This is a genomic window from Terracoccus sp. 273MFTsu3.1, from assembly GCF_000383675.1.
Lineage (GTDB): Bacteria > Actinomycetota > Actinomycetes > Actinomycetales > Dermatophilaceae > Terrabacter.
In genome coordinates this window covers 113,765-170,883 of record NZ_KB911827.1, presented here as the reverse complement: position 1 = coordinate 170,883, position 57,119 = coordinate 113,765, and the positions used below count along the sequence as shown (strand labels likewise).

Annotated in this window: 52 protein-coding genes (2 of these 52 running past the window's edge); 18 read left to right on the top strand and 34 right to left on the bottom strand. The window is 71.2% G+C overall.

Going from position 1 to position 57,119, the window contains the following annotated elements:
• On the top strand, positions 1–340 hold the final stretch of the coding sequence (gene glnA / locus H283_RS0120550) for a type I glutamate--ammonia ligase (RefSeq protein WP_020145414.1). 1,085 nt of this gene lie to the left of the window's left edge; 340 of the gene's 1,425 nt are visible here — the last part of the coding sequence; its start codon lies off the left edge, out of view; its stop codon occupies positions 338–340.
• Between the two features lie 60 nt (positions 341–400).
• Here the strand turns inward: glnA (H283_RS0120550) and H283_RS25965 are convergent, their stop codons facing one another.
• The 4 genes from H283_RS25965 to H283_RS28605 all read right to left on the bottom strand — a co-directional run bounded on the left by H283_RS25965 (position 401) and on the right by H283_RS28605 (position 2,747).
• On the bottom strand, positions 401–682 hold the full coding sequence (locus H283_RS25965) for a hypothetical protein (protein ID WP_020145413.1): 282 nt from the start codon (positions 680–682) through the stop codon (positions 401–403).
• Entirely contained in the window at positions 679–1,407 is a 729-nt protein-coding gene (locus tag H283_RS25960; RefSeq protein WP_020145412.1) for a DUF2306 domain-containing protein, read from the bottom strand. The genes H283_RS25965 and H283_RS25960 overlap by 4 nt, the downstream gene beginning before the upstream one ends.
• Complete coding sequence (locus tag H283_RS0120535) at positions 1,404–2,120, bottom strand: hypothetical protein (protein ID WP_020145411.1); 717 nt, start codon at positions 2,118–2,120, stop codon at positions 1,404–1,406. Before H283_RS0120535 ends, H283_RS25960 begins: the two co-directional genes overlap by 4 nt.
• Positions 2,121–2,228: 108 nt before the next feature.
• Positions 2,229–2,747, bottom strand: coding sequence for a LuxR C-terminal-related transcriptional regulator (locus H283_RS28605; RefSeq protein WP_156023359.1), 519 nt, complete (start codon positions 2,745–2,747; stop codon positions 2,229–2,231).
• Positions 2,748–3,016: 269 nt separating this feature from the next.
• Here H283_RS28605 and H283_RS0120520 point away from each other — a divergent pair, with 269 nt between their 5' ends.
• The 3 genes from H283_RS0120520 to H283_RS0120510 all read left to right on the top strand — a co-directional run bounded on the left by H283_RS0120520 (position 3,017) and on the right by H283_RS0120510 (position 6,262).
• Positions 3,017–3,460: a DUF1810 domain-containing protein gene (locus H283_RS0120520; protein ID WP_020145408.1), complete on the top strand. Its 444-nt coding sequence runs from the start codon at positions 3,017–3,019 to the stop codon at positions 3,458–3,460.
• Positions 3,457–4,980: an MFS transporter gene (locus H283_RS0120515; protein WP_020145407.1), complete on the top strand. Its 1,524-nt coding sequence runs from the start codon at positions 3,457–3,459 to the stop codon at positions 4,978–4,980. The genes H283_RS0120520 and H283_RS0120515 overlap by 4 nt, the downstream gene beginning before the upstream one ends.
• A 289-nt stretch (positions 4,981–5,269) precedes the next feature.
• Entirely contained in the window at positions 5,270–6,262 is a 993-nt protein-coding gene (locus tag H283_RS0120510) for a peptidoglycan-binding protein (RefSeq protein WP_020145406.1), read from the top strand.
• Between the two features lie 65 nt (positions 6,263–6,327).
• Here the strand turns inward: H283_RS0120510 and H283_RS0120505 are convergent, their stop codons facing one another.
• From H283_RS0120505 to H283_RS0120490, 4 genes are all read right to left on the bottom strand, one after another.
• Entirely contained in the window at positions 6,328–7,596 is a 1,269-nt protein-coding gene (locus H283_RS0120505; protein WP_020145405.1) for an MFS transporter, read from the bottom strand.
• Complete coding sequence (locus H283_RS0120500) at positions 7,593–10,625, bottom strand: bifunctional [glutamine synthetase] adenylyltransferase/[glutamine synthetase]-adenylyl-L-tyrosine phosphorylase (protein WP_020145404.1); 3,033 nt, start codon at positions 10,623–10,625, stop codon at positions 7,593–7,595. The genes H283_RS0120505 and H283_RS0120500 overlap by 4 nt, the downstream gene beginning before the upstream one ends.
• Positions 10,626–10,675: 50 nt before the next feature.
• Entirely contained in the window at positions 10,676–12,013 is a 1,338-nt protein-coding gene (gene glnA / locus H283_RS0120495) for a type I glutamate--ammonia ligase (protein WP_020145403.1), read from the bottom strand.
• Between the two features lie 155 nt (positions 12,014–12,168).
• Positions 12,169–14,499 (bottom strand): immune inhibitor A domain-containing protein, encoded by a 2,331-nt coding sequence (locus tag H283_RS0120490; RefSeq protein WP_028785786.1) that lies wholly within the window; start codon positions 14,497–14,499, stop codon positions 12,169–12,171.
• A 277-nt stretch (positions 14,500–14,776) separates the two neighbouring features.
• Here H283_RS0120490 and panB point away from each other — a divergent pair, with 277 nt between their 5' ends.
• Positions 14,777–15,667, top strand: a complete 891-nt coding sequence (gene panB / locus H283_RS0120485; protein ID WP_020145401.1) for a 3-methyl-2-oxobutanoate hydroxymethyltransferase — start codon at positions 14,777–14,779, stop codon at positions 15,665–15,667.
• Positions 15,668–15,780: 113 nt separating this feature from the next.
• On the opposite strand, the gene H283_RS0120480 is transcribed toward panB, so the two are convergent.
• The gene (locus H283_RS0120480) at positions 15,781–15,990 is read right to left on the bottom strand and encodes a hypothetical protein (protein WP_020145400.1); all 210 of its coding nucleotides are present in this window, start codon (positions 15,988–15,990) and stop codon (positions 15,781–15,783) included.
• 112 nt (positions 15,991–16,102) lie between these two features.
• Here H283_RS0120480 and map point away from each other — a divergent pair, with 112 nt between their 5' ends.
• Both map and ppgK read left to right on the top strand, forming a co-directional pair.
• Positions 16,103–16,981, top strand: coding sequence for a type I methionyl aminopeptidase (gene map, locus H283_RS0120475; RefSeq protein WP_051103701.1), 879 nt, complete (start codon positions 16,103–16,105; stop codon positions 16,979–16,981).
• A 117-nt stretch (positions 16,982–17,098) separates the two neighbouring features.
• The gene (gene ppgK, locus H283_RS0120470) at positions 17,099–17,857 is read left to right on the top strand and encodes a polyphosphate--glucose phosphotransferase (protein WP_020145398.1); all 759 of its coding nucleotides are present in this window, start codon (positions 17,099–17,101) and stop codon (positions 17,855–17,857) included.
• A 78-nt stretch (positions 17,858–17,935) separates the two neighbouring features.
• On the opposite strand, the gene H283_RS0120465 is transcribed toward ppgK, so the two are convergent.
• The 6 genes from H283_RS0120465 to H283_RS0120440 all read right to left on the bottom strand — a co-directional run bounded on the left by H283_RS0120465 (position 17,936) and on the right by H283_RS0120440 (position 22,943).
• On the bottom strand, positions 17,936–18,868 hold the full coding sequence (locus tag H283_RS0120465; RefSeq protein ID WP_020145397.1) for a hypothetical protein: 933 nt from the start codon (positions 18,866–18,868) through the stop codon (positions 17,936–17,938).
• Positions 18,865–19,620, bottom strand: a complete 756-nt coding sequence (locus H283_RS0120460; protein ID WP_020145396.1) for a cytochrome b N-terminal domain-containing protein — start codon at positions 19,618–19,620, stop codon at positions 18,865–18,867. Before H283_RS0120460 ends, H283_RS0120465 begins: the two co-directional genes overlap by 4 nt.
• Positions 19,617–19,790: a hypothetical protein gene (locus H283_RS28255; RefSeq protein ID WP_020145395.1), complete on the bottom strand. Its 174-nt coding sequence runs from the start codon at positions 19,788–19,790 to the stop codon at positions 19,617–19,619. The genes H283_RS0120460 and H283_RS28255 overlap by 4 nt, the downstream gene beginning before the upstream one ends.
• Before the next feature lie 123 nt (positions 19,791–19,913).
• The gene (locus tag H283_RS0120450) at positions 19,914–21,485 is read right to left on the bottom strand and encodes a hypothetical protein (RefSeq protein ID WP_020145394.1); all 1,572 of its coding nucleotides are present in this window, start codon (positions 21,483–21,485) and stop codon (positions 19,914–19,916) included.
• Positions 21,461–22,267, bottom strand: coding sequence for an ABC transporter ATP-binding protein (locus H283_RS0120445; RefSeq protein ID WP_020145393.1), 807 nt, complete (start codon positions 22,265–22,267; stop codon positions 21,461–21,463). The genes H283_RS0120450 and H283_RS0120445 overlap by 25 nt, the downstream gene beginning before the upstream one ends.
• A gap of 22 nt (positions 22,268–22,289) precedes the next feature.
• On the bottom strand, positions 22,290–22,943 hold the full coding sequence (locus H283_RS0120440; RefSeq protein WP_020145392.1) for an MBL fold metallo-hydrolase: 654 nt from the start codon (positions 22,941–22,943) through the stop codon (positions 22,290–22,292).
• Positions 22,944–23,102: 159 nt separating this feature from the next.
• Here H283_RS0120440 and H283_RS0120435 point away from each other — a divergent pair, with 159 nt between their 5' ends.
• A complete protein-coding gene (locus tag H283_RS0120435; RefSeq protein ID WP_020145391.1) occupies positions 23,103–24,881 on the top strand; it encodes a hypothetical protein in 1,779 nt (592 codons plus the stop codon).
• A gap of 51 nt (positions 24,882–24,932) precedes the next feature.
• Here H283_RS0120435 and H283_RS0120430 read toward each other — a convergent pair whose 3' ends face one another.
• From H283_RS0120430 to H283_RS0120415, 4 genes are all read right to left on the bottom strand, one after another.
• Positions 24,933–25,970, bottom strand: coding sequence for an aldo/keto reductase (locus H283_RS0120430; RefSeq protein ID WP_020145390.1), 1,038 nt, complete (start codon positions 25,968–25,970; stop codon positions 24,933–24,935).
• A 72-nt stretch (positions 25,971–26,042) separates the two neighbouring features.
• Positions 26,043–26,438, bottom strand: coding sequence for a MerR family transcriptional regulator (locus H283_RS0120425; RefSeq protein ID WP_028785784.1), 396 nt, complete (start codon positions 26,436–26,438; stop codon positions 26,043–26,045).
• Positions 26,439–26,936: 498 nt separating this feature from the next.
• Entirely contained in the window at positions 26,937–28,151 is a 1,215-nt protein-coding gene (locus tag H283_RS0120420; RefSeq protein WP_020145388.1) for an aromatic acid exporter family protein, read from the bottom strand.
• A gap of 82 nt (positions 28,152–28,233) precedes the next feature.
• On the bottom strand, positions 28,234–29,256 hold the full coding sequence (locus tag H283_RS0120415; protein ID WP_020145387.1) for a YihY/virulence factor BrkB family protein: 1,023 nt from the start codon (positions 29,254–29,256) through the stop codon (positions 28,234–28,236).
• A 203-nt stretch (positions 29,257–29,459) separates the two neighbouring features.
• Here H283_RS0120415 and H283_RS28250 point away from each other — a divergent pair, with 203 nt between their 5' ends.
• Positions 29,460–31,256, top strand: coding sequence for a serine/threonine-protein kinase (locus H283_RS28250; RefSeq protein ID WP_020145386.1), 1,797 nt, complete (start codon positions 29,460–29,462; stop codon positions 31,254–31,256).
• A gap of 139 nt (positions 31,257–31,395) precedes the next feature.
• Here H283_RS28250 and H283_RS27915 read toward each other — a convergent pair whose 3' ends face one another.
• The 3 genes from H283_RS27915 to H283_RS0120395 form a co-directional block, all read right to left on the bottom strand.
• On the bottom strand, positions 31,396–31,578 hold the full coding sequence (locus H283_RS27915) for a hypothetical protein (protein WP_156023350.1): 183 nt from the start codon (positions 31,576–31,578) through the stop codon (positions 31,396–31,398).
• A gap of 217 nt (positions 31,579–31,795) precedes the next feature.
• Positions 31,796–32,272, bottom strand: a complete 477-nt coding sequence (locus tag H283_RS0120400) for a (2Fe-2S)-binding protein (protein WP_020145384.1) — start codon at positions 32,270–32,272, stop codon at positions 31,796–31,798.
• Between the two features lie 11 nt (positions 32,273–32,283).
• Positions 32,284–34,626, bottom strand: a complete 2,343-nt coding sequence (locus H283_RS0120395; protein WP_020145383.1) for a molybdopterin cofactor-binding domain-containing protein — start codon at positions 34,624–34,626, stop codon at positions 32,284–32,286.
• 180 nt (positions 34,627–34,806) lie between these two features.
• Between H283_RS0120395 and H283_RS0120390 the strand changes: the two genes are divergently transcribed.
• Together H283_RS0120390 and H283_RS0120385 are read left to right on the top strand one after the other, a co-directional pair.
• Positions 34,807–35,253 carry a hypothetical protein gene (locus tag H283_RS0120390; protein WP_020145382.1) on the top strand — a complete coding sequence of 149 codons (447 nt, stop codon included), beginning with the start codon at positions 34,807–34,809 and terminating at the stop codon, positions 35,251–35,253.
• Between the two features lie 40 nt (positions 35,254–35,293).
• Positions 35,294–35,530, top strand: coding sequence for a hypothetical protein (locus tag H283_RS0120385; protein WP_020145381.1), 237 nt, complete (start codon positions 35,294–35,296; stop codon positions 35,528–35,530).
• A 52-nt stretch (positions 35,531–35,582) separates the two neighbouring features.
• On the opposite strand, the gene H283_RS0120380 is transcribed toward H283_RS0120385, so the two are convergent.
• Together H283_RS0120380 and H283_RS0120375 are read right to left on the bottom strand one after the other, a co-directional pair.
• Positions 35,583–35,867 (bottom strand): ANTAR domain-containing protein, encoded by a 285-nt coding sequence (locus H283_RS0120380; RefSeq protein ID WP_020145380.1) that lies wholly within the window; start codon positions 35,865–35,867, stop codon positions 35,583–35,585.
• Positions 35,868–35,938: 71 nt separating this feature from the next.
• On the bottom strand, positions 35,939–36,706 hold the full coding sequence (locus H283_RS0120375) for a metalloregulator ArsR/SmtB family transcription factor (protein WP_020145379.1): 768 nt from the start codon (positions 36,704–36,706) through the stop codon (positions 35,939–35,941).
• A gap of 256 nt (positions 36,707–36,962) precedes the next feature.
• Here H283_RS0120375 and H283_RS0120370 point away from each other — a divergent pair, with 256 nt between their 5' ends.
• The 5 genes from H283_RS0120370 to H283_RS0120350 are packed head-to-tail and all read left to right on the top strand — an operon-like array spanning position 36,963 to position 45,128.
• On the top strand, positions 36,963–40,739 hold the full coding sequence (locus H283_RS0120370; protein ID WP_020145378.1) for a nitrate reductase subunit alpha: 3,777 nt from the start codon (positions 36,963–36,965) through the stop codon (positions 40,737–40,739).
• Positions 40,739–42,430, top strand: coding sequence for a nitrate reductase subunit beta (gene narH, locus H283_RS0120365; protein ID WP_020145377.1), 1,692 nt, complete (start codon positions 40,739–40,741; stop codon positions 42,428–42,430). Before H283_RS0120370 ends, narH begins: the two co-directional genes overlap by 1 nt.
• Complete coding sequence (narJ, locus tag H283_RS0120360) at positions 42,427–43,113, top strand: nitrate reductase molybdenum cofactor assembly chaperone (RefSeq protein ID WP_020145376.1); 687 nt, start codon at positions 42,427–42,429, stop codon at positions 43,111–43,113. Before narH ends, narJ begins: the two co-directional genes overlap by 4 nt.
• A complete protein-coding gene (narI, locus tag H283_RS0120355) occupies positions 43,110–43,859 on the top strand; it encodes a respiratory nitrate reductase subunit gamma (protein WP_020145375.1) in 750 nt (249 codons plus the stop codon). The genes narJ and narI overlap by 4 nt, the downstream gene beginning before the upstream one ends.
• 30 nt (positions 43,860–43,889) lie before the next feature.
• Positions 43,890–45,128 carry a nitrate/nitrite transporter gene (locus tag H283_RS0120350; RefSeq protein WP_020145374.1) on the top strand — a complete coding sequence of 413 codons (1,239 nt, stop codon included), beginning with the start codon at positions 43,890–43,892 and terminating at the stop codon, positions 45,126–45,128.
• A 95-nt stretch (positions 45,129–45,223) separates the two neighbouring features.
• Here H283_RS0120350 and H283_RS0120345 read toward each other — a convergent pair whose 3' ends face one another.
• Positions 45,224–47,239 (bottom strand): phosphocholine-specific phospholipase C, encoded by a 2,016-nt coding sequence (locus H283_RS0120345; RefSeq protein WP_020145373.1) that lies wholly within the window; start codon positions 47,237–47,239, stop codon positions 45,224–45,226.
• Positions 47,240–47,299: 60 nt separating this feature from the next.
• Positions 47,300–48,214 carry a glycerophosphodiester phosphodiesterase family protein gene (locus H283_RS0120340; RefSeq protein ID WP_020145372.1) on the bottom strand — a complete coding sequence of 305 codons (915 nt, stop codon included), beginning with the start codon at positions 48,212–48,214 and terminating at the stop codon, positions 47,300–47,302.
• Positions 48,215–48,492: 278 nt separating this feature from the next.
• On the opposite strand from H283_RS0120340, the gene H283_RS26940 reads away from it, so the two are divergent.
• On the top strand, positions 48,493–50,724 hold the full coding sequence (locus H283_RS26940) for an FG-GAP-like repeat-containing protein (RefSeq protein WP_020145371.1): 2,232 nt from the start codon (positions 48,493–48,495) through the stop codon (positions 50,722–50,724).
• Positions 50,725–50,775: 51 nt separating this feature from the next.
• Here H283_RS26940 and H283_RS0120330 read toward each other — a convergent pair whose 3' ends face one another.
• The 4 genes from H283_RS0120330 to H283_RS0120315 form a co-directional block, all read right to left on the bottom strand.
• The gene (locus H283_RS0120330; RefSeq protein ID WP_043650284.1) at positions 50,776–51,483 is read right to left on the bottom strand and encodes a VOC family protein; all 708 of its coding nucleotides are present in this window, start codon (positions 51,481–51,483) and stop codon (positions 50,776–50,778) included.
• Positions 51,484–51,503: 20 nt separating this feature from the next.
• A complete protein-coding gene (locus tag H283_RS0120325; RefSeq protein WP_020145369.1) occupies positions 51,504–52,076 on the bottom strand; it encodes a DUF664 domain-containing protein in 573 nt (190 codons plus the stop codon).
• A 105-nt stretch (positions 52,077–52,181) separates the two neighbouring features.
• Positions 52,182–52,715, bottom strand: a complete 534-nt coding sequence (locus tag H283_RS0120320) for a GNAT family N-acetyltransferase (protein WP_020145368.1) — start codon at positions 52,713–52,715, stop codon at positions 52,182–52,184.
• 83 nt (positions 52,716–52,798) lie between these two features.
• On the bottom strand, positions 52,799–53,443 hold the full coding sequence (locus H283_RS0120315; protein ID WP_020145367.1) for a cupin domain-containing protein: 645 nt from the start codon (positions 53,441–53,443) through the stop codon (positions 52,799–52,801).
• Positions 53,444–53,798: 355 nt separating this feature from the next.
• Here H283_RS0120315 and H283_RS0120310 point away from each other — a divergent pair, with 355 nt between their 5' ends.
• Entirely contained in the window at positions 53,799–54,722 is a 924-nt protein-coding gene (locus tag H283_RS0120310; RefSeq protein WP_020145366.1) for a hypothetical protein, read from the top strand.
• 52 nt (positions 54,723–54,774) lie between these two features.
• On the opposite strand, the gene H283_RS0120305 is transcribed toward H283_RS0120310, so the two are convergent.
• From H283_RS0120305 to H283_RS25940, 4 genes are all read right to left on the bottom strand, one after another.
• Positions 54,775–55,335, bottom strand: a complete 561-nt coding sequence (locus H283_RS0120305; protein ID WP_028785780.1) for a dihydrofolate reductase family protein — start codon at positions 55,333–55,335, stop codon at positions 54,775–54,777.
• Positions 55,336–55,499: 164 nt separating this feature from the next.
• Positions 55,500–56,162 (bottom strand): Type 1 glutamine amidotransferase-like domain-containing protein, encoded by a 663-nt coding sequence (locus H283_RS0120300; protein WP_020145364.1) that lies wholly within the window; start codon positions 56,160–56,162, stop codon positions 55,500–55,502.
• Between the two features lie 105 nt (positions 56,163–56,267).
• Positions 56,268–56,879, bottom strand: coding sequence for an NADPH-dependent FMN reductase (locus tag H283_RS25945; RefSeq protein WP_020145363.1), 612 nt, complete (start codon positions 56,877–56,879; stop codon positions 56,268–56,270).
• On the bottom strand, positions 56,876–57,119 hold the 3' end of the coding sequence (locus H283_RS25940; protein ID WP_020145362.1) for an NtaA/DmoA family FMN-dependent monooxygenase. It continues 1,181 nt past the right edge of the window; only the last 244 of its 1,425 coding nucleotides appear in the window; its start codon lies beyond the right edge, outside the window; it ends in the stop codon at positions 56,876–56,878. The genes H283_RS25945 and H283_RS25940 overlap by 4 nt, the downstream gene beginning before the upstream one ends.

Genomic DNA, 57,119 nt, shown 5'->3' with positions numbered 1-57,119 from the left:
GTTCCGCGTTCCCGACCCGTCGGCGAACCCGTACCTCTGCTTCGCCGCCCAGCTCATGGCCGGTCTCGACGGCATCAAGAACCGCATCGAGCCGCCGGAGCCGGTCGACAAGGACCTCTACGAGCTGCCGCCCGAGGAGCACGCCGCGATCCAGCAGGTGCCCGGCTCGCTCCCCGAGGTGCTCGACGCGCTCGAGGCCGACCACGACTACCTCCTCGAGGGTGACGTGTTCACGCAGGACCTCATCGAGGCCTGGGTCGAGTACAAGCGCAAGAACGAGGTGGACCCGATCCGCTTCCGTCCGCACCCGCACGAGTTCGAGATGTACTTCGACATCTGAGTCGTCACGGCAGTACCGGCCGATCCCCTCGTGGGAGAGCCGATCCCGGAACGCGGGTCCCTACGGGGACCCGCGTTTCGCGTATCGCGTCCTCGGGTCGCCCGCTTCACGAGGGTCGACGCTCCCCGGCTCCTGACCCAAGGCGCACAGGGACAGGAGGGTGACGTCGAGATCGCCCAGTCGGGCCAGGACGGCGTACAGGCGGGAGCGGTCGACGACAGGACCGCAGAGCGTCGTCCCGTCGTCGTGGCAGGTGAGCGCCAGCCCGCCGAGCCACGCCGACCAGTGCCCGTCGAGGTGCCCCTCGACCCGGATCTCGTAGACGACGGTCCGGTCGCTCATGACGACAGGCCCGTGGCTGCGACGGACGGGTTTCGGCCCGGCCGGGCGGTCGGGGCGGGAGCCGAACGACGGATGACCCACTCGGCCACGGCGAGGTTGATGACCCATCCGGCGGCCTTGGCGAGATCGCCCTTGAGCCCACCGGTGCCGAACAGGGCGCCGCCGATGCCCTCGGTGAACATCTGCGTCCCCGCGGCGAGCGCGATGGCGTACGCGCGGATCATCCACGCCCGGTGGTGCGGCACGTCGCCCCGGCGGATGGCGGTGATCCCGAGGACGAGGCAGGCGACCATGGCCGACCCGAAGGCCAGCCGGAGGACGTACAGCAGGTCGCCCGTGCCCGGCTTGGCGGCATACAGCAGGGTCATCCACAACGCCGACCCGGCCACGAGCACACCCACGCCCGTGACGACGCGACCGGCGCGGCGGTGCCAGACGGGGTGCCGGCGCCGGAGGGCGGGCACGAGCTGAAGGGCCCCGATGACGGCGTAGACGGCGGCTCCCACGATGTGGAGCACCAGCGGCGCCGGCGCGTCGGCGAAGCGGCGGTCCGCCGGCACGACCTGTGCGACGCCCCCGATCTGGGCCAGCCGCAGCGCACCGGCCGCGAGCGGGACGGCCGACAGGGCGATCATCGCCACCGGACCGCCCCAGCCGGCGGACCGCCCCCGTCGACCGGACCGGCGCCGGGCGATCCGGCGCCGGTCCACCACGTCGTCGGTCATCGCACGGCCCTGGCGACGGCGGGCACGCTCGCGTCGGGCGAGCTCGCGTCGGGCGAGCTGACGTCGGCGGGAGCGGCGATGGAAGTCTGGGTCGCGTTGCGCCACAGGGAGACTCCGAGGCCGATGAGGGCGACCCCGGCCGGGACGGCCATCGGCCGCTCGAAGGAGTGGGGCAGGACGGACAGCAGCACGGTGGCACCGCAGCCGAGGGCGAGCAGGGCGGCCGCCCAGCGAGCCAGGACCCTGGCCCGGAACATGGCGACGCCGAGCGTGACGCCTCCGCCGACGTACGCGACGGCCGAGACGAGGAGCACGCCCTGCATGAGCCCGATGTCGCCCACCGGGTGCCCTCCGCTGGCTGCGACGAGCAGGTCGTCGACGTAGCGGGGCGCCGTGTCCGCCAGCGTCGGCAGGACGTATGCCGCCACGAACGCGACGCTGCCCATGACGAGGAAGCCGACGGCCGAGAGGGCCCAGCCGACGAGGCCGAGCCAGCCCGTCTGCCGCACCTGGCGCAGGTACATCCCGGTGACGCCGCCGAGCGCGAGGGCGCTGAGGACCACCTTCGCGGTGTTGCGCAGGACCCACTCGGTGCTCTCGACGGACGACACGTCCATGGCCGGATGGTTGACCTGGACGCCGATGAAGAGGAGTCCGGCAACCGCAGCGGCAGCGCCGGCGGCACGGGTGAGGCTGGAGGTCGTGATGGTCATGTCGGGCTCCCGGTGACTGGGGCCGGACGGCGTGTCCGGCGATGTCCACGACGCTAGGGATGCCGAGGGTGAGCGCACATCACCTCATCGGGTGACCGGAGTGGTGATCTACAGCAGGCCGGACTCGTGCGCCCGGGACACCGCCGCTCGCCGCGTGGAGACGTCGAGCTTGCTGAAGATGTGCTTGGTGTGGGTGCGCAGCGTGTTGACCGAGACGAACAGTCGCGCCGCGATCTCGGGGCCGCTGAGGTCGGTGGCGAGCAGGCGCAGCACGTCGAGCTCTCGGCTGCTGAGCCCCGAACGCAGGCCGGGACTCGACCCGGCGTCCGGCTCTGCGCGTGCGTGCGTGTCACCGTCGGTCGCCGACGCGTCCAGGCGGACCAGGTCGAGCAGTGCGGGCGACGCGTCGGCTGCAGCCGCCTGGGTGGCCAGGAGCAGCTGCCGCAGCGCGGGTCCTCGTCGAGGAAGAGCCGGACGTAGCCGGCTGGGACACCGTGGCCCACGGCGCGGTGGAGGTCCGCCACGGCACGTTCGAGGTCGCCGGACACGCCAGGCGACCCGCCCGGCGAAGCCACCCCTCGATGCATCCGGGCCGTCGGTGTCCTGATGGGCCAGCCACTGCGCCATGAGGGTGGTCTTGCCGAATCCTGCTGGGGCACAGACGAGCACGAGCCTCGGAAGAGATGCTCCGGGCGCGGCCAGCTGGTCGGTCAGGCGTCGGCGCGGAACGAGGGGCCGACGGGCCCTCGGGACGTGCAGCTTCGTGCCCAGCACCGGCATGTCACCACCCTAGGCGCGCGGGCCCGGCGACACGGAGACCGAGCCGGGCGTACGCGTCGGGTCAGACCCTGGACAGGGTGTCGGGTCGGGTGGGCCGCACGGGTACGACCCTGTACATGACCGACGACTCTCCCGACCTCGAGCGCTTCGTCCGCGCCCAGGATGCGGGCGGCACCTACGCCGCCGCCCTGGCCGAGCTGCGGGCCGGCCTCAAGCGCGGGCACTGGATGTGGTTCGTCCTCCCCCAGGTCAGCGGGCTCGGCCGGAGCGAGACGGCCCGTACGTATGCCGTGTCCGGCCTTCGCGAGGCGCGCGCCTACCTGCGCCACCCGATCCTCGGACCCCGGCTGCGTGAGTGCGCAGAAGCGCTCGACGCCCTCGACACCGACGACCCGGTGCGCGTGCTGGGTCCGGTCGACGCGACCAAGCTCCGTTCGTCGATGACCCTCTTCGAGCTGGCGGCACGCGACGCGGTGGACGCCGAGCCCTTCGCTCGCGTGCTCGAGCACTTCTTCGACGGCCGCCGCGACGACGCGACGACGGGGATCCTCGGCGCGTGAACGACGACCACCCCGAGACCCACGCCGAGACCCACGTCGCCACGCACGACCGCGGCCGGGTGCCGGCAGGCGAGGCTACGGGGAGAGCACCGGCCGCCGAGCCCGACCCGCGGCGCTGGAGGGCCCTGTGGGTGTGCCTCGTGGCCGGGTTCATGACCCTGCTCGACGTCAGCATCGTCAACGTGGCCCTCCCCTCGATCCAGACCGGGGTGCAGGCCACGCCCAGCGACCTGCAGTGGGTCGTCTCGGGCTACGCGCTCGCGTTCGGCCTGACGCTCGTCCCGGCGGGACGCCTCGGCGACGTCCTCGGCCGTCGCACCGTGTTCGTCGTCGGCGTCGTCCTCTTCGGGCTCGCGAGCCTCGCCTGCGGGATCGCCCCGAACAGCACCCTGCTCATCGTCGCCAGGCTGGTCCAGGGTGCCGCCGGCGGCATCCTCAACCCGCAGGTCTCGGGTCTGATCCAGCAGCTGTTCCGTGGTGACGAGCGTGGCCGGGCCTTCGGTCTGCTCGGCGCGACCATCGGCATCTCGACGGCCGTGGGTCCCGTTGTCGGCGGGGTCATCCTCGACGGCCTGGGCGAGCAGCGCGGCTGGCGGTGGATCTTCTTCGTCAACCTGCCGATCGCCGTGGCAGCGGTGGCGCTCGCCCTGCGCTGGCTGCCCGATCCCCCGCCTCGCGACCCCAACCGGCATGTCGACGCGGACCCGCTCGGCGTCGTGCTGCTCGGGGCCGGCGTGCTCGGTGTCCTGCTGCCCGTCGTCGAGACGGGGCGCGGAGGAGCGGGCGTCCCGGGGTGGGTGGCCCTCGTGGGCGCGGCCCTGCTCGTCGCCTTCCTTTGGTGGGAGCGCACGTACACCCGGCGGGGCCGGAGTCCCCTCGTCGACCTGGCGCTCTTCCACGTGCCCGGATACGCCTCTGGTGCCGCCGTCGGCAGCATCTACTTCGGTGGCTTCACCGGCATCTTCTTCGTGCTGACGATCTTCTTCCAGCAGGAGCTGGGCTACTCTCCCCTGCTCGCCGGACTGGCCGTCACACCCTTCGCCGCCGGGTCGGCCCTGACGTCCGCGATCGGCGGGCGCCTCGTCAGCCGGTTCGGGCGCTCGCTCGTGACCGGTGGGCTCACCGTGGTGCTCGTGGGTCTCGTCGCGGTGGACGTCGTCATCGCTGCGGTCCACGACGCCTCGCTCGGCTGGTGGCTCGCCGGCCCCCTGCTCGTCGCGGGTCTCGGCAGCGGTCTGGTCATCTCCCCCAACATCACGCTGACGGTCGCCCGGGTGCCGGTCGAGCGAGCCGGCACCGCCGGAGGGCTGCTCCAGACCGGCCAGCGCATCGGCACCGCAGCCGGGATCGCCCTCGTCGGCGCCGTCTTCTACTCGGACGCCGCGGCCGGTGGCGCGCTCGACGCGTCGACCGCACTCCGCGTCGCTGCTGCTCTCGTCGCGGTCGCGCTGCTCGCCAGCGCTCTCGACCTGCGGGGGCGTCGGCGACGCGAACGCGGGATGCCCCTCCCCGGGCGCTAGATCCGTCTCGGTCTCCGGCCCTGCCCAGGCCGCGCGGGCCACCCCGAACGGGCGTCGCATATCGCACGCCGAGCGTCGGATGCGTGACCGGCACGGCGTGTCGCGTCAGTGACTTTTCACGTTGACTGGGCAGTAATCGGACAAATGGGTTAAATTGCCACACCCGCGTTCGCAGGTTCCCTGACGGCCTCTCTCCACGCGCACGGGATCACAACCCAACACCCCTCGCGCCCTGCCACCCTGCCTCGGCACGGGTGGCTCCCACCGATCCCCGTCTCGGAGAACCACCATGAACCACCCCGTCCTTCCTCGACGCCTGCGCACGTTCGGTCTGCTCCTGGCAACCGTCGCGTCGCTCGCCATCGTGTCCGCCGTGGCCCCGTCGGCCACGGCCGGCGGCGGCGCCGCCGTCGCGGTGCCCCCGACCCCGACCGGCCTCCCCGTCGCGATCGAGGGCCTGTCCCCCTACGTCCCCCCGACAGGCTGCGACCTGCGCACCCGCACCGGCTCGGCGAAGCTCGCCAAGCTGATCCAGGCGACCTACGGCAACACGTACGGCCTCTCGCGCACCTGCACGTCGGCGACGACGCCCTCGTCGGAACACTTCGACGGACGCGCCATCGACACCTTCTTCAACGTGCGCAACGCCACCGAGCGCGCCGAGGCCAGTGCCGTGCTGACCTGGCTGCTCGCGTACGACAAGGCGGGCAACCGCTACGCCAACGCACGGCGCCTCGGCGTCATGTACATCATCTGGAACGACAAGATGTGGAGCTCCTACCGCCCTGCGGAGGGATGGCGCCCCTACAGCACCTGCGCCGACACGCCCTCCTCGGCGTACGACACCGCCTGCCACCGCAACCACATCCACCTCAGCCTGTCGTGGGAGGGCGCGAACGGTCGGACCTCCTTCTGGACCAAGACGGTCGCCCCAGTCGACTGGGGTCCCTGCCGCCCCGCCGACCTCAACTGGTCCGCCGGGCAGGCGACCCCCAACGCGACGCGCTGCCCGAGCTACCCCGCCGTCAAGGCTCCGGCCGGCGCGAGCACCCTGCTCAAGCAGCTCGTCCCCCGCTCGGGCATGGTCCTGCGTCCCGGCATGTCCGGACCTGCCGTGACCACGCTCCAGAACGCCATCGGCGTCACTCCGGCGACCGGCACCTTCGCCTCCGTGACGACGAGCCGCCTCAAGACGTGGCAGACCAAGCACGGACTCGGGGCGACGGGCATCGCCTACCCGTCGACGTGGCGCGCCCTGCTCGCCGCCAACGGCATGCGCTGACGCGCGGGCCCGGGTAGCGGACCGCTCGTCGGACCGGTTCCGGTACGGACGTCCTCTCGCGTCGCTCAGGCGGCGCGGGAGGACGTCGTCGCGTAGGCGGAGTCGACGGCCGAACGGACCCTGCTGTGGGGCCACGTCGCGGCGATGAGCGCGACCAGTGCCAGACACACGCCAGCGCAGATGGTGACGGCAAGATGGGGCCCCGAGTGCTGGCCGACCCAGCCGGCCGCGAGGTACGACAGGCCTGCGGCGGCGATCGAGACCGACCCGGCCAGGCTGAAGATGCGGCCCCGCAGGGCCGGCTCGGTGACGAGGGCGAAGGTCGCCTGCAACGGCACCATGAAGGCCTGCATCATCCCGGACACGAAGAACAGGGCCGCGACGAGCCAGATCGGCGGCTCGAAGGCGGTCAGCAGGAGCGGGATCGGCATGGCGAGGGCCAACGGCACGATCGACCGGTTCTGCTCGTGGACGTCCCTGCGACCGATGAGGATGATGCCGACGACGGCGCCCACGATCGGTGAGGCCATGAGCACGCCACCCCAGCCGTTCTGCCCGGCGATCGGCAGGGCCAGCGCCTCCGGCGCGACGATGCCGAGGCACGCGATCGCGCTCAGCGTCACGAGGCGGGCCAGGACCGGGTGCCGCGCCAGGTCGCCCGCGGCGGTCGTCAGGTCGCGCGCGAAGCCACGCAGACCGCGGCCTCGCTCGCCCGAGACGGGTCGCAGCTCGACGACGAAGAGGGTCACCAGTGCCGCGACGACGAACGTCAGCAGGTCGAAGAGCAGCCCCGTCTGGGGACCGACGAGCACGATGAGGCCGCCGCCGAGGGCCAGTCCGATCGCCTGGTTGAACTGCTCGGACATCGCCCCCAGGCCCACGGCACGCGCGTAGAGATGCCGGTCCTCGAAGAGGTCGGTCACGAGCACCATGTAGGAGGCGGTCGAGGCCCCGCCGACGAGCTCGAGCCCGAAGAGCACGAGGAACATCAGCCAGTAGCTCGCCCCCTGGAGGACGAGCCACATCAGACCCAGCACGCACGCGGCCCGCAGCAGGTGCGACCAGATGAGGACCCACTTGTAGGGGAACCGGTCGACGACCGGTCCGATGAGGCTGCGTCCGAAGAAGGTGGGCACGAGGCTGACCGCGAGCGTCGTGGCGGTCGCGAGCGGTGACCGGGTGCGCTCGTAGACGACGGCAGCGATCGTGACGCGCGCGATGTAGTCGCCCCACATCGACAGGGCGTTGGCCAGGAACACCGGCAGGTACCGCGGAACGCGGAGGACGGCGGCGTACGTCGGCGCGCTCTCGCCCTGCCCCTGGCTCGGATTCACGTGACGACGCTACCCCGAGGTGGGGTGTCGTAAAAGTTGAAATCAGTGGCGTGCCTGGAGCGTCGCGCGACCCGGCGCCACAGCTCGGCGAGCGCTGCTCCCTCGCCCGCGGACCGACCCATGATGCGGCCGATCCCGTCGAGGTCGCGCAGGTCCGACGGGACGCTGTCGATGGGTCTTCCGCGCCACAGGACGCCGGCGTTGCGCAGGAGCGCACCGAGACGCCAGGCCTCGCGCAGCGCCTTGACGTCGTCGGTCGCGACGAGCCCCTCGGCCTCAAGCGCGGCCAGCCCCGCCATGGTGCCGGTGACCCGCAGTGAGGGGTGCGCGTGGGCGTGCTCGAGCTGGTGCAGCTGGACGACCCACTCCACGTCGGTCAGACCACCACGGCCCAGCTTGATGTGGGTGCGCGGGTCGGCACCACGCGGGAGTCGTTCGCTCTCGACCCTCGCCTTGAGAGTCCGGATGTCGCGCACCTGGCTCTCGCTGATGCCGCCCTCGGGCCACCGCAGCGGGTCGATGAGCTCGAGGAAGGCGTCGGCGAGGGACGACGGGCCGGCGATCGGGGTGGCCCGCAGCAGCGCCTGGAACTCCCACGTGAGCGCCCAGCGCTCGTAGTAGGTGCGGAACGAGTCGACGCTGCGCACGAGCGGTCCGCCCTTGCCCTCGGGGCGCAGGTCGGCGTCGAGCCCGAGCCCCGGGTCGGGACCCGAGCCGGACAGGAGCTTGCGCAGCTCCTGCACGACCATCGTCGCGCGAGCCTGGACGTCCTTCTCGGACGAGCCGGGATGCGGTTGGTGCACGAACATGACGTCGGCGTCGCTGGCGTAGCCGAGCTCCCGCCCACCGAGACTGCCCATCGCCACGACGAGGATGTCGCCGCCGACCGGCTCGCCCTCGCGCCGCTCGACCTCGCGGATGGCCGCCTCGAGGGCGACCTGGATGGTCGAACCGGTGAGGTCGGTCAGGGCCACCCCGACGCCGGGAAGGTCGATGACGCCGACGAGGTCACCCATGACGATGCGCAGCAGCTCGTGGCGGCGGATCGCGCGCACCGCGGCCACCGCGTCGGCGGCCGAGTCACGTCGCCCGGCCGCGGACTGCATCGTCGCCGTGATCGCCTCACGCTTGCGCGGCGTCAGACCGTTGTCGTCGCCGAGGATCGACACGCTCTCGGGCGAGCGCACGAGCAGGTCGGCGGCGTACCGGCTGCGCGCCAGGCAGTGCGCGAGGCGGTCGGCGGCACGGCCCTCGTCGCGGAGCATCTTGAGGTACCAGTGGGTCGAGCCGAGCTCGTCGGAGACCCGGCGGAAGGACAGGAGCCCGGCGTCGGGGTCGGCCTCGTCGGCGAACCAGCCGAGCATGACCGGGAGCAGCGTGCGCTGGATCGCCGCACGACGGCTGACACCCGTCGTCAGTGCCTCGATGTGGCGCAGGGCGCCTGCCGGGTCACGGAAGCCGAGAGCGAGGAGGCGCTGACGAGCCGCTTCGGGGCTGAGACGTGCCTCGGTCGGGCTGAGCTTCGCGGCCGCCGCGAGCAGCGGCCGGTAGAAGAGTCGCTCGTGGAGCCGGCGCACCTCGCGGGCCGCAGCCTGGCGGTCGGCAACGACGGCCTGCTCCGGGTGCGTCCGGTGTCCCATCGCGCGACCCAGCCGGCGCAGGTCCGCCTCGGTCACCGGCATGAGGTGCGTGCGCCGGAGGCGGTGCAGCTGGATGCGGTGCTCGAGGCAGCGCAGATGGCGGTAGGCCCGGTCGAGGATGGCGGCGTCGTCGCGGCCGACGTAGCCACCGCGCGCCAGCGCCGCCAGCGCCTCGAGCGTCGTCGCGGACCGCAGGCTCGGGTCGGTGCGGCCGTGCACGAGCTGGAGCAGCTGGACGCTGAACTCGACGTCGCGCAGGCCTCCCGGCCCGAGCTTGAGCTGGCGCGCCGCCTCGTTGGCGGGCACGTGCTGCTCGACGCGACGGCGCATCGCCTGGACGTCCTCGACGAACTTGTCCCGACCGGCCGCCTCCCAGACCATGGGAGAGATCTCTGCCTTGTAGCGCAGCCCGATCTCCTTGTCCCCCGCCGAGACCCAGGCCTTGAGCAGGGCCTGGAACTCCCACGTCTTGGCCCAGCGCTCGTAGTACGCCTTGTGGCTGCTGATGGTCCGCACGAGCGGCCCCTGCTTGCCCTCGGGGCGCAGCGCGGCGTCGACGGGCCACAAGCTGCCCTCGGGCGTGGGGGTCGAGCACGCGCGCATGACGGCCGTCGCCAGCGCCGTGCCCACTCGCAGCGCGAGGTCCTCGTCGGCCCCGTCGGCCGGCTCGGCGACGAAGATGACGTCGACGTCGCTGACGTAGTTGAGCTCGCCACCGCCCGTCTTGCCCATCCCGATGACGGCGAGACGGCATACCTCGTGGCCCTCGCCGTACTCCTCCCGAGCGATGACGAGGGCGGCCTCGAGGGCCGCCTCCGCCAGCTCGGCAAGGGCCTCGCCCACGGCTGGCATCTCGGCGAGCGGATCGGCGGCCGTGACGTCGAGGGCGGCGATCCGCAACAGGCCCCGGCGGTAGGCGATGCGCAGGGCGTCGAGCGGCGAGTGCTCCCCCCGCTCGTCGCTCACCGCGTGCACGAGGTCACTGCGCACCTGTTCGCCGGTGCGTCGCTCGGCACGGGCGGCGTCGACCCAGTGCTCCGGGTGCCGGACCAGCTCGTCGACGAGGGCCGTCGAGGCACCGAGCACCCCGAGGACGCGCTCGCGCCCGACGCCCGGGGTCGCGAGCTCGGCGGCGAGGGCGGAGATGCCCCAGTCGGGCGGGTCCCCGAGACGGGCGAGCGACTCCGCGACCCGCACCAGCCCGAGCAGGCACTGGTCGGGGTCGGCGGTTTCACCCATGACGGCGGCCAGGGGGTCGAGCTGGCCGTCCTCGACAGCCGCGCGGATAGGCAGCAGCGCGCGGTCGTCGATGAGCCCGACGGCGCGGTCGGGGTCGGCGAACCCGAGGCGGGCCAGGGCCCCCTCGGTCGTGCTGGTGCGTGATGACATCGGTGTCGAATCGCTCGGTGGTCGTCGGCCCCGGGAAGGGGCAGGTCCGGTCAGAGCCGCGGCAGGTAGCGGTCGAGCTCGAAGCGGCTGATCTCGTGACGGTAGTCGAGCCACTCCTGGCGCTTGTTGCGCAGGAAGAAGTCGAAGACGTGCTCGCCGAGGACGTCGGCGACGAGCTCGCTCTCCTCCATGACCTCGAGGGCGCGGCCCAGTGAGGACGGGAGCGGCTTGATGCCCATGGCCCGGCGCTCGGAGTCCGTCAGGCTCCAGACGTCGTCCTCGGTCTCGGGAGGTAGCTCGTAGCCCTCCTCGATGCCCTTGAGGCCGGCACCGAGCAGGACGGCGAAGGCGAGGTAGGGGTTGCAGGCCGCGTCGAGCGAGCGGACCTCGACGCGCGTCGACTGTCCCTTGTTGGGCTTGTGCATCGGCACGCGGACGAGAGCCGAGCGGTTGTTGTGGCCCCAGGTGAGGTGGGCCGGGGCCTCTCCCCCGCCCCAGAGGCGCTTGTAGGAGTTGACCCACTGGTTCGTCACGGCGGCGATCTCGGCGCCGTGGCGCAGCAGTCCCGCGATGAACTGCCGACCGACCTTGCTCAGCTGGTACGGCGCGCCGGCCTCGAAGAAGGCGTTGGAGTCTCCCTCGAAGAGCGAGAGGTGCGTGTGCATCCCCGACCCGGGGTGCTCGGAGAAGGGCTTGGGCATGAAGGTCGCGTAGATCCCCTGCGTCAGGGCGACCTCCTTGACGACCGTCCGGAAGGTCTGGATGTTGTCGGCCGTGCTGAGCGCGTCGGCATAGCGAAGGTCGATCTCGTTCTGGCCGGGCGCGCCCTCGTGGTGGCTGAACTCGACCGAGATGCCCATGTTCTCGAGCATCGTGATGGCGGCGCGACGGAAGTCGTGGCCGGTGCCGTGCGGCACGTGGTCGAAGTAGCCGGCATCGTCGACGGGGACGGGTCGACCGTCGGGACCGCGTCCCTGCTCGAGGAGGAAGAACTCGATCTCGGGGTGGGTGTAGAAGGTGAAGCCGAGGTCAGCCGCCTTGCCGAGGGCCCGCTGGAGCACGTGCCGCGGGTCGGCGAAGCTCGGTGTGCCGTCAGGCAGCTGGAGGTCGCAGAACATGCGTGCCGTGCCGGGCGGGTCGCCGCGCCAGGGAAGGATCTGGAACGTCGACGGGTCGGGCTTGGCCAGCATGTCGGCCTCGTAGACGCGAGCGAAACCCTCGATCGCCGAACCGTCGAAGCCGATGCCCTCGGCAAAGGCCCCCTCGAGCTCGGCCGGCGCGACCGCCACCGACTTGAGGGTGCCGAGGACGTCCGTGAACCACAGACGGACGAACCGGATGTCTCGCTCTTCGATCGTGCGCAGCACGAACTCTTCCTGACGGTTCATGTGTCGATCCTGCCGCATGGCTGTTTCACGGATGTTGCGACACACGATCTTTGGGACGAGTGCCCTGTCGTGTGCCGCCGGGCGGGCATGCGAAGGGCCCCCGGGACGTGTCCCGGGGGCCCTTCGGACTCATGACCTCGCGGTCATCGGACGAGTCACTTGAAGGCGACCTTGACCTGCAGCTCGTTGCCGCCGTCACGCGTCTTCGTCACGGTCATCGTCGTGCCCGAGCCGGCCACCTTGGTGGAGCCGAGCGGGTTCGCCGAGGACCAGTAGCGGTTGACGTCCGAGTCGTCGAACGTCGGCATCGCCGGCGACGACGGGACCGTCGTCGCGACACCGTTGCGGTGGAAGGTCACCGCGTCGGTGGCCTCCTGCCCGAAGGTGGCGTCGAACGGCTGGCGACGGTTGCCCATCATCGTCTGCGTGCCGTTGGCGTTGTTGAGCATGACCGGCGCCGGACGGGCGTCGACCGGCAGCACCTGACCGCCACCGGGGTGGTCGATCGTGTTGTTGTCGCCGTACTCACCGTTGGCGAACCAGACGAGCATGCCGTTCTGGTACGGGAACCGCTCGACCCAGTCGGGCTTGCTGTTGCCCCAGCCGAAGTTGTACGGACCGGTCTTCAGCGTCGCGTCGTAGCCGCTGTAGACGCGGTTCTCGGCGAGGTAGAAGTCCTGGACCTGCTTCGAGGTGGTGCCGTCGATGATGGAGAACCCACCCTTGGCGACCCAGGCACCGGCGCCCGACTCGACGTCGTCGACCGTGCCGGCGACACCGTCGGTCGTGACGGCGACGTCGTCGACGAAGGCCTCGCTCGAGACACCACCGTCGGTGGCGACGCGGAAGCGGAACTGGACGCTCTGGCCCTTGTAGGCCGAGAGGTCGAACGACTTCTGCGCCCAGGCGAAGACACCGTTGACGGGCGTGCCGACCTGCGTCCACGTGGCGCCGTTGTCGGTCGAGACCTCGCCGTAGAGGTAGTCGTAGTCCTTCTCGAGGTTGCCCTGGACCCAGGCGCTGATCGAGGCCGAGGTCTTGGCACCGGTCAGGTCGACCGTGCGGGTCAGGGTCGAGTTGAGGTTGTCACCGAAGCCGCTCCACCACTCCGCCTTGCCGGAGTGCGGCGTGTTGCGGTCGGAGGTCACCGTGCGCTCGGGGAGCGGGACCACGAGGGCCTGCACCGAACCGTTCTTCGTGGAGAGGTCGGCCTGGCTCAGCTTGACCGAGGTGTCCTCACCGAAGGGGACGGTGGTGTAGTCGAGCCAGCCGAGCTGGAGCTTCTCCCACGGGCCCATGTAGCCGGGCGTCGTGCCGATCGAGTCGGTGCCGTGGTTGAGCCACGAGCCACCGCTCATGAGCGTCCAGAAGGCGGTGCTGTTGTCGCCACCGTTGGTGTCGTAGAGGTCGGGCAGACCGAGGTCGTGGCCGAACTCGTGCGAGAACACACCGAGTCCGCCGTTCTCGGGCTCGGTCGTGTAGTCGCCGATCCACATGCCGGAGGTGCCGAGCGGCACGCCGCCGAGCTTGTTGAACGACGGGCCGTTGACGCCGGCCTGGTTGGAGTACGCGTACCAGCGGTGCGACCAGATCGCGTTGGTGCCCTGGGCACCGCCGCCGGCCTCCTCGCCCTCGCCGGCGTGGATCGCCTGGAAGTGGTCGATGTAGCCGTCGGGCTCGTTGAAGTTGCCGTCGCCGTCGTAGTCGTAGCGGTCGACCTTGTCGAACTGCGCGAGGTACGTCTTGATGTCGGCGTCGCTCTTGCCGGCCGCCTTCTGGGCGTTGTACCAGGCCGTCGCGGTGTCCTTGATGTAGTTCCAGTAGCCGTCGGCGTCGTTCTTGGCGCCGTAGCGGGCCTCGTTGTACGGGACGGTCACCCAGTCGGAGACGTCACCCTTGGCCAGGAAGCGGCCGTTGGACTGCTTGAGGTAGAAGTCCTTGAACGACTCACCCGTGCCGAACATCATCTCGAGGTAGTGGTCACGGTTGAAGTCCTTGACCCAGTACGTCGAGTTGTCGTCGGTCGCGTTGCCGTCCCACGTGCGGTCTGGCGCGACGATCTGGTTGTGCACCGGTCCGGGGGCGGTGTCGAACGGCGACTTCGTCTGCGTGCCGAAGTCCGTGAGGATCGTGAAGATGTCCTCCTCACGGTTCACGGGGTAGTTGACGTACTTGGACTTGGCCGGCTTGCCGTCCTTGCCCTTGCCCTTGCTCTTGACCTCGATGACACGGTTGCCGTTGATGGTCCTGGTCGAGGCCTCGCCCTTGAGGAGCTTGGCGACGGCGTCCTTGCGCTCGGCCGCCTGGGCGTCGGCAAGGGGGTTGGGCAGGTTGTCGGGCTGCGACGCCTGGGCGGCTGCGGGGTCTCCGCTCACCGGGGCCTTGGCGACGGGTGTGGCCTGAGCCTGCATCGGGGCGGTGAGGCCGGTGACGACGAGCGCACCCACGGCCAATCCCGAGACAGCACTCCAATGGCGCTTGTTCACGATCTGTCCTCCTGGTCACAAGGCGCCGTCAATCCGGCACCTCGCGTATAAGAACACAGAACACAGACAATGTGGTGTCTGCTACCAGACAAATCGAAAAAACTTGTGCCACAAGGCAGTTCATCGCAAAGAACGTAAATTCTTCGTATAGAGAACCCACCGCACCCTTCCCAGACCGCCCCCCTCTCGGGTATAGAACCCCATCTGTCACAGAGGTATCACGACGCCGGGCGCCGGCCAGCCATGGCCCACCCCGAGGCGCCGATATGCTCCGGCCATGAGCACTGACGCCCCCGAGGAGCAGAGTCCCTACGGATCCGGGAGCCGGGCCCAGGACGCCCCCTCGGCCGCGAGCACCGCGCCGTCCCCACGGAAGGTGCGCATCCCCCACCTGCACGCCCTCAAGGCGGAGGGGCGCCGCTGGGCGATGCTCACGGCATACGACATGTATGCCGCCCAGATCTTCGACGAGGCCGGGATCCCCGTGCTGCTCGTCGGCGACTCGGCGGGCAACAACGTCTACGGCTACGAGACGACCGTGCCCGTGACGCTCGACGAGATGATCCCGCTCGTCCGGGCCGTGTCGACGGCCGCCCGCCGCGCGCTCGTCGTCGCCGACCTGCCGTTCGGCTCGTACGGCGGGTCCGTCGAGCAGGGCTTCGCGAGTGCCGTGCGGCTCATGAAGGAAGGGCTCGCCCACGCCGTCAAGCTCGAGGGCGGCACGGCCATGGTCCCGCTCGTCAAGACCCTCACCGACGCCGGCATCCCCGTCATGGCGCACGTCGGCTTCACGCCGCAGAGCGAGCACCAGCTCGGCGGCTACCGCGTGCAGGGTCGCGGCGACGCCGCCGACGCGCTCGTCGACGAGGCGCGAGCCCTGCAGGACGCCGGCGCCTTCGCGGTCGTCCTCGAGATGGTCCCGGCGCCCGTCGCGGCGCGGGTCACCGAGGTCCTGAGCATCCCGACGATCGGCATCGGCGCCGGCAGCGGCACCGACGCCCAGGTGCTCGTGTGGAGCGACTTCGCGGGCCTGCGCAGCGGCAAGGCTCCGCGCTTCGTCAAGAAGTACGCCGACCTGCGCGGCACGCTGCTCGACGCCGCCCGGGCGTACGCCGCCGACGTCGAGTCAGGTGCCTTCCCCGACGCCGAGCACTCCTTCGAGTCCTGACGACAAGGCCGGACGCAGGCCGGAGACCCGGCCGACTGCCTGTCTCGAGACACCGCAGCCCGACCGGCCGGGACCGACCGGTCGGGGCGGCGCCTGGCGTGGGTCGCCGGAGGTCAGGCGTCGCTGTCGCCGGCCGCGGCCGAACCGCCGCGCTCGTTCCAGTCGCGGTCCTCGGAGTCCCACTGCTCGGTCTTCTTGTGGGCGGTGTCGAGGGCGGCCTGGGCCTCCGCCTCGGTGGCGTACGGGCCGAGCACCTGCTCACCCCGGCTGCGGTTCTCGTCGGTCTCGACCTGACCCGTGTCGACGTTGTACCAGAAGCTCACGTGCGCACTCCTTCTCTCTTCGGACTCTTCCGACCTGCCATCCGGCCCGAGCGGGTCCGCGTCGTGAACGCTCCTCGTGGACGGCACCCGCTGACGACCTAGACTCCACCGTATGCCGTTGCTCCAGCCGCGGGTGTCAGCACACCCCCTCAGTCCGCGACGACCGGTGCCCGCCTCGATCGATCGGCCGCACTACGTCGACGTGGCCAACCCGCGCGAGGACGGCGACCTGCGCATCAAGGACCCCGAGACCATCGAGAAGATGCGCATCGCGTCGCGGATCGCGGCCACGGCCATGGTCGAGGCCTCGAAGGCGATCGCACCCGGTGTCACGACCGACGAGCTCGACGCCGTCGCCCACGAGTACCTGCTCGACCACGGCGCCTACCCCTCACCGCTCGGCTACAAGGGCTTCCCGAAGTCGGTGTGCACGAGCGTCAACGAGGTCATCTGCCACGGCATCCCCGACGCGCGGCCGCTCGAGGACGGCGACATCGTCAACATCGACGTCACGGCCTACATCCACGGCGTGCACGGCGACACGGACGCGACCTACCTCGTCGGTGACGTGGACGAGGAGTCCCGCCTGCTCGTCGAACGCACGCACGAGGCGATGATGCGTGGCATCCGGGCCGCCCGCCCGGGTCGCGAGATCAACGTCATCGGCCGCGTCATCGAGAGCTACGCGAAGCGGTTCGGCTACGGCGTCGTGCGCGACTTCACCGGACACGGCATCGGCCTGGAGTTCCATTCCGGCCTCATCGTGCCGCACTACGACGCCGCTCCCCACTACGAGACCGTCATCGAGCCCGGCATGACCTTCACCATCGAGCCGATGCTCAACCTCGGCACCCCCGAGTGGGACATGTGGGACGACCGGTGGACCGTCGTCACCCGTGACCGCAGACGCTCGGCCCAGTTCGAGCACACGATCCTCATCACCGACGACGGCCACGAGATCCTCACCCTCCCCGAGGCCGACGCGCTCTGAGCCGGGCCGGCCACCCACGTCGCCCCTTCACCGCAGCGGCACCAGCGTCACCCCCGCGTCACCCTGCACCACCAGCTGACACCCCACGACCACGTCCTCGACAAGGAAGTACGGACCATGGCCAAGCACGGCAAGCCCCTCGGCATCGACATCGGCGGCAGTGGCATCAAGGGCGCCCCCGTCGACCTCAAGGCCGGCGACCTGGCCGGCAAGCGGCTGAAGATCCTGACGCCCAAGCCGGCCACCCCTGATGCCGTGGCCGAGGTCGTCGACCAGATCGTCGACCACTTCGCCGACGTGACGGGCGACTCCCCCATCGGCGTGACCGTTCCGGCGGTCGTCATCCGCGGCACCGTGCTCTCCGCGGCCAACATCGACCCCTCGTGGATCAACACCGACGCCGAGGCGCTCATCAAGGAGCACACAGGTCGCGCCGTCACCGTCCTCAACGACGCCGACGCCGCCGGTCTCGCCGAGATGTACTACGGCGCCGCCAAGGGCGTGCGAGGCCTCGCCATCCTCACCACCCTCGGCACCGGCATCGGCACCGCGCTGATCCACGACGGGCGGCTCGTGCCGAACTCCGAGCTGGGCCACCTCGAGATCGACGGCTACGACGCCGAGGACCGGGCCGCGTCATCCGTCAAGGACGCCGAGGGCCTGTCGTGGGACGAGTACGCCGAACGTCTCCAGACGTACTACGACACCATCGAGAAGCTCTTCTCCCCCGACCTCATCATCGTCGGTGGCGGCATCTCCAAGGACAGCGACGACTTCCTGCCCAAGCTGAAGCTGCGCTGCCCGATCGTCCCGGCCCAGCTGCGCAACCAGGCCGGCATCATCGGCGCCGCGCACCTCGCGGCCGACCTCGCCTGACCACCGGTCCGAGCGCACCGTGAGGACAGCGGGAGGGGCTGCCGGGCGTCCGCCCGGTGGCCCTCCTGCTGCCCCACGTCAGCGTCGGGTCCGCCACACGAGCCGGTGCACCCCGAGGTGCCGCGGCAGCGTGCGCAGGCCCGGGATCCAGGGGATGCAGATGAAGCCGATGCTGAGCAGGACCATGAGGGACCAGACGGCGATGTCGGCGTTCTCCGACGTCGAGAACGGCGGGGCCTGGTACCACAGCGAGTACAGCCAGAGCCACGGCTGACCCGGGTAGTTGCCGGTCTCGTTCATGATCCCCCACTGTTCGCCCCCGAGGTTCTGGGCGCGGGCGGCGTCCTCGAGGTGTGTCCCGTCGGCGAGCAGCAGCAGCGCCCGCGTGCTGTCGACCCCGAAGAAGGTCGTGCGCGAGGTGAGCAGACCCTCGAGCGCATCCCCGTCGGCGAGGCGCAGCTCGGCTGCTGCGATGATCGGGACCGGTCCGTAGTCACCCGTCGCGACCTTGGCGGGGTCCCCGTCCGGTGCGGCCGCCAGCGCGTCGGCGTACGCCGCGGACCAGGCCCGCTGCCGGTCGGCCGACGCCGCGTCCCAGACGTGGAGCGCCGCGACGACAGCCGGGTCCGACGTGAGGCTGCGGACGGGGTCGAGGACGAGGTCCTTCGCGGAGTCGACGGGGACGGTGACACCGGGCAGCGTCTGGAGGTTGACGGGCCCGAGGCTCTGCCCCTCGCCCGCGGTGTTGCAAGGCGGGCCGTAGCCGGCGCTGGTCGTCGTGCCGGCCAGCTCCCCGGTGGCGGTGGCGACGACGTCCGCCGGCGCCTGACGAGCCCACTGCTGCAATGAGATCGCGGGCTCGTCGGGAGACGAGAAGACGAGGGCGGCGACGACGGAGAGCACCGTGACCACACCGAGCGCGATGACGAACTCCTTGACGAGGTCGTAGCGGCGCGTCGGAAAGGCGTGCGCGTCCGGCGTGGGTCCCCAGCCGCCCGTCCCCCGCTTCATGACCCCACCCCGGCGCGCGTGACGAGGGTCGCGGGGCTCTCGGTCTGCTCGGCGTCCGCGTCCGCGTCCGCGTCGGCGTCCGCGTCGAGGGCCGCAGGTTCCGTTGCGCCGATCGGAGGGGCGACACCGCGTCGGCGCACGAGGACGATGTGCACGACGACGATCGCCCCGACGACGAGCGGGAGCAGCGAGACGTGCCACAGCATCATCTGGCCGAGGTCCATGACGTTGAACCACGCTCCGATGCCCGCGGCGTTGAGCCCGTCCTTGGCCTGCGTCGAGATCCACTGCGCGTCGAAGTTCGTCTGGATGAGGTAGCCGGTGAAGGCCGTGCCCAGCGACCCGAAGAAGGCGAGCGCGCCTGTCGCCCAGGTCAGTCCGCGGTTGCCTCGCCACGACGCCATGAAGAACTTGCCCCACAGGTGGATGACCATGGTGGCGAAGAAGAGCTCGACGCTCCAGAGGTGCACGGAGTTGACGAAGTGGCCGACCGTGCTCGCGTGCCACCAGGCCACCCCGCCGAGGGACAGGACGAGGCCCGACACGATGATGACGACGAGGCTGGCGAGGCAGGCGACGCCGAAGACGTAGATCCACGAGGCGACGTAGACGGGCTGCCGGTCGGGCAGCCACTGCCCGCGGGGCACCAGGCCCTCGACCCAACGAGTGAGGGCGGCCGTCCACGTGTCGTGCGCGGGGCGCGGCCGCGGCTCGGCCGGTTCCGGCGGCAGGGACGTCGAGGCCCCGCTCACTGGACCTCGTCCTCTCGGGGAGCAGGGAAGGGCAGCAGGAGCGCGAGCACGAAGACGACGACCATGAGCAGGATGACCACGAGGTTGGCGACCGTGATCGTCAGCCATCCCCACTGGACGACGGGACCTGCAGGAACCGGCTGTGACGCGGCGAGGAACTGGGTGATCATCTCTGGCCTCCGGGGAGTGCGAAGCGTGAGTCCTCCTGCCCGGCGCAGATCTACTACACCATGTAAGAGTAGATCTGCGCGTCTCGCGACGGTGCCCGAATGTGATCTTCGGCGCCCCCCGACCTACGAGCGTCGCAGCGCCGAGAGCAGCTCAGGTGCCCGCTGCTCGTAGAGCCGGGCGCCGACGCCCACCCCGACGATGCCGACGACGATGCCGAGCAGCACCCCGACGATGGCGGCGCCCCAGTCGGCACGCACAGAACCCTGCCAGGCCCACCAGGCGAGCAGGATCGTCGGCGAGGCGAGCACGAGCGTGCCGAGACTCGCCATCGACTGCGCGGCGATGGTGATCCCCGCGGCGCCAGGCGGTGCGTTGAAGGGACTCTCGCCCGACTCCGCCACGGGATAGGGCAGCACGACGCTCATGACGCTCGACACGGCATACCCCGCTCCGAGCAGGGACACGGAGAGTCCGAGGGCGGCCGGGAGCAGGTCCCAGCGGTCGGCGACCGCGACCCCGACGACGACGTAGCCCGGGACGAGGATGGTGGCGAGGAGGAGGTCGGGCAGGAGGCGCCCGCGACGGTCGTCCCGGCCGGACGTGCCGGACACCACGTGCAGCCACAGGGCGTCGGACTCGTAGGCGACGGCGTTGTGCTCGCTCCAGCCGAGGAGGAACGCGACGAGCGGACCCATGAGCAGCGGAGTCCACGCCACGTCGCCCGTGACGAACGGGATGAGCAGCGCGAGCGGGACGATCGGGGTCATGACCATGCTGATCTGGTAGCGGGGGTCACGGCGCCAGTAGGTCAGCACGCGCGCCGCGATGGCGCCGAGCGGCGTACCGGGCAGCCGGGCGAGCAGGCCGAGGTCGTCGCCGGACGAGGTGCCCGAGTCGGAGCGTGAGACCGCGCGCGGGTTGTCGACCTCGTCACGCAACACCCGGGACCACAGCAGGAAGACGACGACGAGCAGTCCCGCGGCCAGGACCAGGCGCACCAGCCCGGTGCCGAGGTCGCCCGCCGCCACGTCACCCGGAGCGGCCCAGGCCCAGCCGAGAGGCGACCACCCGACGATGACGGCGGCCGTCGTGGCGACGTCACGCAGGCTCGCTCCGAGGTTGGCCACGGCGGAGATCGCCGGACCGATGACGACGAGCAGGAGCAGGCCCAGGACCGCGATGACGTCACGACCGCGACGGCTCGAGATCGCCTGGGTCATCACCGCGGACACCCAGCGGCTCGTCGTGATCGCCGTCAGCAGACCGATCGCCGTCGCGACGACGGCCACGAGGGTCGAGGCGAGCGTGTGGGACCACGCGACGACCACCCCGACCGACAGCACCATCGAGGCGATCGCCGGCAGGCCGACGAGCGCGGCGGCCACGAGGCCGATCGTCAGGTCGCGGTGTGGGACGGCGAAGGTGGCGAAGCGGCCCGGATCGAGGGTCGGGTCCGAGCCGAAGGAGAAGAGCGGCACGACCGTCCAGAGCACGATGCCGGCGGCGCCTGCGAGCGGGATGACGACGCGCCCCGCGTCGAGCGACCCGCGGAAGGTGGCGAGGATGACGGTAAGCCCGGCCACGAGGACGGCGAAGTAGACGATGCCGACGACGGCCCCGATCGCCTGGGCCCGGCTGCGCCGGAAGATGTTGCGCAGCAGGGTGAGCTTCAGTCGGACGAGGTGCGCAACCACGAGAGCCCCACCACCTCGGTCGACCCACCGACGAGGTCGACGAACCGCTCCTCCAGGGACCGGTCACCCCGGACGTCGTCGAGCTCGCCCGCAGCGAGGACGAGCCCGTCGGAGATGACGGCGACGTGCGTGCAGATGCGTTCGACGAGGTCCATGACGTGGCTCGAGAGGACGACGGTGCCGCCGGACTCGACGAAGCCCGAGAGGATGCGCCGGATCGTCGCGGCCGAGATCGGGTCCACCGCCTCGAAGGGCTCGTCGAGCACGAGGACGCGGGGACCGTGGACGAGCGCCGAGGCGAGCGTGACCTTCTTCGTCATGCCGGCCGAGTAGTCGACGACGAGCTTGCCCTGCGCCTCGGTGAGGCCGAGCGCGGCGACGAGCTCCGCAGCCCGCTCGGCCGCGAGCTCGCGCGGCATCCCACGGAGCAGGCCGGCATACGTGATCAGCTGGAGCCCGGTGAGCCGGTCGAAGACCTTGAGCCCGTCGGGGAGCACGCCGATGAGCCGCTTGGTGGCGACGGGGTCGGCCCAGACGTCACGCCCCAGGACGAACGCCTGCCCGGCGTCGGGACGCAGCAGGCCCGTCACCATCGACAGCGTCGTCGTCTTGCCGGCACCGTTGGGCCCGACGAGCCCGAAGAACGAGCCCCGCGGCACGTCGAGGTCGATCCCCTTGACCGCGATGAGGTCGCCGAAGCGCTTGCCCAGCCCGCGCAACGCGATCGCCGGTCCCTCGGTCGGATCACCCTGTGGTGCAGGCAGATCAGTGACGTCGCTCATGTCCCTCCCCCGAGATCGAGCGTCAGAAGGTCGCCGACTCGGCGTCGCGCAGCGGGGTGTACGTGAGGCCGTCGACACCGGAGAACTGTTCGATGTGGCCGGAGTACATCCGGTGCCCGACGTCGCTGAGCAGCGCGTCGTGGATGGGGATGAAGATCTTCGGTGCGATGCGCCCGACGAAGGCGATGGAGTCCCGGCTCGCGGCCCACGGGGCGTTGAGCGGGTGGGCCAGGACGTCGACCGGGCCGGGTTCGCCGTCGTAGGCGTCGCCCGGGTGGAAGAGGGAGGGCTCGCCGTCGGCCCGCAGGACGACACCCACGTTGGGGATGCGCGGCATCGCCTCGTGGTTGAAGGCGTGCAGCTCGCCGACCGGGGTGACGGTGACGTCGCCTATGGCGAAGTCCTCGCCCTGCCGGGACGGCACCGCCGCCAGGCCCTCGTCGCGCAGCTTCCCGGCCGTCAGGGGGTCGGTGTGCACCGTCGCACCCGGGTTGGCGCGGATGAGGGCACCGACCCGCTCCGGATCGAAGTGGTCGGCGTGGTTGTGGGTCACGAGGACCGCGTCGAGGCCGGTCAGGTCCTCGAAACCCGTCGAGAAGCTGCCCGGGTCGATGAGGATGCGGCGGTCGGCGGCCTCGACGAGGAGGCAGGCATGTCCGAGGTGAGTCACGCGCATGCCACCACCTAATCACGGGCCCCCTCGACCGAACCGCGAGACACAGCGCACACGCGGCCGCAACGTCCTGCAGGCGTCGCTGCCGGGTGCCAGACTCGCCCCAGGACCGGTCGCCGTGGACCGGCGCGTGCTGGCTCGGCCGGATCGGGGTGACGACGGGTGGACACCGGGACCCACGACGCCGACCTCCGCCTGCTCCGGGCGTACGAGCCCGTCGTGCGCCTCACCCGCGGCGAGTACTTCCTGCCGGTCGCCGTCGACGCCTACGTGGCACACGCGAGCCTCATCCGCGACGAGGCAGGGTCGGCCACGGTCATCGCGCCGACGGGCACCCTCGACCTCGACTCGCTCGCCGCCCACGGCGCGGACCACGACGGGCCGGGCCTGTCGCTCTCGGGCCTCACCGAGCCGCGGTCGTTCGCCGGACGCCTGCGGCGTGTGCTCCCGGGTGCCCGGCCGAGCTTCCGCCCCGGCAGCCGGCTCGCGCAGGTCGGCCTGCTCGGGCGGAGCATCGACACCCTGAGCCGGCTCTCGCTCCTGCTCCGGGGCTCGGTCCCCGGCGGCAGCGCCGCGACCGCGTACGCCGCCCAGCAGCAGCACCTCTCCCCCGACCGCCCGACCTACTACGGCCGCGTCGTGCGCAGCGACGGCTGGGTCGTGTGCCAGTACTGGTTCTTCTACGCGTTCAACAACTGGCGCTCCGGCTTCTCCGGGGTCAACGAGCACGAGGCGGACTGGGAGCAGGTGACGGTCTTCCTCGACGGCACCGGCTCGCGCGGCGACGACGGCCTGCCTCCACCCCGCTGGGTCGTCTTCAGCGCCCACGACGAGACGGGCGACGACCTGCGGCGCCGCTGGGACGACCCCGACCTCGCAACGGTCGACGGGCGCCATCCCGTCGTCTACGCCGGAGCCGGATCCCATTCCGGCGCCTACCTTCCCGGCGACTACCTCATCACCGTCGCACCCCCGTCCTGGGGAGGTGTCATCCCGGCCGTGCGTCGCCTCGCCAAGCTCTTCGCTCCGTGGGCGCGGGCCGCCCAGGGCGCCGGGCTCGGCATCCCGTACATCGACTACGCCCGGGGGGACGGCCCGGCCATCGGGCCGTCGGCCGAGCTGGCGTGGAGCCCTGTCGTGATCGACGACCGGACCCCGTGGGTGCGTGACTACCGCGGGCTCTGGGGTCACGACACGAAGGACCGTCTCGGGGGCGAGCGCGGTCCCGCCGGCCCGCGCTACGAGCGCAACGCCACCGTCCGGCTCTCGTGGGGTGACCCCGTCGGCTGGGCCGCCCTCGCCAAGGTCGCCCCGAGCCCCGAGTCCGAGGCGGCCCTCGTCGCCGACCGCATCGACGAGATCGACCAGCAGCTCGCCGACCTCACCGAACAGTCCGACGCCCGGGTTCACTCCCTGACGACGCGCGCCGCCGGTCTCGGCCCCGACAGCCCCGACGTGCGGGCGCTGACGGCCGACGAACGGGACCTGACATCGCTGCGGATGGATGCCGTGCGGCTGCGCGACGAGCGGTCCCGGATGGAGCGTGCCCTGCGCGACGGGCTCCCCACGGCAACGCCCCACGCCCACCTGTCCCACCGCCGGACGCCGATCACCGCGAGCGACCGCTCGCGGGACCGCCTGCTCGCGATCTGGGCCGTCGTGAGCACCCCCCTCGTCCTCTACCTCGTCGCCGGCTTCTTCAAGCCCGAGGTGACCGACCGGCCGCTCGGTGCCGCGGTGCTGCTCGTGCTCGTCCTCGGCGTCGAGGCCTTCACCCGCGGCTACTTCCTGGCGTATGCCGTCCGCGTCGTCGCGGTGGTCGGCGTGATCGCGCTCGTGGCCGAGTTCGCGGGCAACTGGCAACCCGTGACGTACTGGGTGCTCGTGTCGGTGGCCGTCGTCGTGCTCGTCGTCAACCTGCGTGACGTCCTGCGACGGTAGTCCCGACGCCGCAGCTCCGACGCGCCAGATCTACCGCCGCCGCAAGGAGGCTCAGGCGTCGATGCTCGACATGTCCCCGTAGCGGGCACCCTGCACCGCCGCCCTCGGCACGGCTGCGTCGATCGCGGCCAGGTCCTCGGCGGTGAGCTGCACGGATGCGGCTCCGACGTTCTCCTCGAGGTAGCGCACCCGCTTCGTGCCGGGGATCGGCGCGACGTCGTCGCCCCGGGCGAGCACCCACGCGAGGGCGAGCTGTCCGGCGGTCGCTCCCTTCGACTCGGCGATCTCGCGCAGCCGCGCCACGAGGGCGAGGTTCGACTCGAGGGCCTGGCCCTGGAAGCGCGGGAAGTAGGCGGTGCGGCGGGAGTCCCCGTCCTCGAGGTCGTCGGGCGAGGTGATGGCTCCGGTGAGGATGCCACGTCCGAGGGGCGAGTACGGCACGAGCCCGATCCCGAGCTCGCGCAGTGTCGGGAGGATCTCGTCCTCGACGTCGCGGGTGAAGAGCGAGTACTCGGTCTGGAGCGCGGTGATCGGGTGGACGGCGTGGGCCCGTCGGATGGTCGAGGTCGAGGCCTCCGAGAGACCGAGGTGGCCGACCTTGCCGGCATCGACGAGCTCGGCCATCGCGCCGACGGTCTCCTCGATCGGCACCGTCGGGTCGACGCGGTGCTGGTAGTAGAGGTCGATGTGGTCGACGCCGAGCCGCTGGAGGGAGGCGTCCGCCGCGCGACGGACGTAGTCGGGGCGGCCGTTGATGCCGAGCCGGGTGCCGTCCTCGGCGCGCTCGTTGCCGAACTTCGTGGCGAGGACGACGCCCTCACGGCGACCGCCGAGGGCCCGACCGACGAGCTTCTCGTTGGTGAACGGCCCGTACATGTCGGCCGTGTCGAGGAAGGTGACGCCGAGGTCGAGGGCGCGGTGGATCGTCGCGACGGCGGCGGCCTCGTCACCCGTGCCGTAGAACTCGGACATCCCCATGCAGCCGAGGCCGATCGTCGAGACGGTCAGTGGCGACGCCGTGCCGAGGGTGCGCGTGCCGAGCGGTGCCGGCGTTCCGGCGGGGGCGGTGGTCGCGGGGTTCTGGGTCATGCGATCGAGTCAAGCCCTTCGAGCGTGCTCGAAGTCAAGCCGGCCGCCCGCGGCAGGCGGCGCCGTGGCGCGTCAGGCGTCGGCGCGCTCGAGCGCGGACTGGTAGATGCCGATCTTGTTGTCGATGGCGCCGAGGTGCTCGGTGACCTCGGCGAGCTGGGACAGCACCCGCGCCCGGTGGTTCTGGAGCAGCGCAAGCCGCTCGGTCTCGTTGCCGTCCCCTGAACGGCACAGCGCGGCATACGCCTTGACCTCACGGATCGGCATCCCCGTGGCGCGCAGGCGCGTCAGCATCCGGACCCACGTGAGGTCCCGCTCGGTGTAGACGCGATGACCCGAGCTCGTGCGGCCGACGCTGCGCAGCATCAGCCCGTCGCGCTCGTAGTAGCGCAGCGTGTGCGTGGTCAGGCCGGTGCGCTCGGAGGCCTCGGCGATGGTCAGGCCCTGGGGCGGTGCGATGACGGTCACCGGACCATGCTGGCGCTTCGAGCGCACTCGAAGTCAAGCGGGAGGGAGACTGCCGTGCTCCCGTCCACCCGACACGGGCCGGCACACGGCGACGCGGAGCAGACGTTGGCGACGTCGGCCGACCCCGCGCGCGGGAGCGAGACGTCGCTCCTGGGCTGCGGGCCACGTCCAGCACTGCCAGACGGGAGTGGGGTGCGCGGCGCACTCGTCGTGGCTCATCCGGCGCCCCTCACACTGCGGAGCGCGACTGGGGAACGAGGCGGTATGCGTGGAGCGGGTGCCCGGGTCACGGCGCCGTCGGGCGGGACGTCGGTCTCGGGCGGGATGGGTGCTGGCACGCTTCGCTCCTCTCTCCTCGGCAGGCGACCCGACGGGGTGGGTCCCCCGGCCCACTGCACCGGAACCGGGGAGCGGCTGCGCTGGACGCGCACCTCGTGGCTGCGTGCTGTGGGAACGACGTGACACCCCCGGGGGTTACGCGTCGGTAGCCCGCCGACGTCAGTGACGGGGCTGACCGTGGCGTCGAAGTCGGGACCACAGCCCCGCCGTGGGAGGCGGGGGCCGCAGCGGTCCGGTGTCACCCGGGACGACCGCTGCCTCGCGCGCGGACTCGAGCTCGGCAACGGCCCGCAGCGAGTCGCTGATCAGCGATCCGTAGACGGGCCACTGGTCGGGGTCCTCGAGGGGCGTGGTGCGCACCTGCTCGCTCAGCGAGGTGAGGACCTCACGAGCCCGCCCAGTGCCCTCATCGAACCTCCGGGTCGCGTCGTCGTCGTGTCGGCCCAGCTGAGAGACGGCCTGCGCCATGCCGTCGAGGGCGTCGGCGTACTCCGTGAGGAACGTGCCGGAGGGCCCCGGCCGTCGACGTCGCTCGTCCGCCGCGTCGACGAGGGTGCGGCCGATGCCGGTGACCTCCCAGACGGTCCGACGGAGCGTCGTGACGGTGCGCTCGTAGCCGTCCCAGTCGACGTCTGCGGGACGGATGTTGTCACGCAGGTTGAAGCGCATGCTCTCGCGTCCGGTGCGGATGTCGTCGACGACGTACGGCGCCTTGTCGCCGATCTCCGTCCCACGTCGGTACCACCGACGCGCCGACTGGACGTCCCAGTCACCGCGCAGCCCGGAGGCCATCTCGTCGAGGAGCTCACGCACCTGCCGCGCGAGCGCCGACACCCGCTGACGCGGCTTGGTCAGGTGCAGCGGTGCCAGCACGATCGCGTTGGTCGCCACCCCGATGACGCCACCGGCCACCGTCTCGACGATCGTCAGGTAGGTGAACTGCTCGTCGGTGCCACCGACGGTGATGAGCGACAGGAGCACCATGGCCGGCACCTGGATGCCGTGCTCCCCCAGACGCGACCACCGGCCGATGACGAGCGCGACGAGGATGACCCCGAACATCGTCCACCACGTGACACCGAAGACCGTGGCGACGACCCAGGCGACACTGAGCCCGAGCACGACGGCGGCGATCCGCTGGGCGCTGGCCGACAGGGAACGCACCATCGTGCTGTCGACGACGAGCAGGGCGGCCATCGGCGCGTAGAACGGGACCGGGCTGTCGAGCACCCGCACCGCGAACTGCCACGCCAGCACGGTCGCGACCGCCGCCTTGACGAGGAGCAGCAGGGCGTCGCGCTCCGGCCCGGGCTGGTGCAGCGCCCGGCGCAGGGCTCGGAGCCGCTGGTTGGCGTCGTCCCGCCACTGGCTCATGTGCGGTCACCTGCAGGCGCGTCCGGAGGACCGGACACCACCGGCCCCCTCGCGCCCGCCCGCAGCCTCCAGGCGGAGGCGCTCACGAGGACCTGCGCTCCGACGCCTCTTCGACGGCCCGCTTGTCGATGTCGTCCATGGCGCGGGTGTCCCGCGGCACGGCGAACGGCTCGAGGTCCTCCGGGACTCCCTCGGCGATCGCGCGGCTCCGGTCCAGCTCGGCGTTGACCTCGGCGCCGAGCAGGATCGCGATGTTCGTCAGCCACAGCCAGACGAGGAAGATGACGACACCGGCGAGGGACCCGTAGGTCTTGTTGTACGACGAGAAGAGGGCGACGTAGACCGCGAAGAGCCCCGAGACGAAGAGCCAGATCACGACGGCGATGACGCCTCCGGGGCTGACCCACTTGACGCCTCCCTGCTTCGCGTTGGGACTGGCCCAGAAGAGCACGGCGAAGAGCACCGACACGAGGACCAGCAGCACGGGCCACTTGAGCACCCCCCACACGAGAAGGGCCGTGTCACCCGCACCGATGAGGTTGCCGACCTGCTCGGCCACCGGCCCGCTGACGACGACGATCACCGCGCTGGCGACCATGACGACGACGGCGAACAGGGTCACGCCGACGCGGATCGGGACGGTCTTCCAGATCGGGCGACCCTCCGGGATGTCGTAGATGACGTTGGAGGCCCGCATGAACGCCGAGACGTAGCCCGAGGCCGACCAGAGCGCCACGAGCAGGCCGAGGACCGCTCCGAAGCCGGCGCTCGTCCTGTTCGCCTGCGCCTGGGCGATGAGCGTGCGCACGAAGTCGGCGCTCGACCCGGGCGCGATCGCCTGGACCTGGCTGACGACCTGCGCCGTGGCATCGCGGCCCATCAGTCCGAGCGCCGCGACGAGCACGGCGAGAGCCGGGGCGATCGAGAGAAGGCCGTAGTAGGTCAACGACGCGGCGAGGTCGGTGAGGTTGTCCCGCTTGAACTCGACCCGGGCACGCTTGACGGCGGCGACGAGCGAGGAGCGGGGCAGGTCGGACGGACTGTCGGGGGTGTCGGATCGCGCCTGGCCACGGCTGCTGCGTGAGGGGTCGCTTGCTGGTGCCATTCACTGCCCGTACCCAGCGGGCGCGACGGCCACACGGGACGGGGCCGGTCCCGGGTCGTCGTCGGGCAATGGCAGCATGGGGCGCTGCCGTGGGTACGAAGCCCTACGCGTCGCCCGAAAGGGCTGGTGGTCGCCCCGTCAGGGCGGGCACGACCGATCGCACGTCGGCACGGGCCGACACGAACCGGAGGGAGGGGCCGCGCATGGTGGACGTACAGCCTGACCTCATCGCCGGGCGCTACCGGCTCATGAACCAGATCGGCTCCGGCGGCATGGGCCACGTGTGGCTGGCCTGGGACGAGCGACTGAGCCGCGCCGTGGCCGTCAAGCAGCTGCACTCCCCCGTCGGCCTCGACGAGGCCGATGCCCGGGTCGCCCACGCACGCGCCATGCGGGAGGCCCGCAACACAGCCCGTCTGCACCACCCCAACGCGGTGCCCGTCTTCGACGTCGTCGACCACGACGGCCAGCCGTGCCTCGTCATGCAGTACCTCCCGTCGCGCAGCCTGCACGCCGTGCTGGCCGAGCGCGGGCCCCTGCCGGTGCGCGAGGTGGCCAAGCTCGGCGCCGAGCTCGCCGCTGCCCTCGCTGCCGCGCACCGCGCCGACATCGTGCACCGCGACGTCAAGCCGGGCAACGTGCTCGTCGCCGAGGACGGCACGGCCCGCATCACCGACTTCGGGATCTCGCACGCCGTCGGCGACGTGTCCCTCACCTCGACCGGCATGGTGACCGGAACCCCGGCCTACCTCGCTCCGGAGGTCGCGCGTGGGGCGCCCTCGAGCCCGGCCTCGGACGTCTTCTCCCTCGGGGCGACCCTGTATGCCGCCGCCGAGGGCTCGCCGCCGTTCGGCACCGGAGACAACCCGATGGCCCTGCTGCACCGGGTGGCCTCCGGCTCGATCACCCCGCCCGCTGACGGCCCGCTCGCCCCCGTCCTGCTCGCGATGCTCGCCGCGTCACCCGACGACCGGCCCTCGATGGAGGACGTCTCGGCCGACCTCGCTGAGATCGCGGCCGGACGTCCACCCCGGGGCCCCGTGCCCCCTCCCGGTGCGGGCACCGGCCTGCGGCCGGACCGGACGCGGGTCCTCCCCCTCGGTGGGACGGCAGGGACCGCGGGAGGAGCGGCCGCCGGCGGCGCAGCGGCGGTCGTCGGCGATGACCCCCTCGGCGACGAGCGCAGCGGCGACACCTCGGACACCAGCCCACTGCCGGCGGCCGCGGCATCCGGCAGCACCGACACGCCGGCCCGAGCCGTCACACCTCGACCGTCCGACCCGACGAAGCCTGGGGGCGGCGGCGACCGCGACGACGATGACGACGACGATGACGGCAGCGGCGCCGACGTGGTCCGGCACGGCGCGGCCCCGGGGCGCCGCCGCCCCGCCGTGCTGCTCGTCGTGGCTCTCGTCGTGCTCGCCGGAGCCGGCCTGGCCATCTGGGGCCTGCAACGCGACTCCACCGGCCCTGGCGGCCAGGCGGCGCCGCCCGCCGCATCGAGCAGTCCGAGGACCTCGAGCGTGACGCGGCCGCCGACGTCCCCGACGACATCGCGGGCCGAGACACCCTCACCCCCGACGAGCGCTCCGACCAGCTCGCGCCCGGCGACCCGGTCCAACCCGCCGTCCACCGCTCCCTCGACGGCTCCGTCCACGACGGTGTCGGGGAGCCCTACGGACGCCGAGCTGGCCCGTGCCGTGCGGGACTACTACGCGCTGCTCCCCGGTGACACGGACGCGGGGTGGGCGCGCCTGACCGACCGCTACCGGTCGACGACGTCCGGCAGCCGCGCGACCTACGAGCGCTTCTGGGGTTCCGTCTCCTCCGTCGACGTCCGCCAGGCGACGGGGTCGGCGCCGGGGTCGGTCGTCGCGACCTTGCGCTACGCCTTCGACGACGGGCGTCGGTTCGAGGAGCGGACGGCATACTCCCTCGTCGACGACGGCGGGATCCTCAAGATCGACCGCTCGTCGGTGCTGAGCAGCCGCCAGCTCTGACGGGAACGGCTGGGTGACGCGCGCCGAGATGTGCGAGCCCCCGCCGACCGCGTTCGGGTGGCCGTGCCTCAGATCTGGGGCGGGGCGCCGCGGACGGCGGGGTGCTCGGGGTGTGGCTCGACGGTGACGGGAGATCCCGTCAGGGGCAACGCCACATGACCAGTGAACGTGCGGAGTGCCCTGCTCGGTTCCGCGCCGCGCCGACCGGGGCCACCACGCTCGTCGTGCAGGCCTGCGCGAGACGCTCGAGCATCGCTGCCCGCTCGCTGCCGGTCATCACGGTCGCGAACGTCTCGTCGTCGGCCGCCGTCACTGCACTCATCGTGGTTCTCCCTGGTCGCGGCAGCCGGCTCTACCCTGTGGCCGGTGTCCCAGGAGTAGGTGTACCAGCCGGGAAGGGCGGATACGTCCCTATTGCCCGTATTTCTGCAAGAAAGTCTCAAGAAACGTGCAAGGGATGGTCAGCCGACGTCCGCGGCCCGAAGGAGGCGCGGCCGCCCGTGGGCCGTCGACCGCTGGGCGACGGCCCGGCGCCGGAGCTACATGCGCTCGGCGCCGTCCCGGATGGCCTCGCGGATGCGGGTGTACGTGCCACACCGACAGACGTTGCGTATGCCGTCGAGGTCGTCGTCGGTGATGGCGCGGCCCTCGGCCCGCACCGAGCGCACGAGCGCCACCGCGGCCATGATCTGCCCCGGCTGGCAGTAGCCGCACTGGGCGACGTCCCGCTGCAACCATGCCTCCTGCATGGGGTGCAGATCCGCTCCGACCGTGTCGGGTAGGCCCTCGATCGTCGTGATCTCGTCGTCGGGGCCGACGTCCTTGACCTGCACGGAGCAGGGGTTGAAGGCCTTGCCGTTGATGTGCGAGGTGCAGGCCTTGCAGACGTTGATCCCGCACCCGTACTTGGGGCCGGTGATGCCGAGGACGTCGCGCAGGACCCAGAGGAGCCGGACGTCGTCGGCCACGTCGACGGTGACGGACTCGCCGTTCACCCGGAAGGTGTGCTGTGCCATGGGGGTGCTCCTCAGTAGGTGTGGGCGAGGCCGTCGGTGGGCGAGGGCGGCACCGGCGGGACGAAGGTCTTCGGGGTGAACGACACGGTCCCGTGGTTGACCGGGAACCGCGTCGGGACGGTGCCGGTCGCGCGGGCGTACGCACACGCCGTGGCTGCGACCGAGGCGGCGACGCCCGCCTCACCTGCGCCGCCGGGGAGCTCGGCGTCCGAGGGCATGACGATGCACTCGAAGGTCGGGGGCACGTTCCACTGGCGCGTGTAGAAGTAGTTGTCCCAGCTCGCCTCGAGGAAGTGGCCGTCCTGCAGGTGGTTGCTGCTCGTCAGGGCGAGGGCGATGCCGTCGGAGACGCCGCCCATCATCTGGGCCTCGAGTCCGCGCGGGTTGACGACGAGCCCGGCGTCGATGGCGATGACGGCCTTGGTGACGCGTGGACCGGTCACGGCGTCGCGGACCTGCCGGTTCACCGTCTCGGGGCGGCAGTCGATCTCGACGAGGACCGCCGTGGCACCTTTGTACTCCGAGTGGATGGCGATCCCCTGGGCCGTGCCGGCAGGCATCGCCCGTCCCCACCGTCCGACCTCGGCGACCTTGCGCAGACAGGCCTTGACGCGCTCGTTGCGCAGGAACGCCAGCCGGAAGGAGAGCGGGTCCTTGCGCAGCTTCCTGGCGAGCTGGTCGATGAACAGCTCGTTGGCGCAGGCGACGTCGGGCGAGTAGATGTTGCGCATGCTGCCGGTGTTGAAGCCCATGTCGACCTCGTTGAGCAGCTGGGTGACGACCCCGAAGTCGTAGGGCAGCTCCTGGGTCAGCGTGAAGATCGACTCGGCCAGACCGAGGTTGCCCAGGCCGGCGGGGAGCTCTGACGCCATGGCGGTCAGACGCTCGCCCAGACCGTGCGAGAAGTCGGTCTTGATGCTCGTGTGCCGCTGCTCGAAGGTGAGCACCTCCCCCGCCAGCAGCGTGGCGCGGATGCGCGACGTCGCCATCGGGTGCGTGCGCCCCTGCCGGGGCTCGTCGGCCCGGTGCCACATCAGCTTGACGGGCTTGCCCATGGCCCGGGAGATCTTCGCGGCCTCGATCGCCGCGTCACCGAAGAGCTTGTGCCCGAAGGACCCTCCGCCGGTCACGACGTTGACGGCGACACGGGCGATCGGCAGACCCAGGGCCTTGGCGATGTTGCGCTGGGCGACGATGGGAGCCTTGAGGCCGGCCCAGACGGTCGCTCGGTCGTCGCGCACGTCGGCGATGGCGCAGTTGGGCTCGAGGGCGGCGCTGCTGCGGAACATGAACTCGAAGCGCAGGTCGACGGTCTGCGCCAGCAACGGCACCGTGGGCACGCTCATGGGCAGCTCGGCGGCCTTGAGCCGGCGCAGGACCGAGTCGTCCGACTCGCCCTCGACCGGGCCGCCGGCCCACGTGACGCGGAGGGCGCGAACGGCGTCGATGCACTGGCCGAACGTATCGGCCCGCACGGCGACACCCGTCTCGACGACGACGACGTCGGTGACACCGGGCAGTGCCCGGACCGCCGCGAGGTTGTCGACGCTGCGCGGCGAGCCGTTGAGCGTCGGCGGACGGCACACCATGGTCGGCAGGGCGTCCGGCACGTCGAGGTCCATGGTGAAGCGCTTGCGGCCCGTCACGGCGTCGAGCGCGTCGACCCGGTTGTGGGGCGTGCCGATCACGTCGAACGAGCTCGTCGGCGTGAGCTCGACGTCGACGGCGGTCGTCGAGGAGCTCGCGGCGGCGACCGACAGCTCGGCGTAGGTGCGCCTGCCGCCGTCCGGGGCGGTGACGACACCGCCCTGCGCGACGAGCGAATCCACGGTGGCGCCGAGCGCGGTCGCGGCGGCCCGCAGGAGGGCGCCTCGGGCCACCGCGGCGGCCACCCGGATCGGGGTGAACATCGACTGCATCGTGTTCGACCCGCCGGTGAGCTGGTTGAAGACGAGCTCGGGCCGCGCGGGAGCCAGCGTCACGCGTACGTCCTCGACGGGCATCGAGAGCTCGTCGGCGATGATCATGGCCGCGGCCGTCGTGATGCCCTGCCCGACCTCCATCCGCGGGATGGCGAAGTGGGCCACGCCGTGGTCGTCGACGGTGATGGTGATCAGCTGTGACGTCGGGAGCGCCGAGTGGGTCTGGAGGTCGCCGAGGTCGTAGAGCTCCGGCACCTGCGGCACGCTCGGCACCGCAGCCGAGGCAGGTGCGGCGCCGCCGACCTCCGCCGCGACGGTGAGGGTGGCCCCGGCGACGACGAAGCCGATGAAGCGCCGTCGGCTGACGCCGTCGGGTGGTGAGCCATGGGCTCGGACGGAGCTCTGGGCGTGCGGGTGGTCGGGCGTCGTCATTGACTGGGTCCCTTCTCGGAACGTGCACGCGCGACCGGGGTGCCGTGGGGTGGTGGCGGGTCGCACGTGGTGGTGCCTCCGTGGTTCGCCGCACGGGCGGATCCGGATCGTCCTGCCCCAACGAGCCGAGGTGGCGCGATGTCACGGGCGCCGCGGCGTGACCCCCCTACAGTGAGTTCCGTGTCCTCTCAGGTCGATCCGACGCCCCGAGCGAGCACCGGGCGCGCCGCGGACGTCGTCGACGTCTTCGTCTACGTCGTCGTGCTCAATCTCTTCATCCAGTACGTCCCGGCGGTCATCAGCGAGACCTTCACGCTGTCGCTGCTCACGGCGGTCCTGCTCAAGGGCGTCCTGGAGGTCGTCCTCGCGGTGAAGAAGCGGGCGAGGGGCCGGTTCACCGCCGCGCGCGGCGCCGTGGGCAAGGTCGGCGCGGGGCTCCTCCTGTGGGGCGTCCTCGTCGGGAGCAAGTTCGTCGTGCTCGAGCTCACCGACCTCGTCTTCGGCGACAGTGTCAGCCTCGGCGGGTTCGTGTCCGTGACGCTGCTCATCCTCACGCTCCTGGTGAGCCGGCTCGTCGTACGCCGGATGCTCGCCCCGGTGCCACGGGTTCCGGGGCCGGCCGGCTGACGCCCTCGACGACTGCGCGCGAGGCTGGGACAGTGGGCTCATGTCACTCGAGACGTGGTGGTCCGCGGTGCGACCGGAGACCCGGGACTGGATCGTCGCCCACAACGGCGAACCGCTGCCGCTCGACGTCGTCGCGGACATCACGCGAGTCATCGGTCCCGTCGACCCCGACGCCTGGTGGGTCGCTCACCAGGGGCCTGACGGGCTGGAGCTCTCGGACGCGGCCGTCGACTGGGTCGAGACCGTGGCCAACGGCGAGACTCCTCCCGAGCCCTAGCCCCCGACCGCGAGCCACTCGCCGCCGACGGTGCGAGCTCCGCGGCTGCCCCTCAGCGCGGCAGGCGCGAGGTCCCGAGGTCGATGACGTCGCTCGCCACGTCGTCGAGGTCGCGGCCGGTCGCCTCGGCGTGCCTGCACAGCAGCTCGTGGGCCTCGCCCGCGGTCAGACCTCGGTGGAGCACCACGAGGTCGACGGCCACCGCGAGGTCGATGCCGTCGGACCGACCCGGGCCTGCTGAGGTCGCCGGGGACCGGTCGACGTTCCGGTCGACGTTGCGGTCGATGGTGGCCTCCGACCGGCCGCGCGAGGCTCCGGGCGCTGACGACGTGCTCACCCCGCTCCCATACCCGGCGGCCGGCCGGTCCTCTCACCGCGGCCGGCCGGTCGGATTCGGCCGCCTCGGCGTCAGTCCGGAGCCGGTCGCTCGCGACCGAAGGTGGCTGACGTCGTGAGGCGTGCCGAGCACGTGCGATCCGTGACGAAGGGCCGCAGCTCGACCTGGGCGCCGTCCTCGCCGACGGCGGTCATCGTGCCGCGGAGCAGCCCCCGGTGGATGGCGCACACGACCTCCGGATGTGCCTTAGCCATCGCGAGGAAGGGACAGTCGTGGAGGGTCAGCTCGACGGTCCGACCACCCTCGGACGTGGCCAGCTCCGGCTGGTAGCCCCACTCGTCGAGCAGGTCGACGGCCATGCCGACCTTCCCGAGCCAGCCACCCGGGGTCGAGGCCCTCGGCGGGGCGGGCTCCTCGCGCCGTCCCTGCACCCAGCGCACCCCGGCGCCCTCGGGGTCGCCGGGCGAGCCGTTCGCCGCCTCGGACCAGGCGCTCGTCAGCAGCTCGGTGAAGGCATGGAGCGACTCCTGGCTCGCGAGGCCAGGCCGCGCGCTCCGGGCATCGACGTAGATCTTGCGTGGACGACCCACGGCTCCGCGCCGCTGCACGCTCGTGACCAGCCCGGCGGCCACGAGCCGCTCGAGGTGGAAACGGGCCGTGGTGACGTGGAGGCCGAGGGCGGCACCGACCTCGGAGGCGCCGAGTCCTCGTCCCTCGCGGCCGCGCGACCCGACGGAGGCGTCGCTGGTCGCGACCGGGTCGCCGACGTCCGCGAGGAGGTCGAGGACGGCCCGACGCATGGGCGACGTCCGGACGTCGCCGCGGATGACACGTGGCATGCCGATCCTCCTTTTCGTTGATTTGGAGGATAGGCCAGCCCCTGCCTCAGCGGGCTGCAGGTCGAGAATGCCGTCGGTCCGATGGGCGTTTGCCGCGCCGGAACCCGCTGGGAGCAGTAGCGTTGCGCTCAGTTCGGGGACACCGGGGCCACGCCACGGGGGCCGTCGAACGCGCGCAGCCGATCGTTTCGATGCACCCCCATCGTCGATTTGGAGGACCCATGCCTCTCCTGCCCCACCCCGTCGCCCGACCGGGGTGGCACCCGTGAGCGCGGCGTTCCGCAGCACCGACACGGACAGCGGTGGGGTCGACGGTCCGGCCTCGGCCGCGCTGCTCCGGGCCGGCCGGTTCTTCACGCGCTGGGAGGAGTCCGACGACGGCCGTGCCGTCTTCCGCCAGGGCGGGCGAGCGGGTGACGTCTTCTACCGCGACCGATGGAGCCACGACAAGGTCGTCCGCTCGACGCACGGGGTCAACTGCACCGGCTCCTGCTCGTGGAAGGTCTACGTCAAGGACGGGATCATCACCTGGGAGACCCAGCAGACCGACTACCCGTCCGTGGGCCCCGACCGACCGGAGTACGAGCCCCGCGGCTGCCCGCGCGGCGCGGCCTTCTCCTGGTACACCTACTCCCCCACCCGCGTGCGCTACCCCTACGTGCGCGGCGTCCTGCTCGAGATGTACCGCGAGGCCAAGGCCCGCCTCGGCGACCCGGTGGCGGCCTGGCACGAGGTCACGACCGATCCCGACAAGCGACGCCGCTACCAGGGCGCCCGCGGCAAGGGCGGCCTCGTGCGCGCGTCGTGGGGCGAGGCCGTCGAGATCGCGGCTGCCGCCCACGTCCACACGATCAAGGAGTACGGCCCGGACCGCGTCGCGGGCTTCTCGCCCATCCCGGCGATGTCGATGGTGTCGCACTGCGTCGGCACCCGCTTCATCCAGCTCATCGGCGGCGTCATGACGAGCTTCTACGACTGGTACGCCGACCTGCCCGTCGCCAGCCCGCAGGTCTTCGGCGACCAGACGGACGTGCCGGAGTCGGGCGACTGGTGGGACGCGACCTACCTCATGATGTGGGGCTCCAACGTCCCCGTGACCCGCACGCCCGACGCGCACTGGATGGCCGAAGTGCGCTACCGCGGCACGAAGATCGTCACGGTCAGCCCCGACTACGCCGACAACACGAAGTTCGCCGACGAGTGGATGCCGGCCCAGGCCGGCACGGACGCGGCGCTCGCGATGGCCCTGGGCCACGTGCTCCTCAAGGAGTTCTTCGTCGACCGTGAGGTCCCCTTCTTCACCGACTACGTGCGCACCTACAGCGACCTTCCCTTCCTCGTCCGCCTCGAGACACCCGAGGAGCCGTATGCCGCCGCCTCGGGTGAGGGGGCCGGCGCTCCCCTCGTTCCCGGCAAGTTCCTCACCGCGGCCGACCTCGCGGCTGAGGGGGCCGCCGTTCCCGACGAGGATGCCTGGAAGACGGTGCTGCTCGACGAGGTGACCGGTCAGCCGGTCGTGCCGAACGGCTCGATGGGCTTCCGCTACGCCGACTCCGGCATGGGTCGATGGAACCTCGACCTCGACGGCGTGACCCCGGCCCTGACCATGGCGGGAGGCGCCGCCCAGGCGGTGGAGGTCCTGCTGCCGGCCTTCGTCGAGCCCGACGGCACCGGGTCGGTGCTGCGGCGCGGCGTGCCGGCCCGTCGGGTCGGCGAGCACCTCGTGACGACGGTCTTCGACCTGATGCTCGCGCAGTACGGCGTCGGACGTGACGGCCTGCCGGGCCAGTGGCCGAGCGGCTACGACGACGTCGAGTCGCCCTACACGCCTGCCTGGCAGGCCGAGATCACCGGTGTGCCGGCGGAGCAGTGCATCCGCATCGCCCGCGAGTTCGCGACGAACTCCGAACAGTCGCAGGGGCGCTCGATGATCATCATGGGCGCGGGCATCTGCCAGTGGTTCCACGGCGACGCGACCTACCGCGCGATCCTCTCGCTGCTGATCCTCACCGGCTGCATGGGCCGCAACGGCGGCGGGTGGGCGCACTACGTCGGCCAGGAGAAGTGCCGGCCCATCACGGGCTGGATCTCCCTGGCCAACGCCCTCGACTGGGGCCGACCGCCACGCACCATGACGGGCACGTCGTACTGGTACATGCACACCGACCAGTGGCGCAACGACGGCTACTCCGCCGACTCGCTGAACTCGCCTCTGGCGAGGGGACATCTGGCCGGCAAGCACACGGCCGACACCATCGCGCAGTCCGCCCGGATGGGGTGGATGCCGTTCTACCCGCAGTTCGGGACCAACCCGCTGCAGGTGGCGGAGGACGCCCAGGCCGCCGTCGACGCGGGCACCGCCGCCAGCCCGGCGGCATACGTGGCCGGCGCCCTGCACGACGGCACCCTGACCTCGGCGATCGAGGACGTCGACGCCCCGCAGAACTGGCCCCGCACCCTCGTGCTGTGGCGGAGCAACCTCATGGGGTCCTCGGCCAAGGGCAACGAGTACTTCCTCCGCAACCTGCTCGGCACGCACCACAACGTCCTCGGCAGCGAGAACCCTCTGGCACCAAGGCCGTCCGAGGTCAGATGGCACGACGAGGCGCCCGAGGGCAAGCTCGACCTGCTGCTCTCGGCCGACTTCCGCATGACGTCGACGACGCTGCTCTCCGACATCGTCCTGCCCGCGGCGACGTGGTACGAGAAGCACGACCTCAGCTCGACCGACATGCACCCCTTCGTGCACGCCTTCACGCCCGCCATCGACCCGCCGTGGGAGGCCAAGAGCGACTTCGAGCTCTTCCACCTCCTCGCGGAGAAGCTCTCGGACCTCGCGCGCACCCACCTCGGAGTCCGCAAGGACCTCGTCAGCGTGCCGCTCATGCACGACACCCCCGGAGAGACGGCCCAGCCCGGAGGGCGCGCGGTGGACTGGCGAGGCACCGGGCAGCCCGGTGTGCCGGGCCGGACGATGCCGGTCTTCCAGCTCGTCGAGCGCGACTACACCGCGATCAGCGAGAAGCTCGCCACCGTGGGCCCGCTCGCCGACAGCCTGGGCTTCACGGTCAAGAACGTCACCTACCGGGTCGAGGAGGAGGTGGCCCGCCTCGCCGCGAAGAACGGCGTCATGCTCGGGGGCGCGGGTGACGGCCGTCCGGCGATCGACACCGACGCGAAGATGGCCGAGGCGATCCTCACCTTCTCCGGCACGACCAACGGCCACCTCGCCGTGCAGGGCTTCCGCACCCTCGAGCAGCGGGTCGGCAGAAAGCTCGTCGACCTCGCCGAGGGCTCTGAGGAGAAGCACGTCACCTTCGCCGACACGCAGAGCGCACCGGTGGCCGTCATCACGTCGCCCGAGTGGTCGGGCTCCGAGACCGGCGGACGGCGCTACGCACCCTTCACCGTCAACATCGAGCGCCTCAAGCCCTTCCACACCCTCACCGGTCGGATGCACTTCTACCTCGACCACGACTGGATGCAGGACCTCGGCGAGGCGCTGCCCATCTACCGGCCACCCCTCGACATGCACCGCCTCTTCGGAGAGCCGAAGCTCGGGCCCGACGGGTCGAAGCAGGTGACCGTCCGCTACCTCACGCCGCACTCGAAGTGGTCGATCCACTCGGAGTACCAGGACAACCTCCTCATGCTCTCGCTCTCACGCGGCGGCCCGACCGTGTGGATGAGCCCGCAGGACGCCGGCTCCATCGACGTCGCCGACAACGACTGGGTCGAGTGCCTCAACACCAACGGCGTGCTCGTCGGTCGGGCGATCGTCAGTCCCCGCATGCCGGAGGGCGTGGTCTACGTCCACCACGCGCAGGAGCGCACCATCGACGTGCCGAAGTCGGAGGCGACCGGTCGCCGCGGCGGCATCCACAACTCGGTGACGCGGCTCCTCGTCAAGCCGACCCACCTCATCGGCGGCTACGCCCAGCTGTCCTACACGTTCAACTACCTCGGACCGACGGGCAACCAACGCGACATGGTCTCGACGGTGCGCAAGCGCTCGCAGGAGGTGACGTACTGATGCGTGTCATGGCCCAGATGGGCATGGTGATGAACCTCGACAAGTGCATCGGGTGCCACACGTGCTCGGTCACGTGCAAGCAGGCGTGGACCAACCGCGCGGGCACCGAGTACGTCTGGTTCAACAACGTGGAGACGCGTCCGGGTCAGGGGTATCCGCGCCGCTACGAGGACCAGGAGACGTGGAAGGGCGGCTGGACGCTCACCCACCGCGGCAGCCTCAAGCTCAAGGCGGGCGGCCGGGTGCAGAAGCTGCTCGGCATCTTCGCGAGCCCCGTGCAGCCCAAGCTCGCCGACTACTACGAGCCCTGGACGTACGACTACCAGACCCTCATCGAGGCACCCCTCGGTGACGACTTCCCGGTCGCCCGGCCCAAGTCGCTCATCACCGGCGAGAACACGAAGATCACGTGGTCGGCCAACTGGGACGACAACCTCGGCGGCGCGAGCGAGATGGGGCACCTCGACCCGATCGTCGCCAAGCTCAACGCCTCGGTGCGGCGCGAGTCGGAGGAGAAGGTCCGCTTCGAGCTCGAGAAGACCTTCATGTTCTACCTCCCGCGCATCTGCGAGCACTGCCTCAACCCGTCGTGCATGGCCTCGTGCCCCTCCGGCGCGATCTACAAGCGCGAGGAGGACGGCATCGTCCTCGTCGACCAGGACCGGTGCCGCGGATGGCGACAGTGCATCACCGGGTGCCCGTACAAGAAGATCTACTTCAACCACAAGAGCGGCAAGGCCGAGAAGTGCACCTTCTGCTACCCCCGCGTCGAGGTGGGGCTGCCGACCGTCTGCTCCGAGACGTGCGTCGGGCGGCTGCGCTACCTCGGGCTCTTCCTCTACGACGCCGACCGGGTCACGGCAGCCGCCGCGACCCCTGACGAGGGTGACCTCTACGAGGCGCAGCTCGACCTCCTGCTCGACCCGAGCGACCCCGAGGTCGTCGCCGCGGCCCGGCGCGACGGCATACCCGACGACTGGATGGACGCGGCGCGGCGCTCACCCGTGTACGCGCTCGCCAAGACCTACCGGGTGGCGTTGCCCCTGCACCCGGAGTACCGCACGATGCCGATGGTCTGGTACGTCCCGCCGCTCTCGCCGATCGTCGACGTGCTGTCGTCGCAGGGCCACGACGCCGAGGACCGCACCGTCCTGTTCGGAGCGATCGAGGCGCTGCGCATCCCCGTCGACTACCTCGCCGAGCTCTTCACCGCCGGGCGCACGGACATCATCACGGGCGTGCTCCAGAAGCTCGCCGCGATGCGCGCCTACATGCGCGACGTGTCGCTCGGCCGCGACGGAGACCCCGCCATCCCCGAGGCGGTCGGCATGAGCGAGGAGTCGCTCTACGAGATGTACCGCCTCATGGCGATCGCGAAGTACGCCGACCGCTACGTCATCCCGACCGCCCACGTCGAGCGCGCCCACGAGCTCGAGGAGATCGGCTGCTCGCTCGACTTCGACGAGGGTCCGGGCATGTACGAGTCCGGCCCGTTCGGCGAGGCGAGCGGCCGGCCCGCACCGGTGGCCGTCGAGACGTTCAACGCGCTCAAGCAGCGGCAGACGTCCGACACGGCGATGGCGACGACCGAGTCCGGCTCCCTGACCGGGCGGGTCAACCTGCTCAACTGGGACGGCAACGGCGCTCCCCCGGGGCTCTTCCCGGGCCGCTCGGACGGGGATTCACCGTGATCGGGCTGCGCCGGCGGGCTGCACCACGCGACGACCGCGTCGTGCACCTCGTGGCCGGACGCTGCCTCGACTACCCGTCCGCCGATCTCGTCGCCGACCTCCCCTCGATGCGCGATGCCCTTGCAGAGCAGCGCGACTCGGTCGCCGCCACGGCCTTGGCGAGTCTCGTCGCCCACCTCGGCGAAGCCGCTCTGTCCGATCTCCAACGCGCGTACGTCGACACTTTCGACCTCAGTCGCAAGCACGCGCTGTACCTGTCGTACTGGACCGACGGCGACACCCGCCGACGCGGCGAGGTGCTGGGACGGTTCAAGACGGCATACCGCAGCAGTGGCGCGGTGGTCGACACGCACGGGGAGCTGCCCGACTACCTCCCGATGGTGCTCGAGTTCGCGGCACGCATCGACCCGGAGGCCGGCGCCGCACTCCTCCAGGAGTATCGCGCGAGCCTCGAGCTGCTGCGGATCGCGTTGCAGGAGAAAGAGAGCGCGTATGTCGCCGCCGTCGTCGCCGTGTGCGCGACCCTTCCCGGAGAGTCCCCGCCCGACCGCGCCGCGGTCATGGAGATGGTCGGGCTGAGCGGACCGCACCCGACGGAGACGGTCGGGCTCGAGCCCTACGACCCGAGACTCCTTCCGCTCCAACCGGTCTCGTCCGGCGCGCCGACGGGAGTGGGCTCGTGAGCACCTTCCTCTGGGGCGTCCTGCCCTACCTCTGCATCGCGAGCCTCGTCGGCGGGACGGTCTGGCGCTATCGCTACGACAAGTTCGGCTGGACGACCCGCTCGTCCCAGCTCTACGAGTCTCGCCTGCTGCGCATCGGCTCGCCGCTCTTCCACTTCGGCATCCTGCTCGTCTTCGTCGGCCACGTCGGTGGGCTCGTCATCCCCGAGCAGTGGACCGAGGCCGTCGGCGTCAGCGAGGGCCTCTACCACTTCAACGCACTCCTCTTCGGGGGCCTCGCGGGAGTCTGCACACTCGCCGGCATCCTCATCCTCGTCTACCGGCGCCGCACGACCGGGCCGGTCTTCATGGCGACGACGAAGAACGACAAGCTGATGTACGTCCTGCTCGTCGGCGCCATCGTCCTCGGCCTCTGGACGACGCTCGTCAGCGTCGGGGCGGGCAGCGAGGCGCACAACTACCGCGAGACCGTGTCGCCGTGGTTCCGGTCGGTGCTGCTCCTCAGCCCGGACGTGACGGCGATGGCGGCGGCCCCGGTGCAGTTCCACGTCCACGCGATCGTCGGGATGCTGCTCTTCGCGCTGTGGCCCTTCACGCGGCTCGTCCACGCCTTCACGGCACCGCTGCACTACCTCTTCCGGCCCTACATCGTCTACCGGTCGCGCGACGGCCGGACCTCCGGCAACCGCTCCAGCCGGCCCGGCTGGAGCGGCGTCGGCACCTCCGACCGCGACCGCAGACCCTGACCGACGACCGACCCTGCACCGAGGAGAGCCATGAGCACCAGCGCACCGACCGCATCGACGCCGTCCACGCCGCGCGTGGAGCTGAGCGGCCAGGGCCGAAACCTCGCCCTCGCGACGTTCGCCTTCGCGGTGACCTTCTGGGCGTGGAACCTCATCGGGCCGCTCGGGGTGAGATACACCGAGCAGATGCACCTCAGCAGCAGCCAGAAGGCGCTGCTCGTCGCGACACCGGTGCTCGTCGGCTCGCTCGGGCGCATCCCCGTGGGCGCGCTCACCGACCGCTACGGCGGTCGCGTCATGTTCCCGGTGCTGACGCTGCTCACCGTGCCCTTCGTGCTCCTCGTCGCCCTGGCCGGCAACCTCGAGTCGTTCCCGCTGATGCTCCTCTTCGGCTTCTTCCTCGGCATCGGGGGCACGACCTTCGCGGTCGGCGTGCCCTTCGTCAACGCGTGGTACCAAGCCGACCGGCGCGGCTTCGCCACCGGCGTCTTCGGTGCCGGGATGGGGGGCACGGCCCTGTCGTCGGCCCTGACGCCGCGGATGGTGACGTGGTTCGGCTACACGCTGACGCACGTCATCATCGCGGTGCTCCTCGTCGCGACGGCCGCGCTGTGCTGGTCGGCCATGCGCAACTCGCCGGCCTGGACGCCCAACACCGACCCCGTCGTGCCCAAGCTCTCGGCCGCCATCAGGCTGCCCGTGACGTGGCAGATGTCGTTCCTCTACGCCGTGGCGTTCGGCGGCTTCGTCGCCTTCTCGACGTATCTGCCGACCTTCCTCAAGGACGTCTACTCCTTCGACCTCACGGCAGCCGGTACGCGCACGGCCGGTTTCGCGATCGCGGCGGTCGTCGCGCGCCCCATCGGTGGCGTGCTGTCCGACCGCATCGGGCCGCGCGCGGTCCTCGCCATCTCGCTCGCCGGCGTGACGGTCCTCGCGGTCGTCCTGGCCTTCCGGCCTCCGCTCGAGCTGCCGGCGGGCATCTCGTTCGTCGCGATGGCCTTCTTCCTCGGCCTCGGCACGGGCGGCGTCTTCGCCTGGGTCGCGCGCCTCGCGCCGCCGGAGCGGGTCGGCAGCGTGACGGGGCTCGTCGGCGCCGCCGGCGGCCTCGGCGGCTACTTCCCACCCCTCGTCCTCGGCGCCACCTACGACAAGGTCTTCCCGCAGTACGGCTTCGGGCTCGCCCTGCTCGCACTCGTCGCTGCCTGCGCCCTCGTCTTCTCGCAGGTCGGTATCCGCTCGTCCGACGACCGTCGACGCACGGCCTGACGGCACGCAGGTCCACCGGCGACGCCGGCGCCGTCACCGGGCACCCGGGGTGCTCGACCCGGGGTGCCCGGCGCGCCGCATACGCCTGTCGGGGGTCAGCCGTTGGCGTGGCCCAGCGCCGGCTCGCTGATGGACGGACGACCCGTCCCCAGGTGCCCCGCGAAGCCGCGGAGGAAGGGGCCCTCCTCGGCGACGACGGTGAGGTCGTACCACCCGCCGTTCGCCGACGTGTCGACGACGACGGGGCGCCGGCCGACGGTGGTGCGTCTGCCGTACGCGTCCTCGACCGCGACGCGGACGCCGCGCGGTGCCTCGACGGTGACCGAGAGGCGCTGGGTGCGCCCGACCCGGATCACCTCGACGCGGATGCGGTCGGTCCTCGTGTCACCGGCGAAGCGGCGGAAGAAGCCGTTCGGCCCGTGCACGTGGATGTCGTAGTCGCCGCTGACGGGCCACGTCGCCCGCAGCTCGTCGCCGGCGCCGACCGTGTAGCTGTGCGGTGGCCCCGCCGGCTCGACGAGCCGCGCCTGGAGGTGCGCGCCGCGTCGCCCGCGGTTGTCGAGGTCGACGGTGATCGCGCCCCGGGTCTGCTGCTCGCGGACGACGAGGTCGTAGGGCGTGGGCCGCGCCGGCCGCGTCCCCGGCTCTTGCGACGGCATGGACCCCTGCGCCGGTGGCGCGGGCCGGTACGACGGGTGCCGCTGGTCGTCGAACGGCTTCCAGCTCGTCGTGCTCGGGAGTGCGGGCACCTTCTCGACGGTCTTCGAGAAGTCGAAGGCCGACGTGAGGTCGCCGGCGACCGTGCGCCGCCACGGCGTGATGTTGGGCTCCTTGACCCCGAAGCGCGTCTCCATGAGCCGGATGACGGACGTGTGGTCGAAGGTCTCCGACGAGACCCAGCCACCCGTGCTCCACGGCGACACGACGAACATCGGCACGCGCGGACCCATGCCGTAGGCGCCGGGACCGTGCTCGCCGTCGTAGAACTCGTCGGCGGTCGACACGGTCGAGGCGCCGGGGATGACAGGCGAGTTCGCGTGCGGGGGCACGAGGTGGTCGAAGAAGCCGTCGTTCTCGTCGTAGGTGATGAGCAGGACGGTCCGGGCCCACACCTCGGGGTTCGAGGTCAGGGTGTCGAGGACCTTGGAGATGTACCAGGCTCCGTAGTTCGTCGGCCAGTTCGAGTGCTCGCTGAACGCCTCGGGCGCCGCGATCCAGCTGACCGACGGCAGGGTGCCCGCCTCGACGTCCTGGCGCAGCTGCTCGAAGTAGTCCTGCCCGTCACGCGCCCTCGTGCCGCGACGGGCCCTCTCGTACAACGGGTCTCCGGGCTTGGCATCTCGGTAGCGGTTGAAGTAGAGCAGCGAGTTGTCGCCGTAGTTGCCGATGTAGGGATCCGATGTCCAGCCCCAGGAGCCGGCGGCGTCGAGCCCGGTGCCCTCGTCCTGGTAGACCTTCCACGACACGCCCGCCTGCTCGAGTCGCTCGGGATAGGTCCGCCAGTCGTAGCCGACCTCGTCGTTGTAGAGCACGGGGCCACCACCCTTGCCGTCGTTGCCCGTCCATCCGGACCACAGGTAGTAGCGGTTCGGGTCGGTGTTGCCGATGAACGAGCAGTAGTAGGCGTCGCACACGGTGAAGGCGTCGGCCAGCGCGTAGTGGAAGGCCGCGTCCTGGCGCTCGAGGTAGGCCATCGTCGTCGTGCCCTTGGCCGGCACCCAGCCGTCGTGGTGGCCTCGGTTGACGGCCGCCTGCCCGTCCGTCCAGCTGTGCGGCAGGCCCTCGAGGAAGGCGGCACCGAGGTCGTCCACGCTCGGGTGGAACGGCAGGACGTCTCGGGTGCCGTCTGACTGGTGCCACACGTCCTTGCCGCTCGGGAGCCGGACGGGGTGCGGGTCACCGAAGCCGCGGACACCGCGGAGGCTGCCGAGATAGTGCTCGAAGGACCGGTTCTCCTGCATGAGCACGACGATGTGCTCGACGTCCTTGAGGGACCCGGTGGCCCGGTTGGCGGGGATGGCGGCGGCGCGGGCGATGCTCTCGTCGAGCATCGTCGCGGCGGCGGCGCCTCCGGCGATCTTGAGGAAACGGCGACGGTCGAGGTCGACCATGGGAACTCCTGGTGGTGGGGAGGATTCGAGCAGGGCGAGCGATGGCGTATGCCGTGTGGCTCAGCGGGGCGCGTACGCCTTGGGCAGGCGCATGCCGCGGTCGGCCATGACCTGGCGGACCCGGTTCGGGTAGTCGGTGATGACGCCGTCGACGCCGAGGTCCATGAGGGCTCTGACCGTGGCCGGGTCGTCACAGGTCCAGGGGATGACCTCGAGCCCTCGTGCGTGGGCCGCGTCGACCATGGCCCGGTCGGGGTAGAAGCGGAAGCCGGGGTCGGAGACCGTGCCGTTCTGCGGGAAGCCGTAGTTCGGCGAGAGCGCCGTGAGCCCGGGCACCGCCGCCGCGGCGGTCGCGACGAGGTCACCGCCGAAGTCGTCGGCGTCGACACCACCGAGCCAGGGCGACGCGCCGGCTTCGACCTTCGTCTCGATGTTGAGGGTCACCTGCTTGGCGCGGAAGGACGTGACGAGGTTCAGCACGTCCGCCAGCTCGACCATCCGGAAGCCGGGCACCCTCTCCTGCTCGGGGAATCCCGGCAGCTGCTGGTAGCCGCAGTCCATCGTCCTGATCTGGGCGAGGGTCAGGTCCTTGATGTACTTGCCGACGTAGGGGTACATCCGGTCGCCGGCCGTGACGGGGGCCGTGTCGCGGCACTTCTGGGCGCTGACCTGACGGTCGTGGTTGACGACGACCTTCTCGTCCTTGGTGACCTGCGTGTCGAGCTCGAGCGTGGTCACGCCGAGGCGCATCGCCTTGGCGAAGCCCTCGAGGGACTCCTCGGTCGTCATGCCGATCCCCCCGCGGTGCGCCTGCAGGTCGAAGTGGGTCTGCTGGGGCAGGACCGCGTGGGAGCCGGCGGCGGCGTCGGTGCCGGCGTCAGCGACGACTGAGGTGGCGGCGGCGCTCGGGCCGAGGGTCAGTGCTGCCAGTGGGCCGGCCAGGGCCAGGCTGACCAGGAGACGGCGTACGTGCATCGGAGATCCTTCGCTCGGGGCTGGACTGGCCCCTCGACGCTAGGGACCTCTCGCATGGCCGTGGTGCCCTCGACGTGGCGCTTCCGTGAACCCTGGCCGAACACGGACGAAGCGGACGCCGAGCGCACCTCCGCCGGAACCGACACCTGCGCACCGTCAGGCCGTATGCTGCGCTCGGTTTCATCCGTCCGACAGGGGGACTCATGTTCCGGTACGTCCATGCCCGACGCCGACTGGCCGCGCTCCTGGCCGTGGGGGTCGCGGTTACCACGGTTGCGATGACCGTGTCCGCTCCGTCGGCCTGGGCGACGGACGACGTCTCCCCCCGGATCGACACCATCTCGTTCACGTCCGCGCCCGACGTGTCCCCCGGCGACCCCGTCACGATCTCGTACTCCGTCACGGACGCGTCGTCAACCGTGTCGATCGTCGCCTCGTTCGTCGACGGAGCGGGCCGGCGAACGGAGTGGGACTTCGGCTCGCACCTGCCCCTGTCCGGTGTCGCGTCGTCGACGGTGCCCGACGGCCTGGCCGACGTGCCCACCTCGCTTCTCCTGCTCACGGTCACCGACGAGAGCGGCAACAGCACCGAGTACCGGGCCCACGGCATGACGTGCGACCCTGCCTGCCCCGGTGCGACCCACGACCTGTCGTTCGCCACGACACTGACCGTCACGGGCTCGACGCCCGACGAGGTCGCACCGGTCGTCACGTCGCTGGCCCTGGCCGCACCGAGCGTCGCCGTGGGCACGCCGGCACGCCTCGCACTCGACGTCGACGAGGCGCACCCGCCTGTGACCTCCCTGGCCTCGATGGCGTATGCCGTCTTCACGAACGGGAGCTACTCGTTCCGTCTGACCGGCGACCCGACGGCCTTCGGGTCGGTGGGCGGGGTCGTGCCGACCTCCGTGCCGAACGGTCCCTACCGCCTCGACTCGGTCTACGTCCGTGACCTCGCCGGCAACACGGCGACCTACCGCGCGTCGGGCAGCGTGCAGGTGTGGCCGCAGGGAAGCGCCGGTGGCCCGACGACGCACACGCTCCCCTTCGCGTCCACGACGGTCACGGTGACGGGGTCGTCCGTCGACGTCACGTCACCCGTGCTCTCCCGCCTCGCCTGGATGACACGGCCGACGACGAGCGGCTCGACCGGAACCCTCTCCTACGGCGCGACGGACGAGGCCCTCGCCTCGGTGACGATCCACTACCAGTCGTCCACGGGCTTCCAGACGCCGCTCTGGTGGGAGCTCACGTCGTCGCTCACCGGTCCCGGCACCGGTGTCACGACGGCCCGGCTCCCCAGCATGGGCACCGGCTCATGGGTCGCCGACTCGGTCGTGCTGCGCGACGCGGTGGGCAACTACAGCGAGTACGACCGCGGGGGCATGCTGAGCTGCAACCGTGCCTGCGCGACGACGCACGCCATCGACCTCTCGACCCTCGACCTCGCGGTCATCGCCGCGCCGACGGCACCCTCCTACCTCGCGGCCGTGCCCCTCGACCGGTCGCTCCGCGCGCAGTGGGATCCTCCCAGCGAGACCGGCAACAGTGCGGTCACCGGCTATGCCGTCACCGTGTCACCCGGCGGCAGGACGTACACCGTCGGCGGGAGCGCCCGCAGCCTGACCGTGACCGGCCTGGCCGACCACACGGCATACACCGTGTCGGTGCGTGCCCGGAACGCCGCGGGACTCGGGCCGGCGCGCGCGGCGAAGGCGACCACCCGTCCGCGGCAGCGGCTCTTCATCACCACCGACGTCAGCAACGACGGGCGCGCCGACATCGTCGGCGTCACCCACGGGAACGTCGCGTACCTCTACCGCGGCAACGGCAGGGGTGGGATCACCGGAAGCACCAAGGTCGGCTCCGGCCTCGGCGACGTGCGCACCCTGCTCCCGGCCCTGGCCAAGCCGACCGACGACTTCTTCGGCGGCAACGTGCTGTCCGTCAGCTACACGGGGACGGACGAGTCGTGGTGGGCCTACAACGGCAACCGGCTCGTCCCCTTCAACTCGATCTCACCGTCGACGTTCAACGCCTACCGGCACATCGTGACCCCGGGCGATGTCAACGGCGACGCCAAGGCCGACGTGCTGACGATCGCCGACAACGGAGACATGTATCTCTGGGCCAACCGGGACTGGGCTCGCTTCTGGGGACCGCGGAAGATCGGCAGCGGGTGGCAGTCCTACACGACGGTCGTCGGGGTCGGCGACCTCGACGGCGACCGCCGCGACGACCTCGTCGCCCGCCGGAGCGACGGGACCCTCTGGTTCTACGGTGGCACCGGCACCGCTGGGTTCCGCGCTCGTACACAGATCGGCACGAGCAAGGGCTGGAACGGCTTCACCCAGCTGGCCGGCATGGCTGACTTCACCGGCGACGGCCGCAAGGACCTGCTCGCTCTCGCCCCGAACGGCTACCTCTACGTCTTCACCGGCACCGGCACCGGCAGAGGAGGCTTCACCAGCCGGATCCTCGTCTCCAAGGGCTTCGGCAGCTTCATCTGAGCCGCCGTGGTCCGGCGTGCCGGACGTGCCGGACGTGCCGGACATGGGGCTTCAGTCCTGCTTCACCGCAGCCACGTCGACGCAGAGGACTCCCCTGTTGCCGTCCTGGTCGGCGACCACGGTCAGCGCGGGCGCGTCGCTGTCGTCGACGACGGTCCCGCCCGCGGCGAGCACGGCGGCGATCCGCGGTGCGGCAGCCTCGGGAGCCACGTAGACCTCGACGTGGAAGCGCTGACCCGTGGTCTGCTGCTCGTCCGCGTCCCCGAACCACAGGTTGGGCACGCGCCCGGTGGCGTCCCGGATCTCGTCGCTGGGGGTCCCGCGTCCCTGGGACTCGGCGCTCCCCGTGAGGAGGGCGGCCCAGACCGGGGCGATCCTCGACGAGCGCGCCGTGTCGAGGCCGAGCTCGAGGTCGCTGACCGACGCCGGGTCAGCCCGGAGCCCGTGGTCGGCCGCGATCTCGGTGATCCGTCGCGCGAGGTCGACGTCCTGCTGGGTCACCCATTCGACGACGTGCTCGGTGCCTTCGTCGTCGCGGTAGATCGCGTCGTGGCTGACCAGCTTGAGGTCGACACACTCCGCACCGATGGACACGCGCGGGTGGTGGTGGAGCGCGTCACCCGCCTCGCCCACTGCGGCGACGAACCGGACGCCCGCGCCGAAGCCGTCGACGAGATAACGGGCGTGGAGTCCCTGGGCCAGCTTGCGCCACTCGCCCAGGTCGGCCTCGGCGATCTGTGCGCTCCTCAGCATGTCCATGGACGGGACCCTAGCCGCGATCAGGGCACCGGGAAGTCGCTCGGGGCACCTTCTCCCGTCGCGCCGTCGACCTGCTCGCGGAGCAGGTCGGCGTGTCCGGTGTGGCGGGCGTACTCCTCGACCATGTCGGCCAGCAGGCGGCGCAGGCTCATCCCGTCGTGGGTCCTCTGGTCGAGGCCGCCGCGCGACAACGCCTCCGTCAGCGACTCCCTGGACCGGTGCACGGTCTCGACCCAGAGGGCACGCAGGGCGTCAGGGGTGTCGTCGGCCGCCGTGGTCCAGGCCCAGTCGTCCCAGTCCTTCTCGAGATCCAGCGCGTCGAAGGGCGGCATGAACGGGCGACCGGCGAGCCGGTCCTGGAAGTAGAGCTCCTCGACCCATGCCAGGTGTTTGAGAAGGCCGCCCAGCGTCACCGAGGACGCGCCGAGCCGAAGACCCATCCCCGCGGCGGCGACGTCCCAGCACTTCCACGCGAAGGTCAGCCGGTTGCGTTCCAGGGTGATCACGGCTGTGTCGACCTCGTCGCCGCGCATGAAGCGCTCGAGGTCCCACTCCGGTGGCTGGCCGGGCGTGAAGCCGAAGGTGCTCGTCATGCGTCCACCCTAGAAACGGATCCGGACGAGAGACGTCCGCAACCCTTGGTCGACCACGACATGGTGCCCATTCGCCCCGGCGGCCGAGGCGGCACACGTCAGCGTTCAACCGTCCCGGGTCAGCTCGAACAGCTCGCAGGAGGTGTCCATGTAGCGGGTCGTCGTGCCCCGGTGGTGCATGCCGAGGCGTCGGCAGACGGCGTGCGAGGCGTGGTTGTCGGGATGGGTCACGGCGATGATCCGGCTCTGGCCGCGAGCGAACACGTCGCCGGACGCAGCACGCGCAGCCTCGGTCGCGTATCCGTGGCCCCACGCGTCCGGGTGCAGGTGCCAGCCGATCTCCACGTCCGCGGGGTCGGCTGGAACTTCCCCTGCTGACAGTGGAACGGGTTTGAGCAGAAGGTTTCCCAGCCGTGCGCCGTCCCGGTCGGTGATGATCCAGATGCCGTGGACGGGATGTCCGCTGATGGCGCGTCGGCGTTCGATCGAGGCGAGCGCCTGGCTGCGGGAGGTCATGGTCGTCGGGTCGGCTCCCAGGTGGCGCACGACCTCCCAACGGCCCTCGAGGTCGAGGAGGAAGTCGGCGTCACCGGCATCCCAGGGTCGGAGAACCAGTCGCTCTGACGTGATGGTTCGCATGGGCGCAACCTAGCGAACGACCCGATCCCGGTGCTCGACGTGCTCCGACCGTGTACCCCGGACTGCCGTGCGCGGACCCGCTTCTAGTGCCTCATCAGGTCCTGGAACGCTGGTTCGTCCCGAAGCGGATCCAGGTCGGAGTCGGTTCGTGCCGCCGCCCTGAACTCGTCCGACATCTCGATGGCCTGTCGGAGGTGGTCGAGGGCCTCGCTCGTCCGACCGCACTGACTCTCGCAGCAGGCGAGATTGAAGAACAACATCGGGTACTGCGGGTTGGCGTCGACCGCCGCTGCCAGACGGACGGCGACCTCGGCGTACTCCCCCGCCTGGTACCGGGGGGCCAGCGGAGCCCACAGCTCCCAACCTCGCGCCGCGTAGGCCTGACCCGGCGTGCCCTCGATCGCCAGCAGAGTCGTGTCGCTTTCAATGGCTGAGGCCTTTCGCCTGGTGCCGGGCGGCGCGAAGACGAGGGTGCCGGTGGGCGCGTCGACCCGGTCGCCGTCGACCTCGAACACCGCATGGCCCCGCAGCACGAGGAACAGCTCCTGGTCAGCGGTCGGGTCGTCGGCGTCGTGTTCGTTGATGAGGACGTCACCCGCCGAATGGGCGGTCCACACCGTGGCGCCGAAGGCCGAGATGCCCAGGTGATGGCGGACAGGTCGGTAACGGGCCCCTGCGTCGCTGAGCTCATCGATCTCATCCAGGTGGGCGATCGCGTAGTCGGTCATGGCCCGGCTCCTTCGCGTGACGAACGTTGCCTGGGACGTTACGGGCCCTTCCGGACGGTCGGCGTCCGGAAGGGCGCGGGATCTGCAGGTCAGCCACGTGGGCAGAGCCCCTCGCCGGCAGTCGCCGGTAACGCTGGTCGGACGTCCCGTCCTCGGCGAGGCGGATCGTCTCCACCAGCCGAAGCTGGGCGGCGCGAGCCGCCCCTTCGACGGGCGTCCGGCCTCGTGTGAGGCTGCCGACACGTCGGCTCAGGTTGCCTCGCCCACGGGCTACCGTGGAGCAAGAGGCGTGCGCGGAGCGCGCCGAAGGGCTCCGCCCGAGCGCAGGCCTCGTAGCCGAGGAGGTCGGTAGCCCATGGCTGCCCAGCACGTCGCCGGTCGGGTCGAGGACAAGGTCCGGGGCACGGGACCACCACCGGGCGTCGTGGTCGCCCTCCTGCGCGCGGGCCCGCGCCTGACCGCTGCCCGCGTGCTCTCGCTCGTGGTCCTCGCCCTCATGCTCGTCCAGTCCCTTCTGGGACTGTTCGTGCCCGGCCTCTACCCCGAGCAGGCCTGGGCGATCGCCGCGCTCCGCGGCAACGACCTCGTGACACTGGTCGTCGTCGTTCCCGCGCTCGCGCTGAGCCTGTACCTCAGCGCGACCCGCGCCTCGGCGACGTCGGTCGCCATCTGGCTCGGCCTGCTCTTCTACGGGATCTACAACTACGCCTACTACGCCTTCGGCGCTGCGTTCAGCGACGTCTTCCTCCTGCACGTCGCCGCCTTCTCGGCCTCGACGTACGCCCTGATCATGCTCGGGTCGAGCCTCCAGGTCGAGGCCGTGGCGGCCGGTATCCGCACCGGACCGGCGGCACGGTGGGTCGCGGTCTTCACGACGCTGCTCGGGGCGGGGCTCATCGCCGCCTGGGGGACCCTGTCCGTGCGGTTCGCCGTGACCGGCCGGCTGCCCGTCGACGTCATGCCACCGCCGGCGATCCACCTCGTCTACGCTCTCGACCTCGGCGTTCTCGCGCCGGCCTTCGTCGTCTCCGGCGTCCTGCTGTGGCTGGGCCGCCCCTGGGGCGCCGCGCTCGCTGCGGCTGCCAACGTCTCCGCCGCGGCCTACCTGCTCGTCCTCGAAGTGGGCGGCGGCTTCCAGTCGAACGCCGGGATCGGCACCGCCACGTGGGCCTCCGCCCCGGCGATCGGCGGCACGGTGCTGTGTCTCCTCGCCGCGGTCACACTGCTCGGCGGGAAGGATCGGGCTGGAGCGCCTCGTGCACCAGCGGGGACGCACTGACCCAGGACGGGCGCGCATCACCGAGACGGCCATGGGACGTCACGCCCGGCCGTCACGCCATGGGCCGGTATCGCAGCGCGACCGCGCCCGACGTGAACTCCTCGCGATCCACGAGCTCGAGCTGGAGGCGCTCGTGCAGACCGGCGAGCAACGTCGGCCCGTGTCCGGCGAGGACCGGCTGCACGACGAACGCATACTCGTCGATGAGTCCCAGATCTGCCAATGCCAAGGGAAGCGTCACGCCACCCACGAACAGACCCTCGCCCGGCTCCTCCTTGAGCCGCTGGACCGCTTGCCGCAGGTCGCCTCGCACCAGCTCGGCATTCCAGTCGACCCCGCTCAACGTGCTCGACACGACGTACTTCTTCGTCCGGTCGATGGTCTCGGCGAACGGGACCTGCCACTCGTCCATCCAGTCAGGCCACGTGCCCGTGTCCGGCCGTCGCCACGCCGACGCCATCATCTCGTAGGTGACCCGGCCGAACAGCAAGGCATCGGCGCGTTGCAGCTCAGCGGTCCAGAAGCGCATCGACTGCTCGTCGGGAGGCAGGCCTGCCTCGTGATGGCAGCAGCCGTCGAGCGTGACGTTGATCGAGTATCGAAGTGGTCTCATCTCGTTGCTCTTCCTCGAGGCGCCCAGCACGTTCCTCATCGGACGGTACTCGGACTGTTGTCGGCGCCCTTGGCCCCTCGCACCGCGCGGTGGTCGCCTGACGCCGTACCGACGCCGTACCGACGCCGCGGTCGCTGAGTCGAGGTCGGCGCGCACCCGACGTGCTACGTCCCGAACGCGTGCCACTCGCCTTCGGAGACCACCTCGACGGAGTCGCCGACGACCGCGATGGCCGTCTGCTCGTCGATGGCATACGCCGGCCCGTCGATCTCGGCGGCCCATCGCTCGGCGTCCGCGAGGGTGTTCGTCGGGAAGGCGTTCAAGTGGGGGAAGATCGCGAACTCCACGAGCCCCAGGGTCCGATCGTCACTGGCCGCCGGCCAATTGACGAAGTCCGACCCGATTCGGGGTGCCATGACCATGCTCCCGGCGCTCACCCCGACCCAGGTCGTGTCGGTGAGGGAGGGCAGGTGGTCGACCAGGCCGGACTGCCGCAGCCAGTGACACAGGTACGTGGCGTCGCCGCCGTCGACGAGCAGGACGTCGGCCTCGTGGACCCATTCGACCCACCGCTCCGTGGCGATGGTGGGTAGGGCGGTCAGCTCGAGGACACCGACGGACTCCCACCCGAGCGAGGTCATGGCATCTCCCGGATCACTGCCACTGACGAAGCGGCGCACCGATGGCGGCCCGCACCTGGGGTGCCCCCACTGCGCGGTCGGGATGCAGAGCGCGGCCGATTCGGAGATCGGCTTGCCCAACATGCCGACGAGCGCATCGCGGATGCTGGGGTTCCTGACGCCGCCCGACGTGAGAAGCAGCTTCATCGCTGGGGCTCCTTGGCATGGCTGGGACTCCGGGAAACGGACGGGGCCGGCGGCGCCGGGGTGCTCACAGGTGGTCGCCGGTGTTGACACCGTACACACAGACCGTCACCGCGTGGGTGCACCAGCACGCACGGGTTCGGCCGGTGAACCGAGACCCAGCGCGGCGGCATACGTCCCCACCCAGCGGCTGACGTGCTCCTCCTGGTCGGCCACCTCGCTCTCGAGGAGCGCGACCGCGGGCGCAGGCACGTCGGCGCCGAGCTCGACGAGGAGGTCACGCAGCGCGGCCGCGACCGCGTCGCGGTGAGCAGGTGCGCCGGCGATCGCCACCGGCACCGCCACGACCCCGGCGAGGTCGCCCTGGCTCAGCTGGTCGAGAAACAGCTTGAGCAGTCCGCTGTAGGTCGCCTTGTACGTCGGGGTCGCCACGACGAGCAGCCGGGCGCGCCTCACGACACCGAACGGGTCCTCGACGGGAGCGGATGCCCGCGCCACCCGGGCCCCGAAGGTGACGCCGACCGCCTCCCCCAGCTCGATGACCACGGGCACACCCAGCCGTATGCCGTCCGGCGCGCCTCGTCCGTCCGCCGCCACCGTCTCGCCGAGCGAACGCACGACGAGGTCCGCCAGCGCTCGGGTGCGCGAGCCGACCCGCGGGTTGCCCACGAGCTCGACGACCTCGACCGCGGGGGCGTCCGCTGCAGCCGCCGCCGTCATGCGCTCGCCCTGGCGTCCGTCGCGACCGACACGGTCGGCGCGCCGTGAGCAGCCGACGCGCTCGACCCCCAGTCGGATGCGGGCCGCGCTGCACCCAGGCCGAGGTGGTCACGGAGGGTGGCCCCTTCGGTGTAGTCGCGGCGCAGGACGCCACGCTCCTGCAGCAGCGGCACCACCCGGTCGGCGAACTCGTCGAGTCCGCCCGGGGTGATGTGCGGGACGAGGATGAAGCCGTCGCTG

Coding starts and splice junctions, on each gene's coding strand:
- H283_RS0120500 (WP_020145404.1), bottom strand. CDS start 10,625: ATGTCATCACGCACCAGCACGACCGAGGGGGCCCTGGCCCGCCTCGGG.
- H283_RS25965 (WP_020145413.1), bottom strand. CDS start 682: ATGAGCGACCGGACCGTCGTCTACGAGATCCGGGTCGAGGGGCACCTC.
- H283_RS0120315 (WP_020145367.1), bottom strand. CDS start 53,443: ATGACCGACTACGCGATCGCCCACCTGGATGAGATCGATGAGCTCAGC.
- H283_RS28255 (WP_020145395.1), bottom strand. CDS start 19,790: ATGATCACCCAGTTCCTCGCCGCGTCACAGCCGGTTCCTGCAGGTCCC.
- H283_RS0120300 (WP_020145364.1), bottom strand. CDS start 56,162: ATGAAGCTGCTTCTCACGTCGGGCGGCGTCAGGAACCCCAGCATCCGC.
- H283_RS26940 (WP_020145371.1), top strand. CDS start 48,493: ATGACCGTGTCCGCTCCGTCGGCCTGGGCGACGGACGACGTCTCCCCC.
- H283_RS0120395 (WP_020145383.1), bottom strand. CDS start 34,626: ATGACGACGCCCGACCACCCGCACGCCCAGAGCTCCGTCCGAGCCCAT.
- panB (WP_020145401.1), top strand. CDS start 14,777: ATGAGCACTGACGCCCCCGAGGAGCAGAGTCCCTACGGATCCGGGAGC.
- H283_RS0120430 (WP_020145390.1), bottom strand. CDS start 25,970: ATGACCCAGAACCCCGCGACCACCGCCCCCGCCGGAACGCCGGCACCG.
- H283_RS0120465 (WP_020145397.1), bottom strand. CDS start 18,868: ATGAAGCGGGGGACGGGCGGCTGGGGACCCACGCCGGACGCGCACGCC.
- H283_RS0120400 (WP_020145384.1), bottom strand. CDS start 32,272: ATGGCACAGCACACCTTCCGGGTGAACGGCGAGTCCGTCACCGTCGAC.
- H283_RS0120375 (WP_020145379.1), bottom strand. CDS start 36,706: ATGCCACGTGTCATCCGCGGCGACGTCCGGACGTCGCCCATGCGTCGG.
- H283_RS0120385 (WP_020145381.1), top strand. CDS start 35,294: ATGTCACTCGAGACGTGGTGGTCCGCGGTGCGACCGGAGACCCGGGAC.
- H283_RS0120350 (WP_020145374.1), top strand. CDS start 43,890: ATGAGCACCAGCGCACCGACCGCATCGACGCCGTCCACGCCGCGCGTG.
- H283_RS0120330 (WP_043650284.1), bottom strand. CDS start 51,483: ATGGACATGCTGAGGAGCGCACAGATCGCCGAGGCCGACCTGGGCGAG.
- ppgK (WP_020145398.1), top strand. CDS start 17,099: ATGGCCAAGCACGGCAAGCCCCTCGGCATCGACATCGGCGGCAGTGGC.
- H283_RS0120320 (WP_020145368.1), bottom strand. CDS start 52,715: ATGCGAACCATCACGTCAGAGCGACTGGTTCTCCGACCCTGGGATGCC.
- H283_RS28605 (WP_156023359.1), bottom strand. CDS start 2,747: ATGGCGCAGTGGCTGGCCCATCAGGACACCGACGGCCCGGATGCATCG.
- H283_RS0120445 (WP_020145393.1), bottom strand. CDS start 22,267: ATGAGCGACGTCACTGATCTGCCTGCACCACAGGGTGATCCGACCGAG.
- H283_RS27915 (WP_156023350.1), bottom strand. CDS start 31,578: ATGAGTGCAGTGACGGCGGCCGACGACGAGACGTTCGCGACCGTGATG.
- H283_RS25945 (WP_020145363.1), bottom strand. CDS start 56,879: ATGACGGCGGCGGCTGCAGCGGACGCCCCCGCGGTCGAGGTCGTCGAG.
- H283_RS0120305 (WP_028785780.1), bottom strand. CDS start 55,335: ATGAGACCACTTCGATACTCGATCAACGTCACGCTCGACGGCTGCTGC.
- glnA (WP_020145403.1), bottom strand. CDS start 12,013: ATGAACCGTCAGGAAGAGTTCGTGCTGCGCACGATCGAAGAGCGAGAC.
- H283_RS28250 (WP_020145386.1), top strand. CDS start 29,460: ATGGTGGACGTACAGCCTGACCTCATCGCCGGGCGCTACCGGCTCATG.
- H283_RS0120325 (WP_020145369.1), bottom strand. CDS start 52,076: ATGACGAGCACCTTCGGCTTCACGCCCGGCCAGCCACCGGAGTGGGAC.
- H283_RS0120310 (WP_020145366.1), top strand. CDS start 53,799: ATGGCTGCCCAGCACGTCGCCGGTCGGGTCGAGGACAAGGTCCGGGGC.
- H283_RS0120345 (WP_020145373.1), bottom strand. CDS start 47,239: ATGGTCGACCTCGACCGTCGCCGTTTCCTCAAGATCGCCGGAGGCGCC.
- narH (WP_020145377.1), top strand. CDS start 40,739: ATGCGTGTCATGGCCCAGATGGGCATGGTGATGAACCTCGACAAGTGC.
- H283_RS0120520 (WP_020145408.1), top strand. CDS start 3,017: ATGACCGACGACTCTCCCGACCTCGAGCGCTTCGTCCGCGCCCAGGAT.
- H283_RS0120420 (WP_020145388.1), bottom strand. CDS start 28,151: ATGAGCCAGTGGCGGGACGACGCCAACCAGCGGCTCCGAGCCCTGCGC.
- H283_RS0120415 (WP_020145387.1), bottom strand. CDS start 29,256: ATGGCACCAGCAAGCGACCCCTCACGCAGCAGCCGTGGCCAGGCGCGA.
- H283_RS0120510 (WP_020145406.1), top strand. CDS start 5,270: ATGAACCACCCCGTCCTTCCTCGACGCCTGCGCACGTTCGGTCTGCTC.
- H283_RS0120440 (WP_020145392.1), bottom strand. CDS start 22,943: ATGCGCGTGACTCACCTCGGACATGCCTGCCTCCTCGTCGAGGCCGCC.
- H283_RS0120340 (WP_020145372.1), bottom strand. CDS start 48,214: ATGCACGTACGCCGTCTCCTGGTCAGCCTGGCCCTGGCCGGCCCACTG.
- map (WP_051103701.1), top strand. CDS start 16,103: ATGCCGTTGCTCCAGCCGCGGGTGTCAGCACACCCCCTCAGTCCGCGA.
- H283_RS25960 (WP_020145412.1), bottom strand. CDS start 1,407: ATGACCGACGACGTGGTGGACCGGCGCCGGATCGCCCGGCGCCGGTCC.
- H283_RS0120535 (WP_020145411.1), bottom strand. CDS start 2,120: ATGACCATCACGACCTCCAGCCTCACCCGTGCCGCCGGCGCTGCCGCT.